A 52114-nucleotide genomic window follows, 5' to 3' on the forward strand; every position below is an offset into this window, starting at 1 on the left:
ATGAAAGCCCTGGTCTGCGTGAAGCGGGTGATTGACTACAACGTGAAGCCTCGGGTGAAGGCGGACGGGAGTGGTGTTGATCTTGCGAACGTGAAGATGAGCATGAACCCGTTTGACGAGATCGCGGTCGAGGAAGCCATTCGCCTGAAGGAAAAGGGCGTGGTGACCGAGATCGTGGCGGTGTCGGTGGGCGTTGCGAAATCGCAGGAAACTCTGCGCACGGCGCTGGCGATGGGTGCTGACCGGGCGGTGCTGGTGCAGGTTGACGATGGCACCGAGGTCGAGCCGCTGGCTGTGGCCAAGATCATCAAGGGGATTGCCGACGAGGAGCAGCCCGCTCTGATCATCACCGGCAAGCAGGCGATCGACGATGACAGCAACCAGGTCGGCCAGATGGTCGCCGCGCTGCTCGGCCGCCCGCAGGGCACCTTCGCCAACGAAGTCTCGGTCGAGGGCGACGCGGTCGTCGTCAAGCGCGAGATCGACGGCGGCCTGCAGACCGTGAAGCTGGCGCTGCCTGCGGTGGTCACCACCGACCTGCGCCTCAACGAGCCGCGCTATGCCTCGCTGCCCAACATCATGAAGGCCAAGTCCAAGCCGCTGGCCAACAAGACGCCCGCCGACTACGGCGTGGACATCGCACCGCGCCTCAAGACGCTCAAGGTCAGCGAACCGCCGGTGCGCTCGGCCGGCATCAAGGTGCCCGATGTCGACACGCTGGTCGCCAAGCTCAAGGAAATGGGAGTAGCCTGACATGGCCAATGTTCTCGTTCTCGTCGAACACGACAACGCGTCGGTCAAGGACGCCACCCTCGCTGCCGTCACTGCCGCATCGCAACTGGGCGAAGTGACCGCGCTGGTCGCAGGCGCCAACTGCGATGCCGCTGCAAGTGCCGCCGCGCAGATCGCAGGCGTCGCCAAGGTGCTCAAGGCCGATGACGCAGCGCTCGCCAACGCGCTCGCTGAAAACGTCGCGCCGCTCGTCGCAGGCCTGATGGCCGATTACGACGCCTTCGTCGCGCCCGCTACCACCACCGGCAAGAACGTCGCCCCGCGCGTTGCCGCGCTGCTCGACGTGATGCAGGTCTCGGACATCCTCTCGGTCGAAGGGCCCAAGACCTTCACCCGTCCGATCTACGCTGGCAACGCCATCGCCACGGTCGAAAGCTCGGATGCCAAACTGGTGATCACCGTGCGCGGCACTGCCTTTGCCAAGGCCGCTGCCACCGGCGGATCAGCCAGCGTCGAAGCTGTCTCCGCTACCGCAGACAGCGGCCTCAGCACTTTCGTCAGCGCCGAGATCGCCAAGTCCGAGCGCCCGGAACTCACCTCGGCCAAGATCATCGTCTCGGGCGGCCGCGCGCTGAAGGACGCTGCCACCTTCGAGGCAGTGATCACCCCGCTGGCCGACAAGCTGAACGCAGGCATCGGCGCATCGCGCGCAGCAGTCGACGCAGGCTACGTGCCCAACGACTACCAGGTCGGCCAGACCGGCAAGATCGTCGCTCCGGAAGTCTACATCGCGGTCGGCATCTCGGGCGCGATCCAGCACCTTGCCGGCATGAAGGACTCCAAGACCATCATCGCCATCAACAAGGACGAGGACGCCCCGATCTTCCAGGTGGCAGACATCGGCCTCGTCGGCGACCTGTTCACGCTCGTCCCGGAACTCACCGGCAAGCTCTGAACCGGACCCAAAGTACAACGCCATGTTGGAGTGTTTCCCCGGGGAAACACTCCATATGGGTTAAAGGCCCTGCTCGCGAGAGCGGGGCTTTCTGTTTCTGCCGTTCGTCCCTAAGCTACTGTACATGTACAAGACTTTCCGAACGTTGAGCGCTCTTCCCGCCATCTTCGCGACGGCAGCGATCGCGCAGCACCTGCTCGCCTCCACGTCCGATGTGCTGTCGTCTCGCACTCCATGGATCGTGCACTATGCCGATGACAGCTGCCGCCTGGGCCGGGAGTTCGGTGCCGACGGCGACAAGATCATGGTCATGCTTGATCAGTTCGCGCCGGGCGACGTCTACCACATCACCCTGGCAGGGAAGGGGACGGAGCGGCTGGGAAAGACCGGCAGCGATGCCGACGTGGGCTTCGGTCCGGAACTGACTCTGCAGACGAAGGTGGGTCTGATGCGAGGCACGAATACGGCTGGCGAGCCGGTAGTGGTGCTCGGGCCGCTCGACTTGCTCAACCGCGAGACAGAAGAGGCCCATCCGCTTGCGACTGCAGCCGAAGTTGCGAAAATTCGCGAGTTGCGGATCAAGAGAAGGTCGGAGGACCTGACCTTCAGGCTGGGAGCGATGACTTCGGCACTGGCTGGAATGAGGACCTGCACTGCGGATCTCGTCAAGCTGTGGGGGCTCGATCCGGGCCAGCAGCAAAATCTCGCCAGCCTTCCTGCTCCTCTGACGTCTCCGAGCAAGTGGCTGAAGTCGTCCGATTATCCGAAGAAGGCGCTACGCAAGAACGAGCAGGCCCTGGTCAGCTTCAGGCTGATGATTGACGCAAGCGGGGCGCCGACGCTCTGCCGGATTCAGGTTGCCACCCAATCGCCCGAGTTCAAGGAACTCACGTGCGAACTGTTGATGAAGCGCGCCCGCTTCGAGCCTGCGAGGGACCAGTCCGGCACAGCAGTGCCCAGCTATCACGTCAACACGGTGAGGTGGATCGTTGCCGATTGAGTTGCATGCCATGCAACTGCAAATCCGTCCTTCGCACTTGCAGAATCGGGCCCGGAACCGCACATAGGACAGGCCTTTCAGGCATCCTCTCCCAAACTTTCCAAGGCTGGTCTTCGGACCAGCCTTTCTTTTTGCGCAATTGACTCGTGGGAAGGTAGGGGCTGCCGATCAGGCGCGGCGGTAGTCAGCGGTGATCTCGCCACATTCGGCCAGCTCGGCCTCGTGGCCTTCCTCGCGCCATGCTTCGTCCAGCGCTTCGGCTTCCCACTGCTGAATCGCCGGATGGGCCAGCATATGGTCTACCCATGCCTGTCCCTTGCCGACGGCGAGCCCATAGGTGCGAATGCGGAAAGCGACGGGGGCGAAGAAGGCGTCGAGCGCGGTGAAGGCGGGGCCCGCCAGCCACGGGCCGCCAAAGCGCGTCAGCCCTTCCTCGAAAATCTCCCGCACACGGGCCACGTCACGCACCAGAGCGGGCCGCATGGGGCGGGGCTTGACCCGCACGCCGACGTTCATCGTGCAATCATTGCGAAGCGCGGAGAAGCCGCCGTGCATCTCGGTGACGGCGCACGTTGCGAAGGCGCGCGCCGCTTCATCGACAGGCCAGACGCCTTCGTGTCGCTCGGCAAGGTAGAGCGCGATGCCCAGCGAATCCCAAACCGTGCGCGTGCCATCGAGCAGTACCGGCACCTGCCCGGTGGGCGAGAAGGCGCGGAATTCGTCGTAGTTGGAGGGCTTGGTGAAAGGCTCGACCCGATCAGCGAAGGCAATGCCGAGGGCCTTCATCAGAACCCACGGGCGCAAGGACCAGCTCGAGTAGTTCCGGTTTGCCGTGATCAGGACATAGCTCACCGGAATCTCCTCATTCGCTTATTCAGTATAGTGCGCCGTCGTCCGTGCGCGGACTTCTTCTGCGGAAACGCCCGGTGCGCATTCGATCAGCCTGAAGGGCGAGTTGTGGTCCGGACGCTGGAAAACCGCAAGGTCGGTGACGATCATGTCGACCACGCCCTTGCCGGTCAGCGGCAGGGTGCAGGCAGGGATGAACTTAGGATCGCCGTTCTTGGCGCAGTGTTCCATCACCACGATGATCTTCTTGACGCCTGCGACGAGGTCCATCGCGCCGCCCATGCCCTTGATCATCTTGCCGGGAATCATCCAGTTGGCGATGTCGCCGTTCTCGGCCACTTCCATCGCGCCCAGCACGGTCAGGTCGATCTTGCCGCCACGGATCATGGCGAATGACTGCGCGCTGTCGAAGTAGGCCGAGTGCGGCAGTTCGCTGATGGTCTGCTTGCCCGCGTTGATCAGGTCAGCGTCCTCCTCACCCGCATAGGGGAAGGGGCCGATGCCGAGCATGCCGTTTTCAGACTGGAGCGTCACGGTCATGCCTTGAGGCACGTGGTTGGCGACCAGCGTCGGGATTCCGATGCCGAGGTTCACGTAATAGCCGTCCTGCAGTTCGCGCGCAGCGCGTGCTGCCATTTCGTCGCGGCTCCAGCCGGTCTTCAGCCCGTCATGCGTGGTCATGGTCTGCTCTTTCGTATCGGATCACTTGATGGGGGGCGGCGCAAGGAACCAGCCTGCGCCGATGAACTGTTCGAGCGCGATCGCGACGGGACCGTCGGGGTTGCGCAGGTAATCGAAGACCTCGTCGAAATCAGCCTTGCGATCGCCCGCGATGGCCAGGACGCACCAGTCCTCGTCGGCGCGATCGAGAATCTCCTGCTTGCGCGTTTCGTGCGGGCCAAGCAGCATGACACGGTCGATGCCGAGCGGATCGAGCCCGGTTGCCTTGAGGAGCGTGCCGAGGCGCTTGGCATTGCTTTCCGGCAGCATGGCCACCCAAACCACCGCTGTCCCGGTGCCGCGAATCTGCCGCAGGTGCGCGGCAAGGCCTGGCGCGGGCGAGGGAGGATCGTCGAGGTCGAAAGCCTTGTCGCCCGGATCGAGATCGATCAGCACCGCCCCGCGCTGGTCCTTGCAGGCGCGCATCTTCGGAACCTGAATCAGGCTGCGCTGGTCGAGCAGGGCGGAGGTGCGCGCCTTGCTGGTCCTGCCCGTCTCCGCCTGCGTCAGAACGTAACTGGCCATGGCCGCGTAAGGATCATCTGCGGATGCTTCCGGCGCGGCAGGATTGCCTGCGGCTTGGGTGATGGCAGGTTCTGCGGGCGCGACCGGCTCAGCCGCCGGGGGTGCCGGAGCCAGCAGCGGTGGAGTTGCCGAAATGCCCTGGCCCACCGTCACTTCCGGGGTTGTCGCAGGCTTTGCCGCAGAGGGCTTCTTCTTGCCCTTGGCCGCCTTGGTGCCGAGCGCACCGGTTGCCGCAAGCGGCGCGATGGCCGCAGCAACGCAGCTTGAAAGCTGCGTTGCTGCCAGCGCCGCCAGCAGGGGCAGCGCGCGCCGGATCACGCGGCTTCCCGCTCGCGCACGGTGCGGAATTCGATCTTCTTGTCGTAGGGCGCGCCGACGATCATGCGCTGCACGTAGACGCCGGGCAGGTGGATGCTGTCAGGATCGAGCGAACCTGCTGGCACGATTTCCTCGACTTCGACGACGCAGACCTTGCCGCAGGTTGCGGCGGGCACGTTGAAGTTGCGCGCGGTCTTGCGGAATACGACGTTGCCGGTTTCGTCCGCCTTCCACGCCTTGACCAGCGCGAGGTCTGCGAAAATGCCGCGTTCGAGGACGTATTCCTGCCCGTCAAATATCTTCGTTTCCTTGCCCTCGGCCACGAGCGTGCCGACGCCAGTCTTGGTGTAGAAGCCGGGGATGCCCGCGCCACCAGCGCGCATGCGTTCGGCGAGCGTGCCTTGGGGGCAGAATTCGACCTCAAGCTCACCGGAAAGGTACTGGCGTTCGAATTCCTTGTTCTCGCCCACATAGGACGAGATCATCTTGCTGACCTGCCGCGTACGCAGCAGCTTGCCGATGCCTTCGTTGTCGATCCCGGCGTTGTTGGAAGCAAAGGTCAGGTCCTTCACGCCCGAATCGCGCACTGCATCGAGCAGGCGTTCAGGAATGCCGCAGAGGCCGAAACCACCGCAGGCAATCAGCAGGCCATCGCGCAGCAGGCCATCGAGCGCAGCGGTGGCATCCGGATAGAGCTTCTTCGACATTCAGGACTCTCCCTTTTCGCTGACGCGCTTAGCACAGGCGACAAATTGAAAAGAGCGATTGTTTTTTATCGCAATCGATAACAGTCTCTGATCAATGAAGCGCATTGCTCTCTATCACCTCGAAACCTTGCTGTGGATCGCCCGGCTGGGAACGTTCCGTGCGGCGGCCGAGCGGCTCAACACCACTCAGCCCGCAATCTCGGCCCGCGTGCGCGAGATCGAGGACCAGCTTGGCATTGCCGTGTTCCGCAGGGAAGGGCGTAACATGGTGCTCACCGCAAGGGGAAGGCGGCTTGTGCAGGAATGCGAGCCGCTGTGGGCCGGATTCGAAAAGGCACTGCTGACGGCCTCGGGCTTCGAAGGTGCGACCGGCGTGGTGCGCATCGGCAGTGGCGAGATTGCTGCGGCGTCGTGCCTGCCGGGTTTCGTCCATGCGGTGGAGCGGGAACTGCCGGGGGTTACGCTCGAGCTTGAGCTGGACCTGACTGCGCGCATGTTCCAGCAGTTGCTCGGCGGGACGATCGATCTGGCGTTTCTGGCGGGGCCGGTGGCGAGCCCCGGCATCCGGACGGCCCCGATCGGCGCGGTGGGGCTGGTCTGGGTGGCGAGTGCGGCGACCGTTCGGGCGGGAGGCTTTGACCAATCGCTGCCGGTCTGGTCGATCCCCGATCACTCGCCGCTGCATGGCGTGACGGTGGGTTCGCTCTCGGCGCACGGGATCGTTCCGCGCTCGCTTGGCACCTGCAACAACGTGCGTACCCTGATAGACATCGTGAGTGGCGGGGGCGGGGCTGCGGTGCTGCCCGAGCCGATGGTGCGGCAGATGCTGGAGAGCGGTGCCCTGGCCGAAGTGCTGCCTCGACCAGACCGGACGATCCAGTTTGAAGCGGCGATCCGCCGGACGGAGAGCGATCCGCTGGTGCTCGAACTGTTCCGGCGCGCAGGGGAGTTGCGGATCGAGTCCTAGAACGTGAGGCCTAGCACTGTGCCAAGGTCTGCCAGCGCCTGTTCGCCGCTCGTCACCTTGATCGCCTTCATGCCGAGGGCGGCTGCGGGTTTGCAGTTGATGCCGAGGTCGTCGAGATAGACGCATTGATCGGGCGCGAGGCCCAGCGCTTCGCACATCATCAGGTAGATACGCGGATCAGGCTTGCGCACGCCGGCCTTGCTGCTCTCGATCACGTGTTCGAAGCGGGCGAAGATCTGCTCCAGTTCGTCATGGGCATCGGCGCTGCGGGCCATTCCGGCGCCGTGGCCTGCTGGGACGTTGTTGGTGATGCAGCCGAGGCGATAGCCATCGGACTTGAGCCGGTCGAGCGCGGAGACCATGGCCGGTCGGACGGCGCCTGCCAGGACGGCGAGGACCGAGGCGCCCTCGAGATCATGGCCGAGGGCTTTCGCTTCGGCGCGGAACATCGTGTCGAAGGTGGCGCTGTCGATCTCGGCGCGCTCGAACAGGGCCCAGGCGTTGCTGTCGCCATTGCGGGCGTTGACCGAGCGGATGAAATCCTTCGGCAGGCAGCGCTCCGACTCGAGCCGGTTGAAGGCCTCGAACGGTGAGGACGTGATCACGCCGCCGAAATCGAAAATCACCGCTGCGTAGGCCATCGAAACTCCCGTGCTTGTGCCGCCCGAGCCTTAACCGCCTGATGAAATCGGGCAAGCCTGCGATTTTGGCCAATCGATTTGACGCAGGTCATGGCGGGGCGAGCGATCCGGCAGCACGATCGGCATATTGAAAAGACAGGAGGATCCCGATGCGCTCCATTCTTTGCCCGGTCGAAAAGTCCGAATCGCTTGATGATCGTGTCGAAAGCGCGCTGGCGCTGGCACGAGCGATGAGAGGCCATGTGACCTTTCAGGTTGCCACGCCATTTGCGCAGATGGCGGCATGGGAGCCGTTCGGCGGCGCGGCGCTTTCTGCCGCCGCAATCAACGAGGCACGCGAGCGGGACGAGCAGTTCGCGGCTGAACTCGACGCGCGGTTGGCGCCACAGGACGTGCCGTTCGATGTCGAGATCGACGACAATGGGCGCGTCGAGGCTGCGGCCGCAGCGGCGCGCTTTGCCGATGTGCTGGTGGCGAGCCTTGACGATCCCACGCTTGAGGAACTGGTGCTCGGCGTGCGCAGCCCGGTGCTGGCCGTGCCGCGCGGGATCAAGGCACCCGCATTTGACCAGCCGGTGCTGATCGCATGGGACGGCGGGCACGAATCGGCCAACGCCCTGCGCGCTGCCCTGCCGCTGCTGGCCATGGCCCCTGCGGTGCATATCCTGACGGTGCGTGAGAAGAGCGACACCTTCCCGGCAACCGACGCAGCCTGCTACCTTTCGCGCCATGGCATCCATGCCGAAGTGCATGAGCAGGAGCGCAACGGCTCGATCGCCTTCACCATCGAGGAGTGTGCGCGCCAGCTTGGGGTGGGGCTGATCGTGATGGGCCTGTTCGGCCATAGCCGGCTGCGCGAACTGCTGATGGGCGGCGTATCGCGCGAAATGCTCGACCGGTCGCAGATACCGTTGCTGCTGGCGCATTGACACTTGGCGCGACGGATGGCGCGGCAGAGGGTATGGACATGTCCATGCCCCTATCCCGATCCTTCCGCTTCCTGCCCTCTCTGACCCTTGCGATGGCGCTGCTGGCCAGTTGTGCCAAGCCTTCGCCGGTGGAGCCGACTGACGCAGCTTCGCAGAGCGCTGCGGCCACGGAAGCGCCTGAGCCGACTGCGACGGTTGCCGACGCGGGCGCGGCGGCATCCGCGGTGGCTGTCCCCGCCTCCTTCAGGGCCATCGGCACGGAACCGTTCTGGTCAGCAAAGGTCGAGGGCAAGATGCTGACCTGGTCGACGCCAGAGCAGCCGGACGGGATATCGCTGCCCGTCAGCCGTGTCGACAAAGACGGCGCGGCGATCCTCGATGGGCTGCTTGAAGGGCGGCCCCTTACACTGGAGGTCCGTTCCGGTGCCTGTTCGGACGGCATGTCGGATACCGAATATCCGCTTTCCGTAACCCGGCGGATCGGGACGGACGTGCAGCAGGGGTGCGCGCGCTGACTGTGTACAGAATCGGCTTGTGCGACGCACCATCCTGATTCGCAACCTAGCGCTGCAAACCATTGGCAACGAAACGGACACGTCTTGTTGCGATTGAAACAATCAATAAAGTAAGAAGTTTCATTGCCTTAAAGCGCAAGTTGCAAAAAATACAACCGCATCAGATCATTTCGCAATTGCACAATTCCTGGGTGCAATGCATACAGATCCTGCCTTTCAGGCATCCTCTCCCAAAACTTTCCGACCCGGCGGGTAACTGCCGGGTCTTTTTTTGTCTGTCGAACTCGCAGAGTGCACCACGCCCTTGGCTGACTGGCGCGGGAGAGCGGCGTGCAGGCGTGCATCAAGGCTTGTCGCAACCATCGCGGCGGTTCCGCGTTTGAAATCCCGCGCGGCGGTTCCCACATCGGAAATCGTCTATCATCCAAGGGGATTTCACCAACCATGGCAGATGCGGCAACCGAAGCCCGGACCGAGGGGCGCAATGTGCGCCTGCAGGTGGCGGGCGCGCGTCAGGAAGAAAGCGGCCACGGCATTGCCCGCATCAGCAGGCACGTGATGTCGCAGCTCGGTGTGACCGAGGGCGACGTGATCGAGATCGTCGGCAAGCGCTCTACCGCAGCGCGCGTGATCCAGCCCTATCCCGAGGACGAAGGGCTCGAACTGATCCGGCTCGACGGGTTGCAGCGCGCCAATGCCGATGTCGGTTCGGGCGAGCATGTCGAGGTGCGCAAGATCGATTCCCGCCCCGCCCAGCGCGTGGTCTTTGCGCCTGCCCAGAAGGATTTGCGCCTTCAGGGACCGGCGGCTGCCCTGAAGCGCAACTTTGCCGGGCGTCCGCTGGTCACCGGCGATCTGGTGGCGACGGCCGGGCAGCAGCAGGTCAGCCGGTCCGACATGCCGCCACAGCTGCGCCAGATGCTCAATGCTCCGGCGTTCGCGCTGACGCAGATCCGCCTGACCGTGGTGGCCACTACACCCAAGGGCGTGGTGCATATCGACGAGAACACCGAAGTCGAACTGCGGCCCGAGTACGAGGAGCCGCGATCGAGCCGCGCCGACGTCAACTATGACGACGTGGGCGGCATGGGCGATACCATTCGCCAGTTGCGCGAGATGGTAGAACTGCCGCTGCGATACCCCGAGCTGTTCACCCGACTGGGCGTCGATCCGCCCAAGGGCGTGCTGCTTCACGGTCCGCCGGGGACCGGCAAGACACGCCTTGCGCGCGCCGTTGCGAACGAGAGTGACGCCTCGTTCTTCACCATCAACGGCCCCGAGATCATGGGATCGGCTTATGGCGAGAGCGAGAAGCGGCTGCGCGAGGTTTTCGAGGAGGCGACCCAGAACGCTCCGTCGATCGTCTTCATCGACGAGATCGATTCGATCGCGCCCAAGCGCAGCGAAGTGCATGGCGAGGCGGAAAAGCGGCTGGTAGCCCAGCTGCTGACGCTGATGGACGGACTGCACAGCCGGTCCAACCTCGTCGTCATTGCCGCGACCAACCGGCCCGATGCCATCGACGAGGCGCTGCGCCGTCCGGGCCGGTTCGACCGCGAGATCGTGGTGGGCGTGCCGGACGAGTCTGGCCGTCGTGAAATCATCGGCATCCACACTCGCGGCATGCCGCTTGCCGAGGACGTCGACCTGCAGGAACTGGCGCGCACGACGCATGGCTTTGTTGGTGCCGACCTTGCGGCATTGGCACGCGAGGCGGCGATCGAGGCGGTGCGCCGGATCATGCCGCAGCTCGATTTCGAGCAGCAGACGATCCCGCAGGACGTGCTCGACAATCTGCGCGTGGAGCGTGACGACTTCCTGCAGGCGCTCAAGCGCGTGCAGCCTTCGGCGATGCGTGAAGTCATGGTTCAGGCGCCGACGATCGGTTGGGCCGACATTGGCGGGCTCGACGATGCGCAGGACAAGCTGCGCGAAGGCGTTGAACTGCCGCTGAAGAACCCCGAGGCCTTCCACCGCCTCGGCATCCGTCCGGCCAAGGGATTCCTGCTCTATGGCCCGCCGGGCACAGGCAAGACCCTGCTGGCCAAGGCCGTGGCGAAGGAGGCGGAGGCCAACTTCATCGCGATCAAGTCGTCGGACCTGTTGAGCAAATGGTATGGCGAGAGCGAGCAGCAGATTGCACGGCTGTTCGCCCGCGCGCGGCAAGTGGCGCCCTGCGTGGTGTTTATCGACGAGATCGACAGTCTGGTTCCTGCGCGCGGCAGCGGGCAGGGCGAGCCGAACGTCACGGCGCGGGTGGTGAACACCATCCTTGCCGAGATGGACGGGCTGGAAGAACTGCAGTCTGTGGTGCTGATCGGCGCGACCAACCGGCCCAACCTTGTCGATCCGGCGCTGCTGCGTCCCGGTCGCTTCGACGAGCTGATCTATGTCGGCACGCCGAGCATGGAAGGCCGCCAGCACATCCTGGGCATCCACACCCGCAACATGCCGCTGGCAGGCGATGTGGATCTGGCGCGGATTGCGAGGGAGACCGAGCGCTTTACCGGCGCCGATCTGGAAGACGTGGTGCGTCGTGCAGGCCTCAACGCCATTCGGCGCGCGGGCGGCAATGTCGATCAGGTCAACGCCGAGGACTTTGCCAAGGCGCTGGAAGCATCGCGCGCCACGGTGACTGAGCAGATGGAAGAAGAGTACGGGCGGATGAAAGGCGAGCTAAAGAAGCGCGCCATGAATCCGGGACCGCTAGGCTTCATTACGCCGGGCATGGTCACGCCCTTGCGGGAATCGAAGCACGGGTAATGCTGGAATTGGCGGGGAGGCAGTTGGTCGTTTTCAGGCCTCTCCGCCCTCCAGCGTGAAGTCCATCTCAACGACGATCCCGCTCGCCTCGAAGCGGCGCGCGATCGTGCCGCCGAGCTGTCGTTCGGAGGAGCGGATCAGCGCGGAGCCGAAGCCCTCGCGGCCCGGTTCGGCCTGCGCGGACGATCCGGTCGTCCCGATCTCTTCCCAGATGACCTTGGCGCGTGTTCCTTCGCGCTCCCAGCGAATACGCAACAAGCCGCCCGGTGCCGACCACGCGCCGTATTTAACCGCGTTGGTCGCCAGTTCGTGCAGGACCAGTCCGAGCGGGACTGCGTGGCGGCCCGGCAGAGTCAGTTCGCCACCTTCGAGTTCGCAGCGTTCGGTCGAGGAACGATAGGGCGCGATCACCTTGCCGATCAGTTCGGCAAAATCGACTGTCTGATCCTTGCCCGCGCCTTGGGTAACCTCGTGCGCCGTCACCAGCGCGTGGATGCGTTTGGCGATGCGGTCGACCGCGGGCGCGGCTGCGGTATCACCGCGCGCGCTCATCTTCACGATGGCGAGGATCACCGCGAAGAGGTTCTTCACGCGGTGGTTGAGCTCCTTGGCGAGAAGGTCAGCCCGGTCCCGCGCTTCGGAAATCGCGGCAGCGCCTTCTGCCAGGGCTTCGGCCTCGGCCTTGCGAATCGCCTGCCACAGCCCGAGCGCGAGTGCGCAGACGATCACCACGAACAGGGCGGCCAGCGAGGGCAGTATGCGCGCTTCGGATGACGCTGCCCGTTCCACCGCCTCATCCAGCCGCGCCCGCTCGATCGTCTCGAGCCTGGCCACGGCCTTGCGCAATCCGTCCATGGCCAACTGGCCTTCGTCCGACAGCAGCCGCGCATGGGCATCGGGAATGCGGCGCTCTTCGACGAGAGCGACGACGCCTGCCATCTCGGCCCACTTGGCATCACCCAGTCGCGCGATATCGCCAAGCAACTCTGCCTGATCTTGGGGCAGGGCATCGCCCATCTGCCGCCGCAATTTGGCGAGTTCGGCCACGTAGCGGATCTGGCCATCGCGGAACGGCGCAAGATATCGGGTGTCGCTGGTGATGAAATAGCCGCGCTGGCCGGTCTCGCCGCTGATTGTTGCGCGCACGATCTCGTCGAGCGAGGCGAGGATCGCGCTGGTCCGCGCGGCCTGTGCGCGTTGCGTGCGCTCAGCCTCGACAGTGGCGATGATCAGCGCGAATGTGCCGAGCAGTGCCAGTGCCACGACGGCGAACAGTGCCAGCGTGGGGACGCGCGGGGCCCTCTGCCACCAGTGCAAGCGTGCTTGAGGTGCCCGGGATTCGGTTTCCCTTTTCATCGCGCGTGCCTAACCGCATAGTGAGGACGGGGCAACGTATTGAAGCTATTGTCGCTTTGCCTGCAGGGTTGACGCAATTGTCCCCTTCGCCTATCGGCCACCCCCTGATTCCGGCGCTTTGCTTTCCAAGGCGAACGCCCGTCCACAGATTCGATATAGAAGAGAAAAGCCATGAAGCGCACTTTCCAGCCCAGCAACCTCGTGCGTGCCCGCCGTCACGGCTTCCGCGCCCGCACCGCCACTGTCGGCGGTCGCAAGGTTCTTGCCGCCCGCCGCGCGCGCGGTCGCAAGAAGCTGTCGGCCTAAGCCTTCCAGCATAGATCCGGTTCCGGCGAAGGCGGGGATGACCCGAATCGCCACCATCCGGAAACGGGCAGACTTCGTTGCTGCCAACCGCGGAATCCGGGTCGCAAGGCCCGGATTCGTGCTGTTGGTGAACCGCGACGTCGTTTCGGCTGAGGAAGCCGACCTGCGCTTTGGCGTTACCGTCACCAAGAAGATCGGCAACGCGGTCGTCCGCAACCGGATGAAGCGCCGCTTCCGCGCCCTGCTGCGCGAGGCCCTGCCGACGGGCGGCATCCCCGGCGCAGACCATGTGATGATCGGCCGCGAAGGCGGGGTGGAGCGCGATTTCGCCCTGCTGCGCGACGAGCTGGCCGTTGCACTTTCACGCGCTGCCGAGGGCAAGGGCGATCCGCCAAGGAAGCGCGGTGGCGCTCGCGCGAACCACGGCAGGGGCAAGTGAAGCGGCTGATGATCCTTATCGCGCGGGGCTGGCAGCTTGGCCCCTCACGCGTACTTCCGCCCTCGTGCCGCTACAGCCCTTCGTGCTCGCAATATGCGATCGAAGCGCTGGAAAAGCACGGCGCGATTAAGGGTGGCTGGCTTGCGGCGAAGCGGCTATTGCGCTGCCATCCGTGGGGTGGGCACGGTTATGATCCCGTTCCCTGAACCAATCGACTTCAAGACCGCCCGGTGTGGGCACAGACTTACAGGACGCTAACACGGTGCAGAATCAGCGCAATGTCATCATGGCAGTGGTCCTTACCGGCCTGCTGCTGATCGGCTGGGAAGCGGCCATGCGCTGGTTCTATCCCGAGCCTGCGGTCAAGCCGCAGGTTGCAGCGACAGCTCCTGCCAGCACAGCCACGCCAAAGCCGACCCGCGAAGGCGGTCTGCAGAATGCGGCTGACGTCGCACTGGAAAAGAAGGACCTGGCGCAGGAGCTTGCCGCCGGTCACCGCGTGCCGATCGATGCGCCGGGCCTCAAGGGTTCGATCAACCTCAAGGGTGCGCTGCTCGATGACGTGTCGCTCGTCCGTCACCGCGAAGCCGTGGACAAGAATAGTGCGCCGGTCCGCCTGTTCTCGCCCGCCGGAACGCCTGCGCAGCATTTTGCCCAGATCGGCTGGGTCGGCGAAGGCATTGCCGCGCCCGATGCCAACACGATGTGGACTGCCGATGGCGCCAAGCTGACGCCGCAGACTCCGGTCACGCTGCGCTGGACCAACCCCACCGGCCAGACCTTTGCGATCCGCTATGCGATCGACACCGACTACATGATCACCGCAACGCAGAGCGTGGCGAACACCGGTGCAACCCCGGTGGTGGTCAAGCCTTTCGCGCTGGTCAACCGCACCGAAAAGACCGCCAGCCTCGATACCTGGCAGCTGCATTCGGGGCCGATTGCCGCGCTTGATGGCTCGGTGACCTTCGACAACAACTATTCGACCGTCACCGAGGCTCCGGGTCAGGCCATCGCGCTGAAAGGTGCGGCCAACTGGATCGGCTTTACCGACATCTACTGGCTCTCGGCGCTGATTCCCGATGGCAAGGTCAAGACCGAAGCGGCGTTCCGTTCGCTCGGCAACGGCGTGTTCCGTGCCGACCTGATCTATCCGAGCGTGTCGATTGCACCGGGCAGGGCGCAGGAACAGTCCGTGCGCCTGTTTGCCGGCGGCAAGGAAAACGCGGTTCTCGAGAAGTACGAGAAGGCGGGCGTCACCAACTTCAGCCTGTCGATCGACTGGGGCTGGTTCCGCTGGTTCGAGAAGCCGATCTTCTGGCTGCTCGATTCGCTGTTCAAGCTGGTCAAGAACTTCGGCGTGGCGATCATCCTGCTGACGCTGATCGTGCGCGGCGTGATGTTCCCGATTGCCCAGCGCCAGTTCGCCTCCATGGCCGCCATGCGCGCGCTGCAGCCCAAGATGAAGGCGCTGCAGGAGCGCTACAAGGACGACAAGCAGACGCAGCAGCAGAAGATCATGGAGCTGTACAAGACGGAGAAGGTCAATCCTCTCGCCGGCTGTCTGCCCATGTTCCTGCAGATTCCGGTGTTCTTTGCGCTCTACAAGGTGCTGACGCTGACCATCGAAATGCGTCATCAGCCCTTCGCGCTGTGGATCAAGGACCTGTCCGCGCCCGATCCGCTGCATGTGCTGAACCTGTTCGGCCTGCTGCCGTTCACGCCGCCAAGCTTCCTTGCCATCGGCATTCTGGCGATCCTGCTTGGCATCACCATGTGGCTGCAGTTCAAGCTGCAACCGGCGGCAATGGACCCGGCGCAGCAGCAGGTCTTCGCGATCATGCCGTGGATGATGATGTTCGTTATGGCGCCGTTCGCGGCTGGCCTGCTGATCTACTGGATCACCTCGAACCTGCTCACCATCGCGCAGCAGAAGTATCTCTATAGCAAGCATCCGCAATTGAAGGCCCAGGCCGACAAGGACCAGCTCGACGTCGACCGTGTGGTCACGCGCGAGCAGAAGTCGGCTGCCAACCGGAAGCCGAAAACGCGGTGACACCTGAAGAACAAGCTGCCCACGCCGAACTGGTCGAACAGGCGCGCCTCCTTTTTGCGGGGCGCGTCGAGTTCATCAAGTCGGCCCCTGCGCTGAAGTTCCTGCCCGATCCCGACGTGCCCGAGATTGCCTTTGCGGGCCGCTCGAACGTCGGCAAGTCGTCGCTGCTCAACGCGCTGACGGGGCGGAAGTCGATTGCGCGCACGTCGGTGACGCCGGGGCGCACGCAGGAGCTGAACTACTTCGAAGTGGGCGAGCCTACCCGCCTGCGCCTAGTCGACATGCCCGGCTACGGCTTTGCCAAGGCTCCGCCCAAGGTGGTCGAAAACTGGCGGCGGCTGGTACGCGATTTCCTGCGCGGCCGCGTCGTGCTCAAGCGCACCCTGCTGCTGATCGACAGCCGCCACGGGGTGAAGCCGGTCGACGAGGACATGATGCAGATGCTCGATGAAGCGGGCGTCGGCTATCGCGTGGTCCTGACCAAGGCGGACAAGATCAAGGCGAGCGAGCTTGAGGCGGTGACCGCTGCCACCATCGCCGCCGCGCGCAAGCGGACCGCTGCCTACCCCGAGATCATCGTCACCTCGTCGGAAAAGAAGATGGGGATCGAGGATCTGCGCGCGGCGGTGCTGCAGGATTCGCTGGTTTAAGCACACAGCTTCGTCCCGCTTGCCGTCACCCCGGCGCAGGCCGGGGCCCGATCGCTCGCGTTTTGCTCTGCCGTTGCGTTTGCAGGCCATCGTCATGGGTCCCGGCCTTCGCCGGGATGACGTGGAGTTGAGGAGTGCAGGACCACTGCAAGTCTGTTCATGGTCGACACGGCAAACCTGAACGTATAGTCGCAGCCCTCACGGCAACGGGGCGAGTGCGATGAAGCTGATCATCGGTAACAAGAACTATTCCAGCTGGTCCTTGCGCGGCTGGTTGGCCGCAAAGCAATCGGGCCTGCATTTCGAGGAGATTACCGTCCCGCTCTATGGCGAGGAATGGGATCACCTGCGCCGCACCGACGATCTGGCGCCGTCCTCGGGCAAGGTGCCGATCCTGTGGGATGGCGATGGCCCCGATGCTCCGGTGGTGTGGGACAGCCTTGCGATCATAGACTACCTTGCCGACAAGGTCGGGCGTGACCGCTTCTGGCCCAAGGACGATACCGCGCGCGCCATGGCCCGCTCGATGGTGGCTGAGATGCATTCGAGCTATCTGCCACTGCGCCGCAGCCTGCCGATGAACATCCGCAAGCGTGTGGAAGGCGTGGAGATCAGCGCCGAGGTCCGTGCCGACATCGTGCGCATCCTCTCGCTCTGGGCCGAGGCGCGGGCGCGGTTCGGCAAGGGCGGGCCGTTCCTGTTCGGCACGTTCTGCGCCGCCGACATCATCTATGCGCCGGTCGTCTCGCGCTTCATGACCTATGGGGTGCCTGTGCCCGGCTTTGCCATGACCTACATGGAAGCGGTCTGGACCCACGACTGGATGCAGGCCTGGATCGAGGCTGCCGAGAACGAGGACTGGACCATCGAACAGTTCGAGGAGCCCGCCCGCGCATGACACTTGATCCCGTTGTCCTTGCCGAACGGCTGATCGATTGCGAGAGCGTCACGCCTGCCACCGGCGCGGTGTTCGATTGCTTCGAGGCCATGCTGAAGCCGCTGGGTTTCGAGATCCACCGCTTCATTGCGGGCGAAGCGCCTGACGGTCCGGTGGAGAACATGTTCGCGATCCGTCGGGGTCCTGAAGGCTCGCGTCATTTTGCCTTTGCAGGGCACCTTGATGTCGTGCCGCCGGGCGAGGGCTGGACGACGGGTCCGTTCAAGGCCGAGCGTCGGGGCGAACTGCTCTATGGGCGCGGTGCAGTGGACATGAAGGGCTCGATTGCCTCAATGGTCGCGGCGGCGGCAGAGGTGCCTGCGGAAGCAGGGACGCTGAGCTTCATCATCACCGGCGACGAGGAAGGCCCCGCGCGCTACGGCACAGTGCCGCTGATCGAGCTGATCCGCGAGATGAAGGCCGAGCCGGACCTGTGCCTCGTGGGCGAGCCGACCTCGGTCAACCGGCTGGGCGACATGGTGAAGATCGGCCGTCGCGGCTCGGTCAATATGTGGATCAACTGCAAGGGTGCGCAGGGGCACGTGGCCTACCCGCACCTTGCCGACAACCCGATCCCGCGGCTGATCGCGCTGCTGGCCGATCTGGATGCGCTGGTGCTGGATGACGGAACCGAGTGGTTCCAGCCGTCCAACCTCGAGATCACCGACCTCGATGTGGGCAACAAGGCAACCAACGTGATTCCCGCCGAGGCGCGGGCGCGCATTTCGATCCGCTTCAATGACCGGCATACCGGGGCAGGGTTGGTCGCGATGGTCGAGGACGTTGCGCGCCGCCACAAGGGCGAGGTCCGTGCGGTGATTTCGGGCGAGAGCTTCATCACCCTGCCCGGTGATTATTCGACGCTGATCGCCGAGGCGGTGAAGGCCGAGACCGGTCTTGATCCGGAGCTATCGACCAGCGGCGGAACGTCGGACGCAAGGTTCCTGCGCGCGGTGTGTCCGGTGGTGGAATTCGGCCTGTGCAACGCCACGATGCACAAGAAGGACGAGGCGGTGGCGCTGGAAGACTTGTCTGTCCTCCAGCGCATCTACCAGCGCATAACCCTCGCCGCGCTGAAAACCTAAGCCTTCACCTTGTTCGCAAAGCTCTTGCGCAGCTTCATCAGCTTGGGCGGGATCACGGCGAGGCAATAGGGGTTCCGCTGGCCTTCGCCTTCCCAGTATTCCTGATGGTAGTCCTCCGCCGGATACCAGGTGGCCATCGGCTCGATCGTGGTGACGATGGGCTTCGGCCAATCGGGCTGGGCGCGTTCGATTGCAGCTTCCATCGCGGCCTTCTGCTCTTCGTCCGCCGGGAACATGGCCGAGCGGTACTGCGTGCCGATGTCGTTGCCCTGCCGGTTGAGTTGCGTCGGATCGTGGGTGGCGAGGAAGATGTCGAGGATCTGGTCGAGGCTGATCGTTTCGGGATTGAACGACACGCGGATAGCTTCCGCATGGCCGGTCGTGCCCGAACAGACCTGCTTGTAAGTCGGATTGTCGACCGTGCCGCCGATGTAACCGCTCTCGACATTGCTCACGCCGATGACGTCGCGGAACACTGCTTCGGTGCACCAGAAGCATCCACCTGCGAGGATGGCCGTTGCTTGTTCGCTCATGCGCTATATTCTCCTGAATTGCGCCAGAGATAGGCATCCCTCCCCCGCTTGTCATCGGCCCCAAGGAGAATCCCCAAATGCGCCCCTCAATGCGTCGAATGAGCCTTGCCCTGCTTGCCGCGGTTGCCGGATGCAGCCTTGCCACCCCGGTACTGGCAGAGACTGCGAAGACTGCTTCGGCCACCGTCGATCCCGCTCTTGCCGCAGCCGTTGCCGATCCGCTGCGTGACAAGGATCGCGCCCGCGACGTCTATCGCAAGCCGGCCGAAACGCTCAGCTTCTTCCAGGTCTCGCCAACGATGAAGGTTGGTGAGTATGCTCCGGGAGGCGGCTGGTATTCGCGCCTGCTCGGGCTTTACCTTGGACCCAAGGGGAAGCTGGTCGGCCTCTATTTCGACCCGACATCCAGCGCATTCGGCGACAAGATGAAGGCCGGCATCCGAGAGGGGGCGACCAAGTATCCTGCGGAAGTGGCCGAATGGTCGGGCCAGCCAGCCGAAAAATTCTCTGCCTTCACACTCGACGTGCTGCCTGAAGGCGAAAAGGGCACCTTCGACCGCATCCTTGTCATGCGCATGATGCACAACCTCCTGCGCTGGAACCTCGCCGCGCACGAGATCAAGCAGATGCGTGAACTTTTGAAGCCCGATGGCATGATCGGCATCGAGCAGCATCGCGCAAAGCCCGACGCGCCCTATTCCTTCACGGATGGATCGAAGGGTTATCTGCGAGAGGCAGACGTGATCAAGTTCATGGAAGTGAACGGCTTCACTTATGTCGGCAAGAGTGAGGCAAATGCCAACCCGAAGGACCCCGCGAACTGGCCGGATGGCGTGTGGACCCTGCCGCCGCAGCTTGGCGGAAATCCTGACGCTGCCACCAAGGCAAAGCTGCAGGCCATCGGTGAGAGCGACCGCATGACGCTATTGTTCCGCAAGCGGCCATGATGTGACCGGGCGCGGCGACGGTTGAATTGCAGGGGCAGGGCGCTTAGGTCCGGGCCATGAGCACCATTTCCGTCGCCGCCCTGCAACTCGCCCTTCCCGGTGGCGAGGCCGAGAATATCGCTGCCACCGCCGCGCTGGTCGAAGAGGCCGCGCGCGGTGGTGTGCAGATCGTGCTTCCGCCCGAACTGTTCGCCGGTCCCTATTTCTGCAAGGTCGAGGACGAGGCGCTGTTCGCGATGGCCTATCCGCTGGATGCGGACCCGTCGGTGCGCGAGATGCGGAAGCTCGCTAAGGCCCACCGCATCGCCATCCCGACCAGCTTCTTCGAGCGCGACGGGCATCACTATTACAACACGCTGGCGATGATCGGCCCCGATGGCGAGGTCATGGGCATCTATCGCAAGAGCCATATCCCCGACGGCCCCGGCTACGAGGAGAAGTACTACTTCCGCCCCGGTAACACGGGTTTCAAGGTGTGGGACGTATTCGGCACGCGCATCGGCGTGGGGGTATGCTGGGACCAGTGGTATCCCGAATGCGCGCGCGCCATGGCGCTGATGGGGGCTGAACTGCTGTTCTATCCCACGGCCATCGGCAGCGAACCCTATGACGCCGATCTCGACACGAGCCGGATGTGGCGCCGCGCGATGATCGGGCATGCGGTATCGAACTGCATGCCGGTGATCGCGGCGAACCGGATCGGTATGGAAGATGGCCAGCGCTTCTACGGCCACAGCTTCATCTCTGACGAATGGGGCGATTACCTTGCCGAGTTTGGCGCGGGCGAGACAGGTGTGCTTCACGCAAAGATCGATCTGCAGCGCGCCGCTACGCACCGCGCGGGCATGGGTTTCTTCCGCGACCGTCGCCCGCAGCTTTACGGCCGTCTGGCAGAAGACATCTGAGCGAGCATCGCTACCTGATCGCACTGGGTTCGAACCAGCGCGACCCGCGCCATGGTGGGCCAAGAGCGATTCTGGGCGCGGCAATTGCCGAACTGGTGAGACTTGGGCTGGAGGTTGAGGCCGTTGCGCCGGTTATTCGCAGCCGTCCGGTGGGGCCATCGCAGCGCGAGTATGCGAATGGCGCGGCGGTGATCTCCACCTCGCTTGAACCTCTGGAACTGCTCGATCTGCTGCAGGATGTAGAATGCTGGTTCGGCCGCAGGCGGCAGGGCCAGCGCTGGCGATCGCGTACGCTCGATCTTGATATAGTGCTGTGGTCGGGCGGTTGCTGGGCCGACGCTGTGCTGACCGTGCCGCACCGGGAGTTTCGCAAGCGTGGCTTTGTGCTTGGCCCCGCCGCACGCATTGCCCCGCATTGGCGCGACCCGCTTTCAGGCCTGACGCTGCGCCAACTGGCGAACCGCCTGAACCGTTCTTCCGCCAAGGCTTGACCACCCGCCTCGCGCCCCCTAGGTGACGCGCCACGCCTTGCGCCCCGTGCGCGGTTCCGGGCGGGCCCATAGCTCAGTCGGTAGAGCAACTGACTTTTAATCAGTAGGTCGCTGGTTCGAACCCAGCTGGGCTCACCATTCAAAATCAGATCCGTCATCATTCGCCGTGCCCTCGGAGATCCGTGGCAGAGGGCGCCTGCTGCTTGACCGGCTACAATATTTCGATATTTGTCGAAACATGGTAGATTCGATCGAGTCCAGCCGTGCGGTTGGCGCGCTGGGGGCCTTGGCGCAGGAGCATCGCCTGGCCGTGTTTCGCCTGCTTGTGCAGGCTGGACCTGAGGGCCTTGCTGCCGGTGAGGTTTCGGCGCGGCTGGGCGTGCCACCTTCGTCGCTCAGCTTCCATCTTGCGCAACTGGCGCAGGCTGGGCTCGTCAGCCAGGAGCGTCGGAGCCGTTCGATCATCTACCGCGCCGACTTGGCCGCGATGAATGCGCTGATCGGCTATCTGACAGAGAATTGCTGCGGCGGAATCGATTGTGGCGTTGAGGGGGTGGCCTGCGACGCCGCTTCCGAACCCGCACTGGGCGCTGCCTGACGCATCACGACATCGTTCAAGGGGGGAACGACATGAACATTCTTATCCTGTGCACCGGCAACTCTGCCCGTTCGATCCTGGGTGAGGCGATTCTCAACCACCTCGGGGAAGGGCGCATCACGGCCTATAGCGCAGGCAGCAAGCCCAAGGGCGTGCCGCATCCCGGCGCGCTGCGCCTGCTGGCGCGGCGCGGGATCGATACGGCGGGCTTCCGTTCCAAAAGCTGGAACGAGTTCACTACGCCCGATGCTCCACGCATCGACATCGCGATAACGGTGTGCGGTAACGCGGCCGGGGAGACCTGTCCGGTGTTCATCGGCGCACCGATCAAGGCCCATTGGGGGCTGCCTGATCCCGCTGACGTGGGAGGCTCCGAGGCCGATGTCGATGCCGCCTTCGAGGCGACCTGGACGGCGCTTGAAGCGCGCGTGCGGGCTCTTCTGGCCTTGCCATTCGAGACGATGGACAAGGCGCGACTGGTTGACGCGTTGGCGCAGATCGGCGGGATGGAAGGCGCGGCATGACGCGACCGATCCTTGCCGAAGCCGTCGGCAGCTTTCTGCTCTTTGCCACGGTGATCGGCTCTGGCGTGATGGGTGAAAGTCTGGCGCAGGGCAACGTCGCGGTGGCGCTGCTGGGCAACACCATCGCCACGGGGGCGATGCTCTATGTGCTCATCACCATGCTTGGCCCGATTTCGGGCGCGCATTTCAACCCGGCAGTGACGCTGGTCTTCCGCATCCTCGGCGCTCTCGACACGCGTCAGGCCATCGGTCACGTGGTCGCCCAGATTGCAGGCGGCGTGGCCGGAGTGTGGACCGCGCATGCGATGTTCGGGCTGGACGTGATCGAGCTTTCGACCAAGGCGCGCACGGGGCCGGGGCAGTGGATCGGCGAGGTCGTGGCCACGTTCGGACTGCTCCTGACCATCCTTGGCACCTTGCGCCACCGGCCGCATGCGGTTCCGGCGGCGGTCGCGCTCTACATCACCGCGGCCTACTGGTTCACCTCCTCGACAAGCTTCGCCAACCCGGCGATCACGCTGGCACGCAGCCTGTCCGACACCTTTGCCGGAATAGCGCCTGCCGATGTCCCTGCCTTTGTCGCGTGCCAGCTGGCGGGCGCACTGCTCGCGCTCGGCGTTGCGCGACTGCTTTTCCCGCAAGCCGATCTCACCAAGGACGCGACTGCCGATGTCTGAAGTCCCTCCGGTCGCGCACGCCCGGTTGCGCACACTTTCTGCGCCTGACGAACTCCCCGCGCTAAAGCCCGCCTATCTTGATCCCGATCCGGCGCGGGGGCTTGGGCCTCTGGATCATCCGCCGCGCATCCTGCTGCTCTACGGATCGCTGCGCGAACGCTCCTACTCGCGGCTGGTCGTTGAGGAGGCGGCGCGGCTGCTGCAGCATTTCGGATGCGAGACGCGCATCTTCGATCCGTCCGACCTGCCATTGCCCGACCAGATCGCGGGCGATGACCATCCGGCGGTGCATGAATTGCGCGAACATTCGCTCTGGTCGGAAGGTCAGGTCTGGTGCAGCCCGGAGCGCCATGGTCAGATCACCGGCATCATGAAGACGCAGATCGATCACCTCCCGCTTGCCTACAAGGGCCTGCGCCCGACGCAGGGACGCACGCTGGCGGTGATGCAGGTCAGCGCCGGATCGCAGTCTTTCAACTCGGTCAACACCCTGCGCGTGCTGGGCCGCTGGATGCGCATGTTCACCATCCCCAACCAGTCGAGCGTCGCGAAGGCCTACGAGGAGTTCGACGAGGCGGGCCGTATGAAGCCATCGAGCTACTACGACCGGATCGTGGACGTGGTGGAGGAACTGGTGCGCTTCACCGTGCTGTTGCGCCCCCACGCCGATCGGCTGGTGGATCGCTATTCCGAGCGGGTGGAGCAGGATCGTCCGATCGCGGCAGAGATCCTGCGTTCGATCTAGGTTCGCTCGCTGGCATGGGCGTACGAAGAGCGTACGGCCTGTTCGACCTACATCAAGACCACACCAGCGCGGCGGCAAGCCCTGCCGCTGCGCAGATCGCCAGCACGGTCAGAATGCCCTTGCGCATGCGGAAGATGAGGAATGCCGCCAGCGCGGCAATGGCGGCCAAGCGCCAGTCGAAGCTTTGCAGCACTGGCAGGGACAACGAGGCGGGGCCGAACGCCACGTCGCGCGTTTCACGGAACAGCACGTGGATGGCGAACCACAAAGTGAGGTTGGCGATCACGCCGACGACTGCCGCGGTTATCGCGGCCAGCCCACCCTTGAGCTTGCGCGCATTGCCAAGCCGCTCGATCCATGGCGCGAAGGCGAATATCCAGATGAAGCAGGGGACGAAAGTCACCCAGGTGGTCAGCGCCGCCGCGAGCAGGCCCCCGACCATCGGCGAGAACGGTTCGGGCGCGCGGAAGCCGGCAAGATAACCGACGAACTGGGTGACCATGATCAGCGGCCCCGGCGTCGTCTCGGCAAGGCCGAGGCCGTCGGCCATCTCTCCGGCGCGCAGCCAGCCGTAAGTGTCGACCGCCTGCTGCGCCATGTAGGACAGGACCGCATAGGCACCGCCGAACGTGACGACAGCGAGCTTGGAAAAGAACAGGCCGACCTTCCAGAGGACGTGGTCCGATCCGAGCAGGGCAAGCACGGCGATCATCGGCGCGGCCCACAGCACGGCGCCGGTTGCGATCGTGCGTATTGTCATCGCCCATGGCCGCTTTGAAGCGGGCGCGGGCCCATCGGCGTTGCTGAGGCCGAGCAGTTCAGGTCGTGCGGCAGCAGTTGCAAAGCCGATCACGCCTGCACCGAGCACGACCAGCGGGAAAGGTAACGAGAAGACAGCGAGTGCAATGAAAGCGCCGACCGCGAGCGCCTTCTGCAGCGGCGTCTTGAGCGCGCGTCCTGCAATGCGGATCAGTGCCTGCACTACGATGGCCAGCACCGCCGCCTTGATTCCGGTGAACAGCGCGGCGAACCAGTGCAGGTCAGCCGCGAGCGCATAGAGCATGGACAGCGCAAGGATCACCAGTGCGCCGGGGATGACGAACAGCAGCCCCATGGCAAAGCCGCCCCGCATGCCGTGGAGCTTCCAGCCGATCCAGGTGGCCAGTTGCTGGGCCTCGGGACCGGGAAGGAAATGGCAGAAGTTGAGCGCCTGGAGGAACTGCTCCTCGCTGATCCAGCCACGCTCCTCGACGATTTCGCGATGCATAAGCGCGATCTGCCCGGCCGGGCCGCCGAAGCTAAGGCAGCCTATGCGCAGCGAGACGCGGACAAGCTCATCGAAGGAGGGCGTGACGGGAGAGGAAACCGGAACGCTTGAGGCATTGTGCATGCAATCGACCCATGACCTGTAGCCCGCAAAAGCGGGTGCGACAGGCAACGCTTGGGCACCGGCACGACCGCCACCTGACCGGGAGGTTGCTTTGCCCCGGTGGAGCCATCGATAGCACCGTGAACAGGGAATTCAACGCCCCGGCTTGGGTTTGATCTGGCATTTCGGAGGAGCAAATGGTGCCCCTAAGGTTCAAGGATGAGCACTCAAACGAATGGAAGACGTTACGACCGCAGCCTAATCTTCGCCAAGGCCACCTGGTCGGTAAAAGCGGATATTGTTGGACTGGCTCGGTTCAAACCCACGTCGTCCAGTAGGCAAGGCTTCCCAGCGAGATGGCAACGCCTAGCGGGAACTTGGCGAAATCGTTCTTGTCACCGGCCGTTACAGTCTTGCCCAGGCTGCGCCGAACAATGAACCAGAGCACCACTGCGAACAGGCCGGAGACGGCAGTCAGGACGAGCAGCTTGACACCACCTGTTAGCGGAATGCCCGCAGCCACTGCTGCATAATACTTCGCATCTCCACCACCGACCATTGCTGCCCGGAACAGCAGCATACCCACCACCAGCGCAATCACGGCATGCAACAGGCCCGAACCCACCTGCTCAAACGATCCGCTGAAGGCATAGAGATGCCCCAATCCGATCAGCATGGTCACCAAGGTCAGCCAGTTCGGCAGACGACGGAAGCGGACGTCGAAATAGGCTGCAAGCAACAGGATGCCGATGAGCAGCCCGAGCAAAACCGAAGTTGTTGTCAGCATCATTTTTCGGCGACGCGCTTTCTGCGCGGACTGGTCTTGTCGAGGTCAATCCGGACAAAACTCTTTGCACCCGGGCTCTGTGCTTCGAGCGGCGGGATGACGATCTTTACCTCGAGAGGAGAGAGGCGGACGATCCTGCCATCCTCCTTGGCGGTGGGGACAGCGTAGTCAGCCGGCTTGGCAGCTTCGGCCATCGCTGCCTGCAACTGGCTGGAGCGCAGGCGCGCCATCTGCGTCGATTGATACAGCATGGCGAGATTGGCCCGATAGCTTTCATTGTCCGGATCCGCTTCGGCCGCCATCTGGAAGTATCGCGCAGCAAGATCGGCACGCCCAATTCTTGCGTATGCCACGCCGAGCCCGTTCAACGCAGGTGCCGGCCGTTCTCCCGTGGCAAGCGCCTGTTCGAACGATTTTGCCGCAAGGCCGGGGTTGCTCGCGTCAAGCTGCGAGCGGCCGATCTGCGTCAGCGAATCGGTATTTGCCAACGCGGTCTGGACCTTGGCGGCGCGGGGACCGTGCATCAGGCCGAGCTTTTTCATTACGCCGCAGCCAGTCAATGCAAGCGCGAGCGGGGCCAGTGCCACCAAGCGGATGTGCGTGTGTTCCATGGTCATTTTCCAGCTAGAGCAGGCAACAATTGGGTGGCCACCCTGATGGCGGCAGGCAGCATGAGCACGCCCAGCATGGTCGGCAGCATGCAAACAATCAGTGGCACGGAAATAAGCACGGGCAGCTTGTGCGCTTTTTCCTCGGCACGCATCCGGCGCTTTTCGCGCATCTCGGCCGCGAAAATCCGCAGCGTCGTGCCGATGCTCGACCCGAGCCGCTCGGACTGGATCAGCATGGTGCAGAACGAACTGATCTCGTCAACGCCAGCCAGATTGGCCAAGCGGCGTAGTGCCTCTTCACGGCTTGCGCCTGCCCTCAGGTGAAGCGTTGTCCGAACCAGCAGACGGCTGACTTCCGGTTCGGCGTCGACCATTTCGCGGCTTATGCGATCAAGCGCCGCTTCAAGGCCAAGGCCAGCTTCGACGCACACCAGCAGGAGATCGAGGCAGTTTGGAAAGCCGTTCGTGATCGCTGTCTTCCGCGAGGAAGTCCGAACCCTGATGAAGTACGTTGGCCCCAGCAACGCAAGAGCCGCGCTGATCACGCCGACAAAGTAGAGATTGACGAGATCGAACTCCAACCCCGCAATCGCAAGGAAAAGCAGGCCCAGTGCCGGTACTGCAAAAACCATGATCAGGCGTATCAGCACATAGGCACGAGGGGCGATCGGGGATTCGAAACCCGCTGCAATCATCTTGGCCCGCAAGGCGTCAGGATTGCTGTCGGACAGGCTCAAGCCACTGTTCTCGACTGCCTCGACCAGCCGCGCCCATACTGCGCCTGCGCCGCTGGCCTTGTCCGCTGTCAGAGTGGGCCGGACCGATCCGACAGCCTTCACCCGGGTGCGGACCGTAGCGGAGGTCTGCGCGAACAGCACAGCCCGGTAGGAGCCCCAGGCGCACAGTCCGAAGAAAATGGCCAGGATGCCAAGGCGGATGAAGGTGTCGCTCATCCTCTCATACCTTCAGGTCGACCATTCGCCGGATCCAGAAGATGCCGATGAAATAGAATATGATGAGGCCGGTATAGCCCTGGATGAACATGGGATCGTCTGCGACCTCGAGATAGAATTCGGGATTTACCGCAAACAGGAAGACGAAGGTGATGATCGGCAGGACCGAGAGCATCATCGCGCTGATCCTGCCCTCGGCACTCAACGAACGGACCATGAGAAACAACGAACTGCGATCGCGGATCACCTTGGACAGGTTGCTGAGTATCTCGGCGAGGTTGCCCCCGGTCTCGCTTTGGACGGAGAGACTGACCGCAAACATCTTCACGTCGGGCAAGTCCCATCGCCATGCCATGTTGGCGAGCGAGTCACCGAGATCCGAACCATAGGCTACCTCGTCTGCCACTAGCGCGAATTCTCTGCGCAGCGGATCGTCCATTTCTTCTGTAAGCAGTTCGAGCGCAGAGGTCATGGGGTGTCCCGCCTGAAGGGCACGGGTGAAGATTTCCAGAGCGAGCGGAAACTGTTCTTCCAGCTTCTTGCGCTTGTTCATCGCGCGACGATTGAAGAACACCATGGGCAGGCCGAAGCCGACCGCGCCGCCGAAGCTCAGAATAAGAAGCAGTGCACCAACCGAAAGACCGGCTGGTGAATTTGTGGCATAGGCAGTACCGGCCAGCGTCAACACCACGGTTACCCCAACCATGACATAGATGACGGTTTGAGTGGCCACGCCGAGATCGGCGCGACTGATGCTCCAGTATAGGCGGGAATAGAGCGAGCGGGTGCGAAGATTGCGTGCGCTTCGATCGCCCCGCAACAGTGAGAGTTCAGCCGCCTTGGCATCGTGCGCGCGCAGATTTTCGAGTTGACGGGATACCTGCTTGCGCCTCTCGCGACTGGACAGCAGGGCGTTCAGGGCAAGTTGGCCGAGGAACACCACGCACGCGAAAATCGCGAGAAAGCCCAGGATTTTGAGGATAAGAGCGCTCATCGGCCATATCCCATCGGTGGCTTGAACAACTCGGGATCAAGGTAGATGCCCATGGACTTGAGGACGCCCGCAAAATGGGGACGGACGCCGGTCGCTTCGAACTGTCCCAATACCCGCCCGTCACTGTCGCGGCCCGATTGACGGAAGCGGAAGATTTCCTGCATGGAAATCACCTCCCCCTCCATGCCGGTAACCTCGCTGATCGAGAGCGTCTTTCTGCGACCGTCGGGCAGGCGTCCAACCTGAATTACGACGTTGATCGCGGAAACGATCTGCGAGCGGATCGTGCGCATCGACATTTCCAGTCCTGCCATGCCGACCATCTGCTCGATACGCGCGAGCGCATCACGCGCGGTATTTGCGTGGACTGTGGTCATCGATCCGTCGTGCCCGGTGTTCATCGCTTGGAGCATGTCGAAAGCTTCGCCCGAGCGGCATTCGCCGAGGACGATGCGATCCGGGCGCATGCGCAAGGCGTTGCGGACGAGATCGCGCTGGTTGACTTCGCCACGGCCTTCGATGTTGGCCGGCCGTGTCTCGAGCCGGGCAACATGCTCCTGCTGCAATTGCAGTTCGGCCGAATCCTCGATCGTGACGATGCGCTCGTGCCCGTTGATGTAGCTCGACAAGGCGTTGAGCATCGTCGTCTTGCCCGAACCGGTCCCACCCGAGATTATGATGTTGAGGCGGCCTTGCACCACGGCCTGCAGAAGCATGGCCATTTCCTCGGTCAGGCTTTCGAATTCGACCATGCGTTCCATGCTGATCGGTGTCTTCGAAAACTTGCGGATCGAGAGCAACGAACCGTCGATTGCCAGCGGAGCGATGATCGCGTTCACACGCGAACCATCAGCGAGGCGCGCGTCGACGAACGGCGAAGCTTCGTCAACGCGCCGACCAACGGCGCTGACGATCTTCTGGATGATGCGCAGGAGGTGCTTCTCGTCCTTGAAACGCGTCGGAGCCCGCTCGAGCACGCCGCGCCTTTCGACGAAAACCGTCTCCGAACCGTTCACGAGGATATCGGAAATCGTCTCGTCCTTGAGGAGCGGTTCGAGCGGGCCCAAGCCGACGAGCTCGTCGAGGATCTCGTCTACGAGATCGGCCTTTTCATAGCGGTTGAGGGCAAGCGACCGCTCGGCGATGATTTCGTCGATTACCGGGCCAAGTTCGCGGGCCAGTTCCTCACGCGAAAAGCGATCGATCAATGCAAGATTGACGCGCTCGAGCAACTCGCGGTGAATATCGACCTTGATGTTGAGCCGATTGTCCGTTTCAGACCGCTCTGGTTCGCGGGTTGTGCCCTTGCCCCCTTCACCGGTCCGGATTACCGGCTCGAACGATTGCTCCGGGATGGCATAGCGCTTATTCTGATCTTCAGCGCTCTTGGCTCGTGGCTTTCGGATATCCCACATCAGCGCGTGCCCCCACTCTGCAACAGGTCGATGACCGAAGTGGCCAGCCCGGCAACGGATGTCCCGAACGCGCTCTTGCGCACCAGTTCGTGGATCAGCACACCCTGATCCTGCGCGCGCGCGAGGTCGGCATTGTCACGAGGGAGTTTGGCGAGGATATTCCGGTCAAGCGTGCGTTCGATGTCACTGACATCGATCGGCTTGAAGAGCTTTCGCTCCATCTTGTTGACGACCACATGGACCTTGCTGCGCGGGACGCCGATGGCGTCGAACAGTTCACTGGTCCGCTTTACCTGGCGCAGGCTCGGCAGGGTCGGTTCGGTGACCAGCAGAAGAAGGTTGGCGGAGTACGCCACCGAAGCCGACCAGTTTGACCAGTTCGCCGGGAAATCGAGAACGACCATTTCATATGTTGTTCTCAGCTGCTCGATCACGCGGAGGATTGCTTCGTGCGAGACCGAATCCGAAGATGGTATCTTGTCCGGCACGGCCAGCACGGCAAACCCATTGCGTCCCTCTGGAGCGAGAGCCTTCAGCAGTTCCTCGTCGAGCCTGTCTTCCGCCTCGATAAGATCGGTAAATGAGCCGCTCCGGTCCGCGCCGAGGTACGCTCCGACACTGCCGAACTGCAGATCAAGGTCACCCAGGATGACGCGCCGACCTTCAGGTGTCGAGCGGGCCAGAGCACTGGCAAGGTGGGTGGCAACGCTTGTGGCACCACAGCCACCCGACGATCCCACCACCCCGATCAGGGGCGCGAGCCGCAGCGCCGTCGCCGGCTGCGCCTTGCGCGCCACAGCGTCGAGGCAGGCTTGGGTGAGTTCAGGCACGGTGAGCGGTAGGCTCAGGACATCGGTCACCCCTTCGCGCACCAACGTCCGCACCAGCGACATCTCTGGCGAGGAAATGGCTGCAATCACGGGATATGGCGGATTGGAGCGGACGAGGTTTACCAGCCGGTTGACCGACCGCCTGCTTGATGGATCCACTTCCAGAACAACCACCGCAAGGCCGCCCAGCTTCTCAAACGGAATGGTCTCGTCATTGCCCACTGACCGTATCATGAGAATGACCCGGGTCGCCGCGTCTGCCTGCTCCAGCAGATCGCCTGCCTGGCGCTCGCTGACGAACACGCCGACCGGCGGCGTGTCAAAAGCAGAAGGTCCAGGATGGGGTTGGTCCGAATAATCCATGCGGTCTCGCTGGTGTCCTAGTTCGAGGTCGTGCCGGCGCCGTCTTCCATCGGCAGGGTGAATGCAAAATCGGGAAGGTCGATGGCAGCGTTCAACAATACGCCGATCATGGGCTGGTACTGCATGTTGGTCAGCCGCACGGTGACAAGCGGGACGACTTCAATGCCGTCCGGGTCGCCGGCAAAGCCCAGCCCCGAACCTACGTATTCGATCTGGACATTGCTGTCCTGGATCGAGGAATCAAACACGCGCATCCGGTTGGCGACATTTGTCAGTGCTGTGGAACTGGCCGCATTCGAAGTCAGGCAGTTCGCGCTGCAGCTGCATCCGGAGGTGGTACAGACGGTCTTCCCGAGTGCTTCGGCAGGTATCGTCGACCCTTGCGTCAGCGTCACCGTGGTGCCGCCGACTGTTACCACGCGACCGATGTAGCTTTCCGTCAGCAACCCCGTCGCGACAGGATCCGTGACCACCGCCATGCGCGCGCCCATTTGCGTGGCCTTTTCGAGCTTGTTGATCTTCCACGCAAAGCCGCCGACATCGATCGCGCCGAAGACGAACATAATGAACAATGGCACCACGAGTGCAAACTCGGCCGTGGTTGCCGCCCGCTCGTCCCTGAAAAAGGTCCGCAGCCACGTCATACGCCGATCCCTACGGCTTGCTGGCGCGCGAAAAGGGTCAGATCGCTGTCAAAGCCCCCCATCGACTTCAGCAGGCTGGGGTAATTCGGTTTGCCGATGACCGTGATGAGCGGGGCCACCCCCGTCTCGGAATAGATGCCGGTGGTCTGTGCGACACACTGGTACTTGATCTCGACTTCTCCTGCTCCCGAAGCCGCACTCCACGACCACAGGCGTGCATTGCTGCCAGCGGTGACCGAGCCATAGACCGCAACGTTGGCGATGCCCGACCAGGCCGCATTCGCAGTGGACAGGTTCTGTTCAGCAGCCACGGCCGAGCAATTCCAGGTCGATAGCGGCAGCCTGCTGGCATAGCGCGCGGCATCGCGCACGCCTTTGAGCACCTGATGCTCGGAATAAAGAAAATGCCCGCTCTCGATCGCCATGCACAGCACGAAGATCGCGATGGGCGCGATCAGTACGGTTTCCATGGCCGCTGCACCGCGATTGTCGGCTGCGAGGCTGCGCAAGAGGCGGGTCAGCCGTCGCATCATTTGATCAGATACGGCTTGTCGCGCCGGACGAACTGCGGCGCGGTCGAACCGGCGGCGGCCTGCGAGGTCTTCTTGATGAACTCAACGTAGACTTCGCCTTCCTGGGTGAAATCGACCTGAGTGCCGGACGCATCCAGCCCCGTTCGCCTGAGCGAGGGTTCTACAAGGAAAAGGTCAACAAAGGTTATCGGCGAGACGGTTGCGCTTGTCGTGCTGGAAAGCCCGGCGCAGTTGACCACGGCTGCGGAGAGAATCCGGCGATCGGGGCGCGAAGCGCTGGGTGCGAGGCCCGTCTTGCACACCGGCCCCGAATAGCGGGCGAAATAGTCGGTCTTCGTGCTCTTACCAGGACCCGGATAACTTTCCGATCCCTTGACGCCGACGGAGCTCAACTTGCCGGTGTCACGCTCCCACTTGTAAACTTCATAGCGCGTCGGCGCTGCCTTCCCATTCACGTTGTTGGCATAGGCCGTGCCGAAGTTCGAGCGCCAATAGGCCTGGATATCCCAGGTGCCGTTGCCGATCCTGCCAAACGACGTGACACCGCCCGGGTAGGCATGAACCAGATCGCGTGGCAGCCCCATGGCGGACGGCGTGACAGTGCTGGCCAGCGCGGTTGCCGAGGTTGGGCGATAGGCGTTCTTCGGGAACTGCCAGCCCTGACCCGCGCCACCGGTGCCGTTGTTGGGCGCCCAGCAGCTTTGTGCCGAGAGCGGCGCAACTTCGGGCGAACTGCTGGCGTTGTTCAGAACCTGCACCAGTTCCTTGCGGACATTGTCCGAGGGCGAGCACAAGCCCTGATCATAACACTTGATCGGGTCGGACTTGTCGTAAATGTCGAAGCGGGTGTTGAGGGCGGTGACGACCGGCGGAATGTCGGTGTTCTCGGGCGACTGGCTCGACGTCTTCGGGGAATCGATCGAGATGCAGTCCCCGGGAATGGCGTTGAAGCCCATCAGCGCGGCCAGCTTCTGCTTCAGTGCACTGAGGCCTGCGAAATTCGCGCCGCTGAAATCTAGGAAGGCGAGGCTGCCCGGCCCGCCCTGCACGTTGCTGATGTTCAATGCGAGTCCCTGCCCGGGCGTCAGGTTCCAGACGTTGGGATCGGGCGATGGATTGCACATCAGCACTGGCGGCACGCCGCAGATGCTGGAACTCAGCCCGGCAACCGCCGATGCGGTGATGTCTGGCGAGGTGAACAGACCAACCAGCGGCGTCAGCGTGTAGCGCGCCCTGCGGGTGCTGAGATTTACGCGAACGAAGCGCGCCGCGGCGTCGCTTGTGGCTTCGGGCGTGCCCGCTTCTGCGGCTGTGCGCGATGCGTAGAACGTGGTGTTGGCGACGATGAGCTTGCGCGCATCGGCAGCGTCACTGGCGAAGATGGTGCGGTTTTCAACCAGATTTCCGGCGGCCGTGGTGGCAAGGTTGCGCGCATCGGCCTGACCGTTCAACTGCGTTACCGCTGCGAGCGCTGCCTGGTCTGCGGCGTTCTGGAGTTCGGTGTCGAGACTGGCCAGCTGGGCATAGTCATATCCGAAGCCTGCCATCGCCAGGACCGAAAACAGCGCGATGACATACATCGGCGCGATTGCGCCTTCAGTGTCGGCAACGAATCCGGATAGAGGCCGAGGCACGTTCCGGCACCCCCCTCAGTTTCCGCCGCCGGAATTGCCGCCGCCGCCACCGCCGTTGCCACCGCCCTGGCTGAGGTCTGAAGTCTTCACCCTTTCAGGCTTCTTCACCTTGTCGGTGCGGTAACGTTCGATTGCGGCTGCAGCCAGTACGCCGCTCGTAGTCGGATCGGCGTATTCATAGACCGGTGCCGGATCGATGATCTGGGCGCGCAGCGTGCGATTGGTGGCTTCGCCCAGCGCCATTTCGCCGCCATCGGTGACACAGCCACCGACCATCAGCACTGCTCCGAGGAGGCCGACGCGCAATGCCTCAATACGCATAGGAAGGCTCCTTCTTGGCAGGATCGGACGGGGTTTGCGCCGGAGCTTCGGCAGGCTTGGCGCTGCCAAGCCCCGGCGCTGCCGGCAGTTCGCGCTTGCGACCCGAAGTGCCCAGCAATGTCGATTCAAGACCGGACGGATCGGCAATCGCATCGGTCGGAAGGTGCACCTGATCCTCGGTCAGCGGCGATACGAGATGCGGCGTCACCACGATCAGCAGTTCGGTTTCGCCCTTCTTGAAGGCGTTGGACCGGAACAGGCTGCCAAGGATCGGGATCGACCCCAGCAGCGGCACCTGATTGACCGTGGTCTGGAAGTCCTTCGAGATCAGGCCGGCAATCGCGAAGCTTTCCCCATCGCGCAGTTCGAGCGTGGTGCTGGCGCGGCGGGTGCGCAGGCCGGGGATCGAGATGTTGCCGACGGTGTAGGACGCCGAAGGATCGATCGCGCTCACTTCCGGTTCGACCAGAAGGTTGATCGTCTTGTCGCCGAGCACTGTCGGGGTAAAGGCAAGGCCGACGCCGAAGGGCTTGAATTCAACGGTGATCGCCGCGCCATTGCCGCCAGCAGTGGCGCCTGCAGCGCCGCCCTGAATGACCGGGACCGGGAATTCGCCACCCGCCAGGAACGAGGCCTTCTGGCCTGAAAGCGCCAGCAGCGTGGGCTGCGCCAGGGTCTTGGACAGGCCCTTGGTTTCCAGAGCGTTCAGCACCGCATCGATGCTGAGGCTGCCGAGGCTGAAGCGGTTGCGGAAGATGCCGAAGGCGCCCGTGATCGAGCTGAGCTGGAGGATACCGCCGCTGGGCACGGTCGAGGTGACGGTGGTGCCGCCAACTGTCGTTGTAACGGTGCTCGGCTCACCCGGAACGAGCGATGCGCCCTTGCCCGTTGCCGAACTGAACGTGTTGCCGCTGGTGAAGCCTGACACGCCGATATCGAAGCCGGAAGAGCGGTTCACTTCGGCAAAGCGCACTTCGAGCATGACCTGCTGGCTCGATCCGAGGCCGATCAGGTTCACCACCTTGTCACCGGCATAGGTCCTGGCCAGTTGCACGGCGCGGTCAATCGCGCCGGGATCGTTGACGAGGCCGGTGAGCACGATGGCATCGTTGGAAACGCCCGCCTTGATGTCCTCGCCCGGCACCAGCATGCGCAACTGGCCGGAAAGCGCATCGACATCCGGCCCCACGGCCACGTCCATGATCGAAAGCACGCGCCCGGCGCCATCGATCAGCGTCAGGCTGGTGGTGCCGACCTTCTTGCCAAGGACATAGACCGAGCGTTCGTTGATCGGCAGGACATCGGCAATGTCATCGTTGCCGATCAGCGCCTTGGCGATCATGCGATCGACATTGACGACCTGGCTCTTGTTCAGCGGAACCGTCAGCGTTCCGGCGTGGCGCGATACCGGCGGATAGGGCGGCGGGATCGGCTGCCCCTGTGCCACGGGAGCCAGACCTGCCAGCAGCAAGGCCGCAAGAGCGCTTGCGCCAGCGCGAAGGCGGTGCGCCTCAGAACGCATCGTTGACCTCATAATCCGTGGGCTTTGCCTTGCGATAGACTGTCATGACCGGGCCCTGCGGACGGGGCGCCGGAGCCACTGCCGGAGCGGCGGGGCGCGGTGCGGCCGTGCGCTGGGGCGCAGATGCGGCAACGATCGGCCGCACGCCGATGCCGTTGGGCGAAATGTCACGCGGGGTGACGGTGGCGGGCTGGCCTTCAGGCGGCGCGCCGATGCGGCGCAGGGCAAGGCTGAGCGGCCCGAGTTCACGGGCGAGCGCAAGCTTCTGCGCGCCCAGCTGATCCACTTCGAGCGTGGCCGACCGGGCAACGGCGGGATCGGTCTTGCCGGGATCGGCCACCTGATCGATCGCCAGCACGCGTACGGCCTGCATGACCACGTCGGTCATCTTGTCATCGGAGCGGGCGTTTTCGCCGGGGATCTGCCGGGTCAACATCACGTCGACCATGTCACCGGGGCGGACGAAGCCTGCGACGCCGGAGATATCGTTGATCTGCACGGCCACGGCAAACTTGCCGGGCTGGAGATTGACGGAAAGGGTGGCGCGGCCATCGGCGCCGGAAACACGAGAGGCGAGCAGTGGCTCGCCCGGAACGATCGCTTGAAGAGCGACGCGGTTCTTCAACTGGTCAAGGCTCTTGAACGTGCCCTTGGGTAGGGAGATTTCCGGCCAGCCGACGATGCGGGTGTTGAGGCCGGTGATTTCGCCGCCGTAGGGAATGGGCTGTGTTGCAACCACGATGTTGGTCAGCCGCCCGGCGCGCGCCTCGGCCTCACTCCGGCTCTCGACGCCCGAAAGCACGATGTTGAGGAGATAGACGCCGACAAGCCCTATAACTACGGCTACGCCGACTGCGATTGCCCCGTTGCGATTCACTCTACCCCCCCGGGATGATTACGCAGGCCACACAAAAAGTGCGGCCTGCGTGAAGTCATTGCTCAGCGGATGCTGATCAGCAGGTGGTAGCACCGTCAGCAGGTGCTGCGCAGCTGACGATCTTGTCGCCCGAAGTGCTCATACCGCTCTTCAGCTTGCCACCGAATGCAAATGCGCCGCCAGCAACCAACGCACCCATCACGCCGGTGAGGATCACGTATTCAGCAGCCGAAGCGCCCGATTCATCGCGAAGGAAGTTTGCAAAGAACTTGGTCATGGTATTTCCCCTAATGCCAAGGTGCGCCGCAATTGCGCCCCACCGTCAAGACTGGAAAGGCTCCGGCATCTATTTCCGGTTGGCCCTTTGCTCGCACCGCTTGATTTCAGTCCATTTCGGATCGATCCGGATCCGCATTACGTTCTGAAACGTTGCTGCTGCGATGAAGAAAAATTCAGTTAATCAGCGATCAGAGTCAATGTGATTCTTAATAGATGGTTAACCGTTCATAATCAGATATTTAGCGGGCTGCTGGCGGATTTCGTGGTTAAAATTCGTCCGAAAATCAGACACTTTTCGTTGTCATGTGTGTTAACCTTGCATTCGCCACTCCCGGATAGAGTGAAAGCATGACCGAAAAACCGAATCAGCAAAGCAACAGTGAAGAGCTTCTGCAGCAGCCAGGCGAACTTGGCCGCATGGTACTTTCGGCAAAAAACTTCCTTAAGTTAGTGGTCGAGCGCTTTACGGTAGCTCCCTCTCTTGTGACGAAGATCACAGCCTGGGCATGCCAGCGGGAGACTGCTATCATTGCGGCATGGGTGCTGCTGGTTGGCGGCGTTGCCGCGATAAAGGCAGCAAATCCGATCAACCCTCCGCGCGATGCCGCCGAAAGCATCGCCCTGCTGCTGCCTTTTCTCGTCGTGGCGGCAGCACCGGTGCTTGGCTATCGTTTGGGCACTTCGCTGTTCGCGTCGCGCCAACAGCCCGCGCTGCGCCTTGCCATCTATGGAAACTGGCGCCCCGCCACGCCCGCCGAACTGGGCAAGGGTGAACAGGGCTGGCGCAGCTTCGCCTGGTTCTCTCTCGTCAGCGGTATTTTGCTCAACGTGCCGTTCCGAGCCTTCGAATACTTGACGTCGATACCTGCCGTAACTTCGAATGACCCGATGTGGGCGCACATCCTGCAGCGCGCCTTCACGATCGATTGTGCGCTGGCCTGCTTTGCCTATGCGATGTGCTTTGCCGCCGCTGTCCAGCGATCGCCGCTATTCGCACGCGCGCTCGTCGCGGCGTGGCTGATCGACGTAGCCCTCCAGGCTATGATCGCCGTGCAAGTCGGCCAAGCTCCGGGGATCCCGGCCTATCTGATCGAACCGATGAACGCGCTGCTGGCGATGAACGTCAAGAAGGTCGCGATCAGCATCTCGATCTGGCTGCCTTACCTGCTGATCTCGGACAATCTCAATCTGCTGCTCCGCAAGCGAGTAAGACTGACGGCGTGACGCGCTCCGGACTGGCGCTGATTTCATCGTAACCGCCTTTGGTCCTAGGCCAGGTTCAGGGGCCACCGGACCTTGTCGAGCGTGAGCTGTTCATCTATCCGGTGACCGACGATGTCTCGGACGATGCTTCGTACCAAGAGTTCGGCAGCGAGGTTGCGCTGGCGACGCCAAAGGAACCTGGCGGCAAGGGCCAGGGCAACAATCCTGAACAGCTGTTCGCCGCCGGATATGCCGCCTGCTTTCTCAGTGCGATGAAGCTCGTCGGCACGCAAGGCACGCACGCGGACAAAGGCTTTGGCTTGGCCGTGACCCTCGCCATCGCGCTCCCCGGGCTGGACACCGTCGAAGCTGAAGCCCTCGTTGCCGAAGCCGACACGGTATGCCCTTATTCCCATGCTGTGCGTGGGAATATCGAGGTCCGCCTTGAGGTGACGACCGAGGCGTGATGCGATGGTGAGCCACGGCCCGGTCAGCCGCACGACTGACCGGGCCGTCGCAATTCATGCAGCTCTGGCCCGCGCCAGCTCACGAGCGAGCTCGACAAAAACCCTGAAGGCTGCCGGCGGATTGCGGCGGCTGGGATAATAAAGGCAAATCGGGGAAAGCGGCGGCGTCCACTCCTCGAGCAGCCGCACCAACCTTCCGGCCGCGATATCTTCGCGCACATCGGATTCCATGAAGAAACCGATCCCGACCGAAGCGAGCACCGCGATCCGTGCCAGACTGGCCTCGTCGAGCGTGAGCGGGCCATCGACATCCACCTGCAACGGTTGACCATCAGCTTCGAACTGCCAGCGGAAAAGAGCGCCATTGGGCAGCCGCGTACGGATGCAGTCGTGCCCGGCGAGGTCTGCGGGAACACGCGGCTGGCCGCGCTCTGCAAGATAGGCGGGTGAGGCGACCACGGCATGATGACGCGCCGGTCCGAGCGGAATGGCAATCATGTCGCTGGGGACAAGGTTCTGGCTGCGGATCCCGAAATCGAAACCATGGGCGACAATGTCCACGAGATTGCCCTCGGTCACCAGATCAATGCGGACCTGTGGGAAACGCTTCAGGCATTCGAGCACCAAGGGGCCGAGCACCTCGCGCCCGGCGGTGGCAAAGGTGTTGATGCGCAAGGTACCAGCGGGGGTATCCTGCTGCGAGCGAACTGTGTCGAGCGCCTGATGGATGTCCGCTAGCGCGGGCGATACCTGTTCGATGAAGCGGCGCCCCGCATCCGTCAGCGCAACACTGCGCGTGGTGCGGTTGAACAGGCGCACGCCCAACTGGCTTTCCAGCTTGGCGATCATGTTGCTGAGCGCACTCGTCGACAAACCGAGATCGAGCGCGGCAGCGCGGAACGAGCCCCTTCGCCCAATAGCCAGGACCGCGTCGAAATCGCCGAGACTGTAGCTTCGCATTGTCCTGTAATCCGAAATAGCTCATCTCATTTTATCTCGCTTATGTGGACGATGTCAAAGCTCTATCAAGGTGTCGGGCACCAACTGACCCAACCGGAGAATGACCATGAGCATCGATCTGCCTGATCCGATCGCCCGCTATTTCGCAGCTGACAAGCGTGGGAGTGCCGCATCACTGGCCACTTGCTTCTCCCCCGATGCAATCGTGATTGACGAGGGCAACACCTATGTCGGACTCGATGCGATCCGGCAGTGGATGACGAATGCCTCCACCCAATACACCTACACCGTCGAGCCGTTCGCTCTCGCGCATCACGATGACCGGATTGTCGTCACGAGCCGCCTGGTGGGCAATTTTCCCGGCAGTCCTGTGGATCTGCGCTATCGGTTCGCCATCGAGGGCGACCGAATCGCCGGACTGGAGATCGTCGCATGAGCCCGTTCCTGACGCTGGACGGCAAGCGCGCCCTCGTCACCTCCGGAACCCGGGGGGCAGGGGCCGCCACGGTTGCGCTGTTCGAGGAATTGGGCGCACGTGTGCTCACCACGGCGCGCAGCAAGCCCGCCGACATGCCGGACTCGCAGTTCATTGCCGCCGACTTGACGACAACCGCAGGATGCGCCGCGGTGGCTGAAACGGTACTGGAGCGGCTCGGCGGGGTCGACATCATCGTCCACATGCTGGGCGGCTCCTCCTCCCCGGCGGGTGGCTATCAAGCGCTCGGCGAGGCGCAGTGGCGAAGTGAGCTTGATCTCAATCTGATGCCCGCGGTTAGGCTCGATCGCGCGCTGGTACCTGCCATGACGGAGCGTGGCTACGGCGTGGTCATCCACGTTACATCCATCCAGAGCAAATTGCCGCTGCCCGATGCGACTACCGCCTATGCGGCGGCTAAGGCGGCCTTATCCACATACAGCAAGAGCCTGTCCAAGGAAGTCGCGCCCCAAGGCGTGCGCGTGATGCGGGTGTCGCCCGGCTGGATTGAAACCGAATCCTCGGTCGATCTGGCCCGCCGTCTGGCCGCCGAGCACGGCGTCACCGTGGAGCAAGGCAGGCAGATGATCATGCAATCGCTCGGCGGCGTGCCGATAGGCCGTCCATCGAAACCCGAAGAGATCGCCAGCCTGATTGCCTTCCTCGCCTCAGATCGCGCCGGCACGATCACCGGCACCGAGTATGTGATCGATGGCGGGACCGTGCCGACTGCCTGATTGATGTTCGACTGCATGACGCGATCACGGCAGTCGCTCGCTGCGACCCACGAGGTTCCGGCGAAAATGCTGCCGAGTGGCCAGCCGGTCGAATATTGCGTCAGGTTAGGCCTTCAAATCGGCAAGCGTGTCGCCTGAATTCTTCAGGTCTGCATGATGAGCCAAGGCGTAATGGCGAAAGCCCATCTCGCGGATGATGGAACCTGATCTGGACCTAAAGTCTCAAAGATTCTGCCTTGGTGCTGGAGCTTGTTCCTCGACAACGTGTTCAGATGTCATGCCTGCTGCGGCCAACCGCAGGCAATGATCTGCATTTCTTGCCCAAAGAGGACTTTGGCATGCCATCACGAATGACACCGACCGACGAGGCCGCTGCAATCGACGTGCCGGAACCGGCAGGCGGTTGGGGCTCCCTGAAGGGCATTGCATCAATCGAGCTTTCACAGGCAGCCGGTCCGGGAGTGCTCGAAACACTTGCCCACCTCAACAAGCCCGATGGCACGGCCTGTACCTCTTGCGCATGGATCAAGCCGCCAACCCCGGCAGCGCTGGAGTTCTGCGAGAACGGCGCGAAGGCGACGCTGTGGGACCTGACCAGTGCGCGAGCCACTCCGGAATTCTTCGAGGATCACACGGTCAGCGATCTGTGGTCATGGTCCGCGCATGATCTGGAAAAGCAGGGGCGGCTGACGGAACCGCTTCGCTATGAACCGGCTACGGATCGCTATGTGCGCGCAACCTGGGACGAAGCTTTTGCCGCGATTGGCAGCAAGCTGAAGCAGACTTCGCCCGAGGCAATGACGTTCTATGCCAGTGGCAAGGCTGCGCTGGAGCCAAGTTACCTCTACGCCATATTTGCGCGAATGCTTGGGCACAACAATCTGCCCGACAGTTCCAACATGTGCCACGAGACCACATCGGTGGGCCTGAAGAAGGTGATCGGATCGCCGGTCGGCACGTGCCAGATCGAGGATTTCGACCAGTGCGATGCGATCTTCTATCTCGGCCAGAACCCCGGCACCAATTCTCCGCGCATCCTGCACCCCCTCCAGCAGGCGGTGAAGCGCGGCTGCCGGATCGTGACGTTCAATCCGCTCAAGGAAGCGGGTCTGGTGGAGTTCATCAATCCGCAGAGCCCGGTCGAGATGCTTACGGGCAAGGCGACACGTCTCAGCCATCTCTATCTTCAGGTGCGGCCCGGAGGCGATATCGCGGCGCTGATGGGCGTGTGCAAGCATGTGCTGGCGCGGGCCGATCGTGAGCCGGGCCTGCTGGACGAAAAATTCCTTGCCGAACACACACAGGGTTACTCGGCCTTCCGCGAAAAGGTGGGCGCGACCGACTGGCCTGCTCTTGAGGCAGCAAGCGGTGTCACGCGGGCCGAAATGGAGGCTGCGGGCGATGTCTATGCCGAGGCCAAGGCCGTCATCGGTATCTATGGCATGGGACTGACGCAACAGGTCCACGGCAGCGAGGCGATCGGGCTGCTGGTCAACCTGCTGCTGCTGCGCGGCAACATCGGCCGCCCCGGCGCGGGATGTTCGCCGATCCGAGGCCACTCCAACGTTCAGGGACAGCGCACCGTCGGCATAACCGAAAAGGTGGCTCTGGCCCCAGTCGAGAAATACCGCGAGGTGCTTGGGCTGGAAACTCCGGAGCAGGATGGGCACAACACCCACGCATTCCTCGAGGCACTGCTGGCGGGGCGCAACCGGGTTTATCTCGGGCTTGGTGGTAATCTTGCCATGGCGGTGCCCGATCACGGGCCGGTGCATGAGGCCTGGCGACAGATGGACCTGACAGTCCATGTCGCCACACGGCTCAACCACACGCATCTGCTGCCCGGCCGGGAAAGTTGGATACTGCCTTGCCTCGTGCGGTCGGAAGAGGACGTGCAGGCAAGCGGCAACCAATTCGTCAGCATCGAGGACAGCTTCAGCCACATCTACAGCTCGAAAGGCAAGCGCACGCCCGCAAGCGAACACCAGATGAGCGAAACCGCGATCATCTGCGAGCTGGCCAAGGCCAGCCTGCCGTTCCACCCGCGCTGGTTGTGGGACGAATGGCGCGCGGACTATGCCCGCATCCGCGATCTGATTGCACAAACGTACCCCGATCAGTTCTTCGACATGGAAGCGCGGATGCACGAACCGGGCGGCTTCTACCGTGGCAACGATGCGCGCAAGCGGATCTGGCACACCAATAGCGGCAAGGCCGAGTTCACCGATCCGACTGCTCTTAACGCGGGACCCGAAGGCGATGCCTTGCGGCTGATTACGCTGCGGTCAAACGATCAGTTCAACACCACGATCTATGGCCACTCGGATCGCTTGCGCGGGCTGGAAGGTGAGCGGACGGTGGTGCTCGTATCCAAGGCCGAGATGGCCCGGCAGGGACTGAGCGAGGGGCAGCGCGTCACTCTCGTCACAGCGATGGAGGAGGAGCGCCGCAGGGCCGTGAGCGGCCTCAAGGTTGTCGCCTATGACCTACCCGACGGATGCGTGGCGGGCTATTTCCCTGAACTCAATCCGCTGGTGCCGCTTTCGCTGCGGGACAGTCTGTCCGATACTCCTGCCAGCAAGGCCATTCCGGTCAGGTTCGAAACCTGACCGGAATGCGGTTTACTCTGCAGCCTGCGCTGCGCCGGTGAAGGGGCAGCCGTTCACCCGCACGCGGAAGTCCGAGGAATGCTTGTAGGCGCGGCGGCGGGCACGGTTGATCCCGCCGAGCGGCCGGTGCTCCACCAGTGCGTTCCACGGTGAGAAATGAAGGGTCTCGTCGATGCGTTGAACCTTCTCCTCGCTCCAGCTGTCCTGCGGTTCAACGCGCAAGGTGGCGACTTGCACGAAGGGCGCGTCCTCTTCCTTCCATTCGACGCTCGCATCCTCGATCGGCTGCTCGTTGATGGAGCGCGCAAGCTGCACCTCGAAGGCCCATTCGGCCGTCAGGTTGGCGGCATCTTCACGGATCGTCTCACGCAGGCCGTTAGGGCGACCCGAGGTATCGATGATCGTATCGGTCAAAGCGGTAAGGGCTGGCGACAGCGGGCGCAGGCGAAACTTTGCCACGTGTTCGCCATAGCGGAAGGGCACGGTGCTGAAGTACGTCTCGCCCAAGGGGTGGACCTGAGGCGATCCTCCCATGCCTGCCAAGGCCTTGGATTCAAGGCCGACCTTGCCCAGCGCGGAGTTGATGAAGCCGAGCACCGTGGAAAGCGCCACCTTTGCGCCCTCGGCACGATCGGTCGTCGCGGCAAGGAGCTTGAGCTTGCCGGCGAACTTGTCGGGCGTGGGCACGGCAAAGACCGGGACGTTGACCATCAGGAAGTCCTGCCCGTCCCCTTCTGCGCCCGGCACGCGTTCGCCTTCTACACGCTCGACCTTCAGCGCAAGCCCACGCGGCAGGACGACATTGTCGTCAAGAATGTCGCCGGGATTGGTCGAAATGCGCAGCGCAGCGGGATAGGTGCCTGGCCTTGCGAAGAGTCCTTGTGCCAGTTCCGGCGGCAGGTTTTCATGAACCGTGAAGGTCCCTTCAAACAGGCCATGGGCCTTAGCATGGACCGCACGAACAGCCCGGCCATAGTCCTCTGCCGTGGTCTCGAGAATATGATCGAACGACATTTCGAGGCTGGCATCGGTTTCAGCCTCGTCGGGCTGGAGGTGTTCGAGGTCCGGGTGGTAGCGAAGCGGGGGGGCAATCATGGGGGGCCTTTCAGGCTGGCGAAACAAAGGGGTCGGGCAGGTGGGGGATGATCTTGTCGAGCGTCAGCGGGAAGCTGCGAACGCGCACGCCGCAGGCGTTGTAGACCGCGTTCGCGATCGCACCGGCTGCGCCGCAAATGCCCAGTTCGCCAACGCCCTTGGCCTGAAGCGGGCTGGCGGCGGCATCGCGCTCTTCCAGAAGGATCACGTCGAGCGCAGGCACATCGGCATGCACGGGCACGTGGTATTCAGCCAGATCGTGGTTGACGAGGTGACCATCGCGCATGTCGAATGCCAGTTCCTCCGTCAGCGCGCTGCCAATACCCCAGACCATGCCACCAAGGCATTGTGAACGCGCGGTCTTGGCATTGAGAACGCGGCCAAAGCCGAACGCACCCGTCATCCGCCGCACGCGCACCTCGCCGGTGAAAGCATGGACGCCGACCTCGGCGAAGAACGCGCCGTAGCTGGCTTGGGAGAAGTCCTTGAAGGTCTTGCCCGGCTTGATCGAGCCGATCTCTGCCATGTCTTCGCCATCCAGAAGATCGATGAGCGAGCACTGCTTTTCGCCATGGCTTGCCATCCCATCGGTGATCTCCAGCGCATCCCCTTCGCAGCCCAGCTTTTTACCGAGCTTTTTGCGGATTGCCTCGCAGGCGCGCATCACGGCAGAGCCGGTGGAAATAGCGCCAAAGCTGCCGCCAGAACCGGCGCCCGCTGGAAGGCTGGTATCGCCCAGGACGACCCGCACCTTGCTGATCGGCAGGCCTAGCATTTCGCCCGCAATCTGGCCGAGGATTGCATATGTGCCGGTGCCGATGTCGGTCTGGTCGGTCTCGACCAGCGCAGTCCCATCGGCATTCAGCGTTACACGGGCCTCTGCCGGGATCATCACGTTGACGCGAGCGGCGCTGGCCACCCCCATGCCGATCCACCAATCACCTTCGCGGGTCTGGCAGGGCGAAGGCTTGCGCCTGTCCCAACCTAACTGCGCGGCGCCTTGCTCCAGCGCTTCGACAAGCATGCGCGAGGAATAGGGGGTTCCCTCTACCGGAACCTTTGCAGGGAGATTGCGCTTGCGCAGTTCTACCGGATCCAGGCCGGCCTTTTCGGCCAACTCGTCCATGGCGGCTTCCAGCACCTGCATGCCGACCGCCTCGCCCGGGGCGCGGACGGAGCCTGCGGTCATCCGGCAGATGCGTGCGACCTCCACCTTCAGAAGGCGGTTTTCGCCACCGTAGAGGAATTCGGTCGCCTGCGTGACCGGCTCGGCAAAATCCTCGTCCGGCAGGTTTGAGACAAGCGCTTCGTGGCCCAGCCCGATCAGCTTGCCCGCAGCATCGGCGGCAAGACGCACGCGCTGGCGCGTTTCCGACCGACGCATCACGGTCTGGAACACCTGCTGACGCGTCATCACCACCCGCACCGGACGGCCCAGTTCCTTCGCGGCAATGGCCGCCGCCACCGCTTCATGCGTGATGCCCAGCTTGGAACCGAAGCCGCCGCCCACGTAGGGCGCGATGATCCTCACCTTTTTCGGCGAGATCGAGAGGCAATCGGCGATCTCCTTCACGTTGAACGCCAGCATCTGGTAGCTGCCACGCAGGATCAAACGATCGTCCTGCCATTCGGCGATGGTCGCATGCGGCTCCATCGCAGCGCTGGCATGGCCCGGTGTGTCGTAATCGACGTCGATGGCGAAGGCGGCATCGCGCATCGCCTGCTCCAGATCCCCGCCTTTCACCGGCTTGCTGTCCGATGGTGTTTCCACCTCTGCGTCAGCGCTTTCCGGATCGAACGGCACCGGGTTTCCGGCGCCTTCGTATTCAATTTTCAGCGCGAGCGCCGCTTCGCGGGCCTGCTCGAAGGTTTCGGCCACCACGAGCGCGACGGGCTGGGCAAAGTAATCGACCGTTTGCACATCCTGAGCCGGAGCCTTGCCAGAAGTACCCTGTGTCGAGCGGCGGACCATGGCCTCATCGGCGAGAACGGCCAGAACTCCGGGCATCGCCACAACATCGTCGCGATGGATGGTGCTGACCGTCCCTTGCGGAATGTCCGCCAGCACCAGTACGCCTTCGACACATCCGTCGAGCTTGTACTCGGCCGAATAGGTGGCCGTGCCGGTGACCTTGAGCGGCCCTTCCGGGCGATCGAGCGGCTTGCCGATGATGCCCTGCTTCATGGTGTCGAGCAGATTGCGCTCGTCGGGCGTGTTGTACATGTCGGCCAAGGTCATGCGCATGGTTCAGGCCTTTCCCGCTTGCGTGGCTTCGTTCAATGTGGCGGCCAGCGCGCGGGCGGCGAGCGGGATCTTGAAATCATTCGCGCCCAAGCCCTTCGCATCCTTGAGCAGAACGTTGGCGGCCTTTGCGAACAGGGCCGCGCTTGGCTCTTCGCCAATCAGCACCTGTTCTACCGCCGGGTCGCGCCAAGGCACCGTACCGAGGCTACCAAAGGCAAGCGCGCAGCGTGCGATACGCCCTTGATCCATCGTCACATCGACGGCGACAGAGACGAGCGCGAAGGCATAGGAAGCGCGGTCGCGCACCTTGCGGTAAAGCTGGATGCCTCCTGTCGGTGCGGGAAGCCGCACTGCCGTGATGAGTTCGCCCGCCTCGAGCACGTTGTCACGCGAGGGATCGTCCCCCGGCATGCGATGAAACGCCGCTATCGGGATCTCGCGCGGACCGGATGGCCCTTCGGTCAAGACTACGGCATCAAGGGCAAGCATCGCCACGGCCATGTCGCCCGGATAGGTGGCTATGCAGGAATCGCTCGTGCCTAGAACGGCGTGAATGCGGTTGAAGCCGCTTCGCGCGGCGCAGCCTGCACCGGGATCACGCTTGTTGCAGGCTTGCGTCGTGTCATAGAAGTAGCCGCAGCGAGTGCGCTGGCACAGGTTGCCGCCGGTCGTGGCCCGATTGCGCAGCTGCGGGCTGGCGCCTGCGAGGATCGCCTTTGCCAGCAAGGGCCAGTGTTCCCTGACCCGCATATCGGCGGCACAATCGGCGTTGGTAACGAGTGCGCCGATCCGCAAGCCTTCACCGTCAAGCGCCATCTCGCCAAGTTCGGTGCGGCGGATCGAGATGACCCGGTCGGGCGCGGCAATCTGCAACTTCATCAGATCGACCAGATTCGTGCCACCGGCGATGACCGTTCCGCCGTGCTGCAGCGCATGGATCGCGCCCTGCGCCGAAGTGGCGTGGTCGAGAGCAAAGGCCTTCATGCCTGTGCTCCCTGAAGGCTTGCGTCCGATGCGATGACATCTTCAAGCGCGGCAATGATGTTGGAGTAGGCTCCGCATCGACACAGGTTGCCGCTCATCCGCTCGCGCAGTTCCTCAGGCGTCGGCAAGGGTCGTTCGGTCAGGTCCTGGGTCTGCGCGCTCGCCCATCCTTCGGCCAGTTCCTGCATCATCGCCTTGGCGGAACAGATCTGCCCGGGCGTGCAATATCCGCACTGGAAACCGTCGTGTGTAACGAAAGCCTTTTGCAGGGCCGAGAGGTTGTCGGCGGAGCCGATCGATTCAATCGTCTCGATCGTGTCGCTCTCGTGCAGCTGCGCCAGCGAGAGGCAGGAGTTTATCCGCCTTCCCTCGACCAGCACCGTACAGGCGCCGCACTGACCGTGATCGCAACCCTTCTTGGTTCCGGTCAGCGCGAGATCCTCTCGCAGCCAATCGAGCAGCGTGCGCCGTGGATCTGACGGAAGAGGCTTTGGAACACCGTTCACGATGGCCACGGCAATGCTTGAACCCATCTCTGCTGAACACCTTGTCGCTTGAGCTGCGAGTGGGGAACGCACAGATTGGCGCAACGATCCAACTACCGTGTGCTGAATCGCCCCAAGATTTCTGGATGCCTTTGCTCTTGAATTCGAGGATGGAAGGCGATCATGGGGAAGTCCATTTTCAGCGACGAGTTCAAGCTGAGGCGGTGGCCCAGACCATTGAGCGGGAATATCTATTAGCGGAGGTTTAGCTTCGCTGGCCTGCGGCTCGCAGCGGCTCTGCATCAGCCTGCATTCTCTGTATGCCTAGAAGCGGCTACTGTCGGGGGGTCACACTTACCACGCGAGTTGCGTCGGTAGGTCAGATCGACTGCGACCGCTCCTATCCGGCAAGCGGAAGCACCTCGCCAGTGGCAAGGATGACGGACGGCCTGTCGATCAATTCGATCAGGTGCTCCGGCGACGAGTAATCGGCACCTTCCGACAAGGACGAATCGCGTATCGCCTGGCTAACGCATCGCGCCATCGCCGCGCATTCCACCAGGCCCTGCACGAACGGCCGGTTGCGCAGCAGGAATGGAAGCGCGCAGAGATGGATATGGCGGAGCGATGGGTCTTGGTCGCTGACGGTGAGATCTGCGGCCGGGTTCAGGCCGTTGCCCCAGTCCTGGCTCTCTTCGAGAGCGCTGGCGCAAAGTTGCAAGCGCAAGGTGGGGAAGGGGAAGCGCGTCAAAGCCGCGGCTTGCGGCCCGCGCGCATCGATCAGTTCGTCGAAACGCTCGGACCGGGCCGGTGACCGGACGAGCCACGCATTCCTTATCGGCCGGATCTCGTATTCGTTGCCAAGTGCGATGACATCGAGCACCCCAGCGTCATGCAGCGCAAGCACGCGCTCGATCGAAAGGTGAGGGACGGCTGCGTAATTGTCCGTGAAGACGCGCTTCAGCCCGCGATGCAGGCGCGCCAGGTCTTGCGGGGGCAGCGAACCAATCACGCTGGCGAAAATCTCGTGCGCCTTCAGGATGACGATCCGCCATGAAGGGGTGTCATGGCTCTCGCTCCAATCTCTCACGGCGGCGAGATTGTTTCGGGCATAGGCCCAGGCGTCGCTGGATCGGCGGCGCGCGAAGTAGCGCTCGGCAAAGTCGTCCGCAGTTGCATGCCCAAGGCCGATTTCGGCAGACCAATCCGGTGCTTCCCGGATCAGGACCGCCACGAACTGCGCGAACAGCCGGTCGAGATCCCCTTCCGCCCCCGTAAGACAGGCGGACGCGGATTCCGGCGTGAAGCCTTCCAGGTCGGGAAGCGGGTGCGGAAACCAGAAGTCTGCCTCAGGCAATATCCCGTTCCGGCTCATCAGCATGGCGCTCCACGGATTTGCGGGGATGTAGCGCAGCGCGCCAGCTCCTCGTTCGAAACTGCCCCGCGCCATGGCGATGGCAACGACGGCATCGATGCCGGACAGTGACGAGCCCAGCACGCCAAAGCGTTCCGACGTGCCATCACTTGCCGCAAGCGATGCCGATTTGCCGGTGCTGCGTTCTGCACGGTTGTCTTCGGTTCCGATCGCACCGTATCCTGAAGCGACGATCACCCGATCGAACTCATCCACCACGATAACGCCATCGGACCCCCGCCATTCCACTCGGCAGGAATTGGGCATGGCGATCATGTCGACCACCTCGGCACACCTATGAACGATGACGGTGGTTGACCCGTCGGCGCTGAGCTGAAGAAACTGGTCGGCGAGCCAGGCGCCGAGGACGGCGCGCGGGAAGAAGGCCCGATCGTCCCCCGCCCGGTCGGCTATTCCCCACTGTTCAAGCCTTTGCCGCGGCTGGCGCGACGCCCATGCATTTACCGTTTCGAGAAGCGGCGGAATTTCGAACCCGGCGATGTTGGAGAGGGCATGCATGTCATTGAGTTCGGGCGAGTAGGCCAGTCCGGGGCCTGTGAGTCCGCTCGACTCGAATACCGTCACCTCTTCCGCGATCCCTTCGGTAATCAAGGAATGAAGGCAATATGTTCCAGTTGCGCCGGCGCCAATGATGGCAATGCGTTCAGCGGGTCTATTCATGTCAAGCACGGGAAGGAGGTGTCCAATCGTCGGAATCGCCGCGTTGATCGCTGCTCCATCCGAGTAATGTGGAACGCCGCGTTTCATTGCAGGTTCCATCGTAGTGTCCGCGCCGCCTGTGGGAGCGATCCTGAAGGGAGCGCCTTGAAGCCTTACCTCGTCGGAATTGCCGGCAGGCACTCGTTGCCCCCAATCATGCCCCAGTTGCCCCTGGCTATGACTGGATTTCCTTGGACGTTACAGCACCGGAAACGACTTGTGAAAGGCAGACTTCTGCGCATTTTTCAAGACGTCCGGGGGCATTCTTGGATGCAGGAATGGTGCCCCTCAGAGTCTAAAGATAGGCACTCAGATCATTTGGAGATCTGTGCTCCCTTACAAGTTTGCGGCAAGTAGGAGCTAACGGAATAGCCTTAACTCCGAAGCCTCTGGCAGCAATCTGCGCATACCCCTGCTTGGTGTCATCACGCAAAGCCGGTAATCTGTTTGATGATGTCTCGCCGCTGTTCCCATGGCGTGACATCGATCTGGGCAGCCACGGCTTCGTCCTCGGGCGTGACAAACCAGTGGACCTGGCGGTCATGCACCGCTTTCCAGACGGTCTGGGCAACCTGTTCAGGGGCGACGTTCACTCCAAGGATGTCGACCGACTTCGCCCTTTCCTGCGCTGCAAGGACCATGGGAGTGGCAACATAGGCGACCATCACGTCGCAGACCCAGATCCCGGCTGGCTCCAGTTCGATATTGAGCGCCTCGGTAAGTGCGCGAACGGCGGTCTTGCTTGCGGAATAAACCGCTTCTTCTGGAATGCCGTGGATTGCAGCGACCGAAGACATGCTGATAACGCGCGGGTCTGTCCGGTTGCGGAGGTGCGGCAGAGCCAAGTGGATGCCGTTGATTACTCCATTCACGTTGACATCGACAATTCGGTGCATTGCCTCAAGCGAGCATTCGGCGAACTCGCACATTGCGAGAATACCGGCGCAATTGAACATGACATCGAGGCCACCGTGCCTGGCGAACGTCTCCAGCGCGACCGACAGCGCCTCTGGATCGCACACGTCCGCCAGATGAACCGACGCTGTGTTGCCCAACCTTGTGGCAACGTCCGCAAGGCGGCCAGCGTCAATGTCGCACAACCCGACTCGCCAGCCGGCTTCTGCAAACAGTGATGCCGTTGCTTTGCCAATCCCCGAGGCGGCTCCAGTAATAAAGATCGATTGCCCGCTCATGCGTCGCACTCCTCTCAAGCCACCTTGTCCCAGGCGTAATCGCGGAACTGATCGCGCAGGTCCTTTTTGCTGATCTTGCCGGTGCCGGTGTGCGGGATCGCATCAACGAACGCCACCGCATCGGGCACCCACCACTTTGCCACTTGCATGCCAAGGAAACCGCGGATTTCCTCCTGATTGACATCGGCCCCGGGCTTCCTGACCACCACCAGCAGCGGCCGCTCGTCCCACTTGGGGTGATAGATGCCGATCGCCGCGGCTTCGGCCACCGCCGGATGGCCGATCGCTGCATTCTCCAGTTCAACCGAACTGATCCACTCCCCGCCAGACTTGATCACGTCCTTGGTCCGGTCGGTCAGCTGCAGCGTCCCGTCCGGGTGGATCAGGCCAACGTCACCGGTATCGAACCACTGTCCGGCCACAACCGCATCGGCCTCGGCCTTGAAGTAGCGCTTGACGATCCACGGCCCGCGCACCTGCAGGGCGCCGGACGTCTTGCCATCGCGTGGCAGCACCTTCTCGGGG

55 protein-coding genes and 1 tRNA gene are annotated in these 52114 nt (G+C 63.0%); 27 read left to right on the forward strand and 29 right to left on the reverse strand.

Features of this window, described 5'->3' with window-relative positions; translation table 11 throughout:
* The 3 genes from IQ25_RS19505 to IQ25_RS19515 all read left to right on the forward strand — a co-directional run.
* A partial coding sequence (locus IQ25_RS19505) for an electron transfer flavoprotein subunit beta/FixA family protein (RefSeq protein WP_144907870.1) occupies nt 1-753 on the forward strand: 753 nt, incomplete at its 5' end.
* 1 nt (nt 754) lies between these two features.
* A complete protein-coding gene (locus IQ25_RS19510) occupies nt 755-1687 on the forward strand; it encodes an electron transfer flavoprotein subunit alpha/FixB family protein (RefSeq protein WP_144907818.1) in 933 nt (310 codons plus the stop codon).
* A 145-nt stretch (nt 1688-1832) separates the two neighbouring features.
* The gene (locus IQ25_RS19515; RefSeq protein WP_158637808.1) at nt 1833-2687 is read left to right on the forward strand and encodes an energy transducer TonB; all 855 of its coding nucleotides are present in this window, start codon (nt 1833-1835) and stop codon (nt 2685-2687) included.
* A gap of 168 nt (nt 2688-2855) precedes the next feature.
* On the opposite strand, the gene IQ25_RS19520 is transcribed toward IQ25_RS19515, so the two are convergent.
* From IQ25_RS19520 to IQ25_RS19535, 4 genes are read right to left on the reverse strand one after another with little or no spacing between them, the layout of a single operon-like run.
* Entirely contained in the window at nt 2856-3539 is a 684-nt protein-coding gene (locus tag IQ25_RS19520) for a glutathione S-transferase family protein (protein ID WP_144907960.1), read from the reverse strand.
* A gap of 18 nt (nt 3540-3557) precedes the next feature.
* On the reverse strand, nt 3558-4217 hold the full coding sequence (locus IQ25_RS19525; RefSeq protein WP_144907961.1) for a CoA transferase subunit B: 660 nt from the start codon (nt 4215-4217) through the stop codon (nt 3558-3560).
* 21 nt (nt 4218-4238) lie between these two features.
* The gene (locus IQ25_RS19530; RefSeq protein WP_144907962.1) at nt 4239-5099 is read right to left on the reverse strand and encodes a hypothetical protein; all 861 of its coding nucleotides are present in this window, start codon (nt 5097-5099) and stop codon (nt 4239-4241) included.
* Nucleotides 5096-5806: a CoA transferase subunit A gene (locus IQ25_RS19535; protein WP_144907963.1), complete on the reverse strand. Its 711-nt coding sequence runs from the start codon at nt 5804-5806 to the stop codon at nt 5096-5098. The genes IQ25_RS19530 and IQ25_RS19535 overlap by 4 nt, the downstream gene beginning before the upstream one ends.
* Nucleotides 5807-5900: 94 nt before the next feature.
* Between IQ25_RS19535 and IQ25_RS19540 the strand changes: the two genes are divergently transcribed.
* Nucleotides 5901-6773, forward strand: coding sequence for a LysR family transcriptional regulator (locus IQ25_RS19540; protein WP_144907964.1), 873 nt, complete (start codon nt 5901-5903; stop codon nt 6771-6773).
* On the opposite strand, the gene IQ25_RS19545 is transcribed toward IQ25_RS19540, so the two are convergent.
* The gene (locus tag IQ25_RS19545; protein ID WP_144907965.1) at nt 6770-7414 is read right to left on the reverse strand and encodes an HAD-IA family hydrolase; all 645 of its coding nucleotides are present in this window, start codon (nt 7412-7414) and stop codon (nt 6770-6772) included. The genes IQ25_RS19540 and IQ25_RS19545 overlap by 4 nt on opposite strands.
* Nucleotides 7415-7563: 149 nt before the next feature.
* On the opposite strand from IQ25_RS19545, the gene IQ25_RS19550 reads away from it, so the two are divergent.
* The 3 genes from IQ25_RS19550 to IQ25_RS19560 all read left to right on the forward strand — a co-directional run bounded on the left by IQ25_RS19550 (nt 7564) and on the right by IQ25_RS19560 (nt 11621).
* Nucleotides 7564-8343, forward strand: coding sequence for a universal stress protein (locus IQ25_RS19550; protein ID WP_144907966.1), 780 nt, complete (start codon nt 7564-7566; stop codon nt 8341-8343).
* A 38-nt stretch (nt 8344-8381) separates the two neighbouring features.
* Nucleotides 8382-8858: a COG3650 family protein gene (locus IQ25_RS19555; protein WP_144907967.1), complete on the forward strand. Its 477-nt coding sequence runs from the start codon at nt 8382-8384 to the stop codon at nt 8856-8858.
* Between the two features lie 444 nt (nt 8859-9302).
* A complete protein-coding gene (locus tag IQ25_RS19560) occupies nt 9303-11621 on the forward strand; it encodes a CDC48 family AAA ATPase (protein WP_144907968.1) in 2319 nt (772 codons plus the stop codon).
* Between the two features lie 33 nt (nt 11622-11654).
* On the opposite strand, the gene IQ25_RS19565 is transcribed toward IQ25_RS19560, so the two are convergent.
* The gene (locus IQ25_RS19565) at nt 11655-12977 is read right to left on the reverse strand and encodes a sensor histidine kinase (RefSeq protein ID WP_144907969.1); all 1323 of its coding nucleotides are present in this window, start codon (nt 12975-12977) and stop codon (nt 11655-11657) included.
* Nucleotides 12978-13148: 171 nt separating this feature from the next.
* Between IQ25_RS19565 and rpmH the strand changes: the two genes are divergently transcribed.
* From rpmH to dapE, 7 genes are all read left to right on the forward strand, one after another.
* Nucleotides 13149-13283 (forward strand): 50S ribosomal protein L34, encoded by a 135-nt coding sequence (gene rpmH, locus IQ25_RS19570; protein WP_039336437.1) that lies wholly within the window; start codon nt 13149-13151, stop codon nt 13281-13283.
* Between the two features lie 37 nt (nt 13284-13320).
* Nucleotides 13321-13722, forward strand: coding sequence for a ribonuclease P protein component (gene rnpA, locus IQ25_RS19575; protein WP_144907970.1), 402 nt, complete (start codon nt 13321-13323; stop codon nt 13720-13722).
* An 8-nt stretch (nt 13723-13730) separates the two neighbouring features.
* Nucleotides 13731-13928: a membrane protein insertion efficiency factor YidD gene (gene yidD / locus IQ25_RS19580; RefSeq protein ID WP_220094568.1), complete on the forward strand. Its 198-nt coding sequence runs from the start codon at nt 13731-13733 to the stop codon at nt 13926-13928.
* Nucleotides 13929-13984: 56 nt separating this feature from the next.
* A complete protein-coding gene (yidC, locus tag IQ25_RS19585; protein WP_144907972.1) occupies nt 13985-15778 on the forward strand; it encodes a membrane protein insertase YidC in 1794 nt (597 codons plus the stop codon).
* A complete protein-coding gene (yihA, locus tag IQ25_RS19590) occupies nt 15775-16428 on the forward strand; it encodes a ribosome biogenesis GTP-binding protein YihA/YsxC (RefSeq protein ID WP_144907973.1) in 654 nt (217 codons plus the stop codon). Before yidC ends, yihA begins: the two co-directional genes overlap by 4 nt.
* 220 nt (nt 16429-16648) lie before the next feature.
* Nucleotides 16649-17326 (forward strand): glutathione S-transferase family protein, encoded by a 678-nt coding sequence (locus IQ25_RS19595; protein WP_144907974.1) that lies wholly within the window; start codon nt 16649-16651, stop codon nt 17324-17326.
* Nucleotides 17323-18450: a succinyl-diaminopimelate desuccinylase gene (gene dapE, locus IQ25_RS19600; RefSeq protein ID WP_144907975.1), complete on the forward strand. Its 1128-nt coding sequence runs from the start codon at nt 17323-17325 to the stop codon at nt 18448-18450. Before IQ25_RS19595 ends, dapE begins: the two co-directional genes overlap by 4 nt.
* Here the strand turns inward: dapE and msrA are convergent.
* Nucleotides 18447-18983: a peptide-methionine (S)-S-oxide reductase MsrA gene (gene msrA, locus IQ25_RS19605; RefSeq protein WP_144907976.1), complete on the reverse strand. Its 537-nt coding sequence runs from the start codon at nt 18981-18983 to the stop codon at nt 18447-18449. The two genes, dapE and msrA, sit on opposite strands and share 4 nt — an antisense overlap.
* A gap of 89 nt (nt 18984-19072) precedes the next feature.
* Here msrA and IQ25_RS19610 point away from each other — a divergent pair, with 89 nt between their 5' ends.
* The 8 genes from IQ25_RS19610 (at nt 19073) to arsH (ending at nt 23870) form a co-directional block, all read left to right on the forward strand.
* Nucleotides 19073-19930: a class I SAM-dependent methyltransferase gene (locus tag IQ25_RS19610; RefSeq protein WP_144907977.1), complete on the forward strand. Its 858-nt coding sequence runs from the start codon at nt 19073-19075 to the stop codon at nt 19928-19930.
* A gap of 56 nt (nt 19931-19986) precedes the next feature.
* On the forward strand, nt 19987-20835 hold the full coding sequence (aguB, locus tag IQ25_RS19615; RefSeq protein WP_144907978.1) for an N-carbamoylputrescine amidase: 849 nt from the start codon (nt 19987-19989) through the stop codon (nt 20833-20835).
* A 23-nt stretch (nt 20836-20858) separates the two neighbouring features.
* On the forward strand, nt 20859-21326 hold the full coding sequence (folK, locus tag IQ25_RS19620) for a 2-amino-4-hydroxy-6-hydroxymethyldihydropteridine diphosphokinase (protein ID WP_338112234.1): 468 nt from the start codon (nt 20859-20861) through the stop codon (nt 21324-21326).
* Nucleotides 21327-21388: 62 nt separating this feature from the next.
* Nucleotides 21389-21464, forward strand: a tRNA-Lys gene (locus IQ25_RS19625).
* 100 nt (nt 21465-21564) lie between these two features.
* A complete protein-coding gene (locus tag IQ25_RS19630; RefSeq protein WP_144907979.1) occupies nt 21565-21924 on the forward strand; it encodes an ArsR/SmtB family transcription factor in 360 nt (119 codons plus the stop codon).
* A 32-nt stretch (nt 21925-21956) separates the two neighbouring features.
* The gene (locus IQ25_RS19635) at nt 21957-22448 is read left to right on the forward strand and encodes an arsenate reductase ArsC (RefSeq protein WP_144907980.1); all 492 of its coding nucleotides are present in this window, start codon (nt 21957-21959) and stop codon (nt 22446-22448) included.
* Nucleotides 22445-23125: an aquaporin gene (locus IQ25_RS19640; RefSeq protein ID WP_144907981.1), complete on the forward strand. Its 681-nt coding sequence runs from the start codon at nt 22445-22447 to the stop codon at nt 23123-23125. The genes IQ25_RS19635 and IQ25_RS19640 overlap by 4 nt, the downstream gene beginning before the upstream one ends.
* Nucleotides 23118-23870: an arsenical resistance protein ArsH gene (arsH, locus tag IQ25_RS19645; protein WP_144907982.1), complete on the forward strand. Its 753-nt coding sequence runs from the start codon at nt 23118-23120 to the stop codon at nt 23868-23870. The genes IQ25_RS19640 and arsH overlap by 8 nt, the downstream gene beginning before the upstream one ends.
* 52 nt (nt 23871-23922) lie before the next feature.
* On the opposite strand, the gene chrA is transcribed toward arsH, so the two are convergent.
* The 14 genes from chrA to IQ25_RS19715 all read right to left on the reverse strand — a co-directional run bounded on the left by chrA (nt 23923) and on the right by IQ25_RS19715 (nt 37000).
* A complete protein-coding gene (gene chrA, locus IQ25_RS19650) occupies nt 23923-25260 on the reverse strand; it encodes a chromate efflux transporter (RefSeq protein WP_144907983.1) in 1338 nt (445 codons plus the stop codon).
* 295 nt (nt 25261-25555) lie between these two features.
* Nucleotides 25556-26029, reverse strand: a complete 474-nt coding sequence (locus IQ25_RS19655; RefSeq protein WP_144907984.1) for an A24 family peptidase — start codon at nt 26027-26029, stop codon at nt 25556-25558.
* A complete protein-coding gene (locus IQ25_RS19660) occupies nt 26026-26637 on the reverse strand; it encodes a tetratricopeptide repeat protein (protein WP_158637809.1) in 612 nt (203 codons plus the stop codon). Before IQ25_RS19660 ends, IQ25_RS19655 begins: the two co-directional genes overlap by 4 nt.
* A gap of 2 nt (nt 26638-26639) precedes the next feature.
* The gene (locus tag IQ25_RS19665) at nt 26640-27590 is read right to left on the reverse strand and encodes a type II secretion system F family protein (RefSeq protein ID WP_144907986.1); all 951 of its coding nucleotides are present in this window, start codon (nt 27588-27590) and stop codon (nt 26640-26642) included.
* 4 nt (nt 27591-27594) lie between these two features.
* Nucleotides 27595-28584 carry a type II secretion system F family protein gene (locus IQ25_RS19670; RefSeq protein WP_144907987.1) on the reverse strand — a complete coding sequence of 330 codons (990 nt, stop codon included), beginning with the start codon at nt 28582-28584 and terminating at the stop codon, nt 27595-27597.
* Nucleotides 28581-29999 (reverse strand): CpaF family protein, encoded by a 1419-nt coding sequence (locus tag IQ25_RS19675; RefSeq protein ID WP_144907988.1) that lies wholly within the window; start codon nt 29997-29999, stop codon nt 28581-28583. Before IQ25_RS19675 ends, IQ25_RS19670 begins: the two co-directional genes overlap by 4 nt.
* Nucleotides 29999-31192: an AAA family ATPase gene (locus IQ25_RS19680; protein WP_144907989.1), complete on the reverse strand. Its 1194-nt coding sequence runs from the start codon at nt 31190-31192 to the stop codon at nt 29999-30001. The genes IQ25_RS19675 and IQ25_RS19680 overlap by 1 nt, the downstream gene beginning before the upstream one ends.
* A gap of 17 nt (nt 31193-31209) precedes the next feature.
* Nucleotides 31210-31836, reverse strand: a complete 627-nt coding sequence (locus IQ25_RS19685; protein ID WP_144907990.1) for a TadE/TadG family type IV pilus assembly protein — start codon at nt 31834-31836, stop codon at nt 31210-31212.
* On the reverse strand, nt 31833-32366 hold the full coding sequence (locus IQ25_RS19690) for a TadE/TadG family type IV pilus assembly protein (RefSeq protein ID WP_158637810.1): 534 nt from the start codon (nt 32364-32366) through the stop codon (nt 31833-31835). The genes IQ25_RS19685 and IQ25_RS19690 overlap by 4 nt, the downstream gene beginning before the upstream one ends.
* The gene (locus IQ25_RS19695) at nt 32366-34003 is read right to left on the reverse strand and encodes a pilus assembly protein TadG-related protein (RefSeq protein WP_144907992.1); all 1638 of its coding nucleotides are present in this window, start codon (nt 34001-34003) and stop codon (nt 32366-32368) included. The genes IQ25_RS19690 and IQ25_RS19695 overlap by 1 nt, the downstream gene beginning before the upstream one ends.
* A gap of 15 nt (nt 34004-34018) precedes the next feature.
* Nucleotides 34019-34324, reverse strand: a complete 306-nt coding sequence (locus tag IQ25_RS19700) for a hypothetical protein (protein WP_144907993.1) — start codon at nt 34322-34324, stop codon at nt 34019-34021.
* Nucleotides 34314-35846, reverse strand: a complete 1533-nt coding sequence (locus IQ25_RS19705) for a type II and III secretion system protein family protein (protein WP_144907994.1) — start codon at nt 35844-35846, stop codon at nt 34314-34316. Before IQ25_RS19705 ends, IQ25_RS19700 begins: the two co-directional genes overlap by 11 nt.
* Entirely contained in the window at nt 35836-36723 is an 888-nt protein-coding gene (gene cpaB, locus IQ25_RS19710) for a Flp pilus assembly protein CpaB (RefSeq protein WP_144907995.1), read from the reverse strand. The genes IQ25_RS19705 and cpaB overlap by 11 nt, the downstream gene beginning before the upstream one ends.
* A gap of 76 nt (nt 36724-36799) precedes the next feature.
* Nucleotides 36800-37000, reverse strand: a complete 201-nt coding sequence (locus IQ25_RS19715; RefSeq protein ID WP_181447291.1) for a Flp family type IVb pilin — start codon at nt 36998-37000, stop codon at nt 36800-36802.
* A 350-nt stretch (nt 37001-37350) separates the two neighbouring features.
* Here IQ25_RS19715 and IQ25_RS19720 point away from each other — a divergent pair, with 350 nt between their 5' ends.
* Both IQ25_RS19720 and IQ25_RS19725 read left to right on the forward strand, forming a co-directional pair.
* Nucleotides 37351-38226: a hypothetical protein gene (locus IQ25_RS19720; RefSeq protein ID WP_144907996.1), complete on the forward strand. Its 876-nt coding sequence runs from the start codon at nt 37351-37353 to the stop codon at nt 38224-38226.
* A 92-nt stretch (nt 38227-38318) separates the two neighbouring features.
* Nucleotides 38319-38672, forward strand: a complete 354-nt coding sequence (locus IQ25_RS19725; RefSeq protein WP_276528573.1) for an OsmC family protein — start codon at nt 38319-38321, stop codon at nt 38670-38672.
* A 54-nt stretch (nt 38673-38726) separates the two neighbouring features.
* Here the strand turns inward: IQ25_RS19725 and IQ25_RS19730 are convergent, their stop codons facing one another.
* The gene (locus tag IQ25_RS19730; RefSeq protein ID WP_144907997.1) at nt 38727-39632 is read right to left on the reverse strand and encodes a LysR family transcriptional regulator; all 906 of its coding nucleotides are present in this window, start codon (nt 39630-39632) and stop codon (nt 38727-38729) included.
* Between the two features lie 106 nt (nt 39633-39738).
* Here IQ25_RS19730 and IQ25_RS19735 point away from each other — a divergent pair, with 106 nt between their 5' ends.
* The 3 genes from IQ25_RS19735 (at nt 39739) to IQ25_RS19745 (ending at nt 43453) form a co-directional block, all read left to right on the forward strand.
* The gene (locus IQ25_RS19735) at nt 39739-40068 is read left to right on the forward strand and encodes a nuclear transport factor 2 family protein (RefSeq protein WP_144907998.1); all 330 of its coding nucleotides are present in this window, start codon (nt 39739-39741) and stop codon (nt 40066-40068) included.
* A complete protein-coding gene (locus tag IQ25_RS19740; protein ID WP_144907999.1) occupies nt 40065-40844 on the forward strand; it encodes an SDR family oxidoreductase in 780 nt (259 codons plus the stop codon). Before IQ25_RS19735 ends, IQ25_RS19740 begins: the two co-directional genes overlap by 4 nt.
* Nucleotides 40845-41182: 338 nt before the next feature.
* Entirely contained in the window at nt 41183-43453 is a 2271-nt protein-coding gene (locus tag IQ25_RS19745) for an FdhF/YdeP family oxidoreductase (RefSeq protein WP_258537077.1), read from the forward strand.
* Between the two features lie 12 nt (nt 43454-43465).
* Here the strand turns inward: IQ25_RS19745 and IQ25_RS19750 are convergent, their stop codons facing one another.
* The 7 genes from IQ25_RS19750 to IQ25_RS19780 form a co-directional block, all read right to left on the reverse strand.
* Nucleotides 43466-44548: a catalase family protein gene (locus IQ25_RS19750; RefSeq protein ID WP_144908000.1), complete on the reverse strand. Its 1083-nt coding sequence runs from the start codon at nt 44546-44548 to the stop codon at nt 43466-43468.
* A gap of 10 nt (nt 44549-44558) precedes the next feature.
* Complete coding sequence (locus IQ25_RS19755) at nt 44559-46793, reverse strand: xanthine dehydrogenase family protein molybdopterin-binding subunit (protein WP_144908001.1); 2235 nt, start codon at nt 46791-46793, stop codon at nt 44559-44561.
* Nucleotides 46794-46796: 3 nt separating this feature from the next.
* A complete protein-coding gene (locus IQ25_RS19760) occupies nt 46797-47777 on the reverse strand; it encodes an FAD binding domain-containing protein (RefSeq protein ID WP_144908002.1) in 981 nt (326 codons plus the stop codon).
* Nucleotides 47774-48310 carry a 2Fe-2S iron-sulfur cluster-binding protein gene (locus tag IQ25_RS19765; protein ID WP_144908003.1) on the reverse strand — a complete coding sequence of 179 codons (537 nt, stop codon included), beginning with the start codon at nt 48308-48310 and terminating at the stop codon, nt 47774-47776. Before IQ25_RS19765 ends, IQ25_RS19760 begins: the two co-directional genes overlap by 4 nt.
* A 352-nt stretch (nt 48311-48662) precedes the next feature.
* Nucleotides 48663-50456, reverse strand: a complete 1794-nt coding sequence (locus IQ25_RS19770; RefSeq protein WP_144908004.1) for an FAD/NAD(P)-binding protein — start codon at nt 50454-50456, stop codon at nt 48663-48665.
* Between the two features lie 365 nt (nt 50457-50821).
* Nucleotides 50822-51589 carry an SDR family oxidoreductase gene (locus tag IQ25_RS19775; RefSeq protein WP_144908005.1) on the reverse strand — a complete coding sequence of 256 codons (768 nt, stop codon included), beginning with the start codon at nt 51587-51589 and terminating at the stop codon, nt 50822-50824.
* A 14-nt stretch (nt 51590-51603) separates the two neighbouring features.
* Nucleotides 51604-52114: AMP-binding enzyme (locus IQ25_RS19780; RefSeq protein ID WP_144908006.1), on the reverse strand; the 511-nt coding region annotated here is incomplete at its 5' end.

Origin of the sequence: Novosphingobium taihuense (genome assembly GCF_007830315.1) — a bacterium.
GTDB lineage: Bacteria > Pseudomonadota > Alphaproteobacteria > Sphingomonadales > Sphingomonadaceae > Novosphingobium > Novosphingobium taihuense.

What these genes read in the sequence shown, in the direction of transcription:
- IQ25_RS19510 (WP_144907818.1), top strand. Translation starts at nt 755, where the DNA reads ATGGCCAATGTTCTCGTTCTCGTCGAACACGACAACGCGTCGGTCAAG.
- IQ25_RS19525 (WP_144907961.1), bottom strand. Translation starts at nt 4,217, where the DNA reads ATGACCACGCATGACGGGCTGAAGACCGGCTGGAGCCGCGACGAAATG.
- IQ25_RS19535 (WP_144907963.1), bottom strand. Translation starts at nt 5,806, where the DNA reads ATGTCGAAGAAGCTCTATCCGGATGCCACCGCTGCGCTCGATGGCCTG.
- IQ25_RS19540 (WP_144907964.1), top strand. Translation starts at nt 5,901, where the DNA reads ATGAAGCGCATTGCTCTCTATCACCTCGAAACCTTGCTGTGGATCGCC.
- IQ25_RS19545 (WP_144907965.1), bottom strand. Translation starts at nt 7,414, where the DNA reads ATGGCCTACGCAGCGGTGATTTTCGATTTCGGCGGCGTGATCACGTCC.
- IQ25_RS19550 (WP_144907966.1), top strand. Translation starts at nt 7,564, where the DNA reads ATGCGCTCCATTCTTTGCCCGGTCGAAAAGTCCGAATCGCTTGATGAT.
- IQ25_RS19555 (WP_144907967.1), top strand. Translation starts at nt 8,382, where the DNA reads ATGTCCATGCCCCTATCCCGATCCTTCCGCTTCCTGCCCTCTCTGACC.
- IQ25_RS19560 (WP_144907968.1), top strand. Translation starts at nt 9,303, where the DNA reads ATGGCAGATGCGGCAACCGAAGCCCGGACCGAGGGGCGCAATGTGCGC.
- IQ25_RS19565 (WP_144907969.1), bottom strand. Translation starts at nt 12,977, where the DNA reads ATGAAAAGGGAAACCGAATCCCGGGCACCTCAAGCACGCTTGCACTGG.
- rpmH (WP_039336437.1), top strand. Translation starts at nt 13,149, where the DNA reads ATGAAGCGCACTTTCCAGCCCAGCAACCTCGTGCGTGCCCGCCGTCAC.
- rnpA (WP_144907970.1), top strand. Translation starts at nt 13,321, where the DNA reads ATGACCCGAATCGCCACCATCCGGAAACGGGCAGACTTCGTTGCTGCC.
- yidD (WP_220094568.1), top strand. Translation starts at nt 13,731, where the DNA reads ATGATCCTTATCGCGCGGGGCTGGCAGCTTGGCCCCTCACGCGTACTT.
- IQ25_RS19595 (WP_144907974.1), top strand. Translation starts at nt 16,649, where the DNA reads ATGAAGCTGATCATCGGTAACAAGAACTATTCCAGCTGGTCCTTGCGC.
- dapE (WP_144907975.1), top strand. Translation starts at nt 17,323, where the DNA reads ATGACACTTGATCCCGTTGTCCTTGCCGAACGGCTGATCGATTGCGAG.
- msrA (WP_144907976.1), bottom strand. Translation starts at nt 18,983, where the DNA reads ATGAGCGAACAAGCAACGGCCATCCTCGCAGGTGGATGCTTCTGGTGC.
- IQ25_RS19610 (WP_144907977.1), top strand. Translation starts at nt 19,073, where the DNA reads ATGCGTCGAATGAGCCTTGCCCTGCTTGCCGCGGTTGCCGGATGCAGC.
- aguB (WP_144907978.1), top strand. Translation starts at nt 19,987, where the DNA reads ATGAGCACCATTTCCGTCGCCGCCCTGCAACTCGCCCTTCCCGGTGGC.
- IQ25_RS19630 (WP_144907979.1), top strand. Translation starts at nt 21,565, where the DNA reads ATGGTAGATTCGATCGAGTCCAGCCGTGCGGTTGGCGCGCTGGGGGCC.
- IQ25_RS19635 (WP_144907980.1), top strand. Translation starts at nt 21,957, where the DNA reads ATGAACATTCTTATCCTGTGCACCGGCAACTCTGCCCGTTCGATCCTG.
- IQ25_RS19640 (WP_144907981.1), top strand. Translation starts at nt 22,445, where the DNA reads ATGACGCGACCGATCCTTGCCGAAGCCGTCGGCAGCTTTCTGCTCTTT.
- arsH (WP_144907982.1), top strand. Translation starts at nt 23,118, where the DNA reads ATGTCTGAAGTCCCTCCGGTCGCGCACGCCCGGTTGCGCACACTTTCT.
- chrA (WP_144907983.1), bottom strand. Translation starts at nt 25,260, where the DNA reads ATGCACAATGCCTCAAGCGTTCCGGTTTCCTCTCCCGTCACGCCCTCC.
- IQ25_RS19655 (WP_144907984.1), bottom strand. Translation starts at nt 26,029, where the DNA reads ATGATGCTGACAACAACTTCGGTTTTGCTCGGGCTGCTCATCGGCATC.
- IQ25_RS19660 (WP_158637809.1), bottom strand. Translation starts at nt 26,637, where the DNA reads ATGGAACACACGCACATCCGCTTGGTGGCACTGGCCCCGCTCGCGCTT.
- IQ25_RS19665 (WP_144907986.1), bottom strand. Translation starts at nt 27,590, where the DNA reads ATGAGCGACACCTTCATCCGCCTTGGCATCCTGGCCATTTTCTTCGGA.
- IQ25_RS19670 (WP_144907987.1), bottom strand. Translation starts at nt 28,584, where the DNA reads ATGAGCGCTCTTATCCTCAAAATCCTGGGCTTTCTCGCGATTTTCGCG.
- IQ25_RS19675 (WP_144907988.1), bottom strand. Translation starts at nt 29,999, where the DNA reads ATGTGGGATATCCGAAAGCCACGAGCCAAGAGCGCTGAAGATCAGAAT.
- IQ25_RS19680 (WP_144907989.1), bottom strand. Translation starts at nt 31,192, where the DNA reads ATGGATTATTCGGACCAACCCCATCCTGGACCTTCTGCTTTTGACACG.
- IQ25_RS19685 (WP_144907990.1), bottom strand. Translation starts at nt 31,836, where the DNA reads ATGACGTGGCTGCGGACCTTTTTCAGGGACGAGCGGGCGGCAACCACG.
- IQ25_RS19690 (WP_158637810.1), bottom strand. Translation starts at nt 32,366, where the DNA reads ATGCGACGGCTGACCCGCCTCTTGCGCAGCCTCGCAGCCGACAATCGC.
- IQ25_RS19700 (WP_144907993.1), bottom strand. Translation starts at nt 34,324, where the DNA reads ATGCGTATTGAGGCATTGCGCGTCGGCCTCCTCGGAGCAGTGCTGATG.
- IQ25_RS19705 (WP_144907994.1), bottom strand. Translation starts at nt 35,846, where the DNA reads ATGCGTTCTGAGGCGCACCGCCTTCGCGCTGGCGCAAGCGCTCTTGCG.
- IQ25_RS19715 (WP_181447291.1), bottom strand. Translation starts at nt 37,000, where the DNA reads ATGACCAAGTTCTTTGCAAACTTCCTTCGCGATGAATCGGGCGCTTCG.
- IQ25_RS19720 (WP_144907996.1), top strand. Translation starts at nt 37,351, where the DNA reads ATGACCGAAAAACCGAATCAGCAAAGCAACAGTGAAGAGCTTCTGCAG.
- IQ25_RS19730 (WP_144907997.1), bottom strand. Translation starts at nt 39,632, where the DNA reads ATGCGAAGCTACAGTCTCGGCGATTTCGACGCGGTCCTGGCTATTGGG.
- IQ25_RS19735 (WP_144907998.1), top strand. Translation starts at nt 39,739, where the DNA reads ATGAGCATCGATCTGCCTGATCCGATCGCCCGCTATTTCGCAGCTGAC.
- IQ25_RS19740 (WP_144907999.1), top strand. Translation starts at nt 40,065, where the DNA reads ATGAGCCCGTTCCTGACGCTGGACGGCAAGCGCGCCCTCGTCACCTCC.
- IQ25_RS19745 (WP_258537077.1), top strand. Translation starts at nt 41,183, where the DNA reads ATGCCATCACGAATGACACCGACCGACGAGGCCGCTGCAATCGACGTG.
- IQ25_RS19750 (WP_144908000.1), bottom strand. Translation starts at nt 44,548, where the DNA reads ATGATTGCCCCCCCGCTTCGCTACCACCCGGACCTCGAACACCTCCAG.
- IQ25_RS19755 (WP_144908001.1), bottom strand. Translation starts at nt 46,793, where the DNA reads ATGCGCATGACCTTGGCCGACATGTACAACACGCCCGACGAGCGCAAT.
- IQ25_RS19760 (WP_144908002.1), bottom strand. Translation starts at nt 47,777, where the DNA reads ATGAAGGCCTTTGCTCTCGACCACGCCACTTCGGCGCAGGGCGCGATC.
- IQ25_RS19765 (WP_144908003.1), bottom strand. Translation starts at nt 48,310, where the DNA reads ATGGGTTCAAGCATTGCCGTGGCCATCGTGAACGGTGTTCCAAAGCCT.
- IQ25_RS19770 (WP_144908004.1), bottom strand. Translation starts at nt 50,456, where the DNA reads ATGGAACCTGCAATGAAACGCGGCGTTCCACATTACTCGGATGGAGCA.
- IQ25_RS19775 (WP_144908005.1), bottom strand. Translation starts at nt 51,589, where the DNA reads ATGAGCGGGCAATCGATCTTTATTACTGGAGCCGCCTCGGGGATTGGC.